Source organism: Streptomyces sp. NPDC007907 (assembly GCF_042959365.1).
In the GTDB taxonomy this organism is placed as follows: Bacteria; Actinomycetota; Actinomycetes; order Streptomycetales; family Streptomycetaceae; genus Streptomyces; species Streptomyces indiaensis.
In genome coordinates, this window is sequence record NZ_JBIBKR010000005.1 from 733,334 (window position 1) to 790,776 (window position 57,443).

Sequence of the window (57,443 nt, forward strand, 5' to 3'; positions counted from 1 at the left end):
CTCACGCCGGGCCCGCCCAGCCGTCCCCGGCCCAGGCCGCCCCGCCCGCCCCCGGCGCCTGGCCCACCGCCGCCTCCGCAGGAAGCGGCGCCCGCCGCCCCGGCGGCTGGCCCACGGCTGCCTCGGGCACCCCCGCCCCGAGCACCCCCCCGGCGCACGCCCCCGGGCCCGCCAACCCGTCGGCGTCTCCGCCCCCCGCTCCGGCCCAGACCACCCCGGCCCCGGCGCCGGCACCCGCTCCCGCGGGTGGTGGCGGTCTCGACCCCCGCATGCTCTGGCCGAACATCCTGGACGCGGTCAAGAACCGCCGACGCTTCACCTGGATCCTGCTCAGCCAGAACGCCCAGGTGGCAGGCTTCGACGGCACGACCCTGCAGCTCGGCTTCGTCAACGCGGGCGCGCGGGACAACTTCCTGAGCAGCGGCAGCGAGGACGTGCTGCGGCAGGCGCTGGGCGAGCAGTTCAACGTCCAGTGGAAGATCGAGGCGATCGTCGACCCGTCGGGCGGCTCCGCGCCCCCCGCAGCGGGCGGCCCCTCCGGCTTCGGCGGCGGCGGCGTCCACAGCACCGGCGGCGGCCAGGGCACCGGCGGTGGCTACAACACCGGCGGCCCCAGCGCCGGCGGTGGCTACAACTCCGGCGGCGGCTACAACGCGAGTGGCGGCACGGCGACGGCCCAGCGCCCCGCCCCGTCCGCGTCGGCCTCTCCGGCTCCTCCCGCGCAGCAGTCGAGCAGCTCCGGCTCCGCCGCGACCTCCACCCCGGCTTCCCCGCCGACCGCCGCGTCCGTCCCCCAGCCGTCCGCCCCACCGCGGCGGCACGTCTCCGTCGAGGAGGACATCCCCGAGGACGACGACCCCGACCTCGACGAGTCGGCCCTCTCCGGCCAGGAGCTGATCGTCCGGGAGCTGGGGGCGACGGTGGTGGAGGAGTTCACGAACGAGTAGAGCCGGGAGGCCGGGCCTTCTTGGAGGAACCTCCAGCTCAAGATCCGCCCTCCCTTCGGCAGCCCGCACAAGGAGAACCCGGCGTCTCCCGTTAGGCTGACCCCCGTGAAGGTCCTCGTCATCGGCAGTGGCGCCCGCGAACACGCCCTGTGCCACTCCTTGTCCCACGACCCCGACGTCACGGCGCTGCACTGCGCCCCCGGCAACGCCGGCATCGCCGAGGTCGCCGAGCTGCACCAGGTCGACGCCCTCGACGGCGCCGCCGTCACCGCGCTGGCCACCCGCCTCGGCGCGGAGCTCGTGGTCGTCGGCCCGGAGGCCCCGCTGGTCGCCGGGGTAGCCGACGCCGTGCGCGACGCGGGCATCCCGGTCTTCGGCCCGTCCGGCCGGGCCGCGCAGCTCGAGGGCTCCAAGGCCTTCGCGAAGGACGTCATGGCGGCGGCCGAGGTGCCCACGGCCCGGTCGTACGTCTGCACCACGCCGGAAGAGGTCGACACGGCCCTCGACGCCTTCGGCGCGCCGTACGTCGTGAAGGACGACGGGCTCGCCGCGGGCAAGGGTGTCGTCGTCACCGACGATCTCGAAGCGGCCCGGGCTCATGCGGCGGCCTGCGAGCGCGTGGTCATCGAGGAGTTCCTCGACGGCCCCGAGGTCTCCCTCTTCGCCGTGACGGACGGCGAGACGGTCGTACCGCTCCAGCCCGCCCAGGACTTCAAGCGCGCGCTGGACGGCGACGAGGGCCCCAACACCGGCGGCATGGGCGCGTACTCCCCGCTGCCGTGGGCCGACCCGAAGCTGGTCGACGAGGTGCAGCAGACCGTGCTGCAGCCGACCGTGGACGAGATGCAGCGGCGCGGCACGCCGTTCTCCGGCCTGCTCTACGCCGGTCTCGCGATCACCTCCCGGGGTGTCCGCGTGATCGAGTTCAACGCCCGGTTCGGAGACCCCGAGACGCAGGTCGTCCTGGCCCGGCTGAAGACGCCGCTGGCCGGTGTGCTGATGGCCGCCGCCACCGGCAACCTCGCCCACCTGGAGCCGCTGCGCTGGAGCGAGGACGCGGCCGTGACCGTGGTCGTCGCCTCGCACAACTACCCCGGCACCCCGCGCACCGGCGACCCGATCACCGGTCTGGACGAGGTGGCCGCGCAGGACGCCCCGCACGCGTACGTGCTGCACGCCGGCACCCGCCAGGAGGGGGACGCCGTCGTCAGCGCGGGCGGCCGCGTCCTGTCCGTGACGGCCACCGGCAAGGACCTCACCGAGGCCCGCGACCGCGCCTACACGGCCGTCGGCCGCATCCGTCTCGACGGCTCCCAGCACCGCACGGACATCGCGGCGAAGGCGGCAGGCGCGTAACCGACCCCTAAGCGCCGACGACGCCCACGCACCCGCGGCAGGGAAACCACCCGCGGCAGCCGCAGCAGGGACATCACCCCGCCGCCGATGAACCCCACAGGCCCCGGATCCGTCTCAGGATCCGGGGCCTGACGTGTGCGGGAGGCGGGGACCGATGCCCGCCGACCGTCATCCACCTCTCCCCTGAGCCATTCCATCGAGTGACCGATGCCCTATCCGGCTGACGGGGGGCGGAGCCCCAACTAGGGTGCGGCGCAAGCGTTCCGGCACTTGGCCCACCGGCATTGCGATGTCAGTGACGGGTGCCACAGTGGGGGAGTGAGCAAGGGAAGCGTCGGGTCAACGGGGAGGGGGTGAGGTCGGTCGTGACCGGAACGGGTGTGGAAGCAGGCGCGCAGATCGCGCGGGCGCGAGCACTGGCCGTGCTGCGCATCCGCAGCCGTGCCCTGGCCGTTGCCCTGCTGCCGGCCGCCGTCGCCGTGATCCTGCTCGCCGGCACCGCCGGTGACCGCCTGGAAGGTCCCGGCTGGGACACGGCCCGGGCGGTTCTGACGCCGCTCGCCGCCCTGGTGCTGCTCGCCGCCGCCGGGATCGCCCTGGTCGTCGCCCGGGCCCGGCCCGCGATGAGCCCGACCGTGCCGGTCGCCGAGGAGGCGGCCCCCGACCTGTACCGAATGGTGCGCGACCTGGCCGACCGCCTCGACGTCCCCGCGCCCTCCGCGATAGCGCTCACCCCGGACTGCGACAGCTGGCTGGAGGACCGCACCCACCGGTCCCACGCACCGCCCCCGGCCGAGGAGCACCACGACATAGCGGGGGCGGGCAAGCAGGCACAACGCCGGCAGCCCGTCCCGCCGGTCCTCGTCATCGGCTCCCCGTTCCTGTGGTGGATGCGGGTCGGCGAGCTGCGTGCGGTCCTCGCCCCGGTGATCGCCGGCACGGGACCCTCGGCCCACCCGGACATAGCCGCCGCCCGGCGCTTCGTCCGGGGCTTGGACGCCGCGGTGGCCGTGGCGTCGGCGCCCCGCCGCGACCCGGTGTCGCGGATCGTGCTCGCCGGGGCCGGCCGGGTCGCCCGGCTTCTGCTGCGCAGCTGCCGGATCCACGCCGCCGAGTTGGAGCGGGGCGTGGCGGCCGCCGCCGCGGAGCGTGCACAGGCTGTGGATTACGGACTGCGGATCGTCGCCCAGGAGCAGGTGGGTCTGGCCTACGCGGGCTGGGACCGGCTGCTGACCAGGGTGGCGCTGCCCGCGTGGCGGATGGGCCGCTGGCCGTCCCGGCTGGACGCGGGTGTGGTCGCGGCGCTCACGGAGCTGTCCCGGCGGGACCGCCTGGCCGAGGGCTTCGCGTCCCGGCTGGGCGAGCGGCCGGCCTGCGATCTGCTGGAGGAGCCCGGCGCGGTCGACGAAGCCGCGTCCCTGCTCGCCGCCCGCCTCTTCCACGGCGGCCCCGCCGGACCCGGGCCCGACTGGTCGCCGGTGGACTGGAGCGAGTATCCGGACGAGGTCGTGGACCGCAAGTGGCGCCTGGACGCGGCCCGCCTCCACCGCGTCCTGGACACGATGGGCGTCCGGCCCGCCACTGGCCCCACCACCGCCGCCACCCACGCCCCGACCCTCTCCCGCGTCCTCGACCACCTGACGAACACGCCTCCCTCGGACACCACCGCGCCCACCGGAGCCGACACCCCCTCAGCAGGCCCGACCGCCCCGACCGCGCATCCCACAGCGCACCCGCCCGGCTCCGGAGCGGACACGGATCCCCTCGACGACGAGGACCTCTCCGGTACGACGGCTCCCAGTGCCACGCTCGCGGCCCGGCTCAGCGCCGAACTGGCCCGTGAGGAGGCCGCCCCCACCCCGGCCAACCCCTCACCGGCCGCACAGCCCCCCGCCACCGCTCCGGCCCCCGCACCCGACCCCACGGCCCTGTGGGACGACCGGGCGCTCCCTCTCTTCCCCCTCCAGCCCCCGCGCACCGCCAGGGAGCTGCTCGCGGACCACCTCACCGCGATGGTCTGCTGCGCCGCGATGGACACCGCCGGTGCCACACCCGGCCTGGACTGGCTGGACGGCCCGACCCTCCTCGTCCAAGGCGAGCGCACGGCCGATCTGGCACCCATGGTCCTCACGCTCATCGAGGACGGCGACGCCACGCCTCTGCGCCTCTGGCTGTCCCAGCTCGGCATACGCCCCGAGAAGCCGGTCCGCCTCGGCTGACCCACCGGAGCACCCACTTCCGGTTCTGGCCAATTCAAAACGAACAGTGACGAAGTGCGCGCGTTATGTGATGTGCTTGGACCGTTCGCGTGCATGGCAAGCGCGTGCGACATACGACAAACACATACGCGTGACCGCGTCGCACGCACCACACCGGCAGGCACCACCACGGGGGCGAAGGGGAGGGGAGACGACCATGGGTTCGGAGCAGATCCGCCGCTGGGAGTCGGGGGCGCTGGCGCACGCCGTGACGGACCCCTTCGGCCAGGGCCCCGTTCCGTGGCTGCGCGGCACCGTGACGTACTTCGACGACTCGGGCCAGGTGGTCCCCTGGTACGTGGACCAGGACCAGCCCCAAGCGTCGAGGAAGGGCAGCCGCTCGGGCGGCCCCCGCGCGGCCGACGACGTGCACCGCCAGATCAAGGGCTTCACCTCCACCGGCGCGGTGGCGCCCGGCGAGGCCATCGACTTCCACATCACGGTCGACCCGCCGCAGCAGTTCGCCGTCGACATCTACCGCATCGGCCACTACGGCGGTGACGGCGCCGCGAAGATCACCACCAGCCCGCGGCTGTCCGGCATCGTCCAGTCCCCGCCGCTCACCGCGGACCGTACGGTCTCATGCCACCACTGGTGGCTGTCCTGGCGGCTGCAGGTCCCCTCGTACTGGAACATCGGCGCGTACGTCGCCGTCCTCACCACCGCCGACGGCTACCGCTCCCACGTCCCGTTCACGGTCCGCCACGACCAGCCCGCCGACCTGCTGCTCGTGCTGCCCGACGTCACCTGGCAGGCGTACAACCTCTACCCGGAGGACGGCCGCACCGGCGCGAGCCTCTACCACGCGTGGGACGAGGAGGGCCGGCTGCTGGGCGAGTCCGAGGCGGCCACGACGGTGTCGTTCGACCGCCCCTACGCGGGCGCGGGCCTCCCGCTCCACGTCGGTCACGCCTACGACTTCATCCGCTGGGCCGAGCGCTACGGCTACGACGTCGCCTACGCCACCGCCAGTGATCTGCACGCGGGCCGGGTCGACCCCACCCGCTACCGCGGCCTGGTCTTCCCGGGCCACGACGAGTACTGGTCGGCCGCCATGCGCACCACCGTGGAGGTCGCCCGCGACGCCGGCACCTCACTGGTCTTCCTCTCCGCCAACTCCCTGTACTGGCGGGTGGAGCTCGGCCCTTCCCCTTCCGGCGTCCCCGACCGGCTGCTGACCTGCCGCAAGCGCAGGGGCCCGGGCAAGCCGGTGCTGTGGCGGGAGATCGACCGGGCGGAACAGCAGCTCCTGGGCATCCAGTACGCCGGGCCCGTCCCCGTGCCGCACCCGCTGATCGTGCGCAACGCCGGGCACTGGATGTGGGAGGCCACCGGGGCGCACGAGGGCGACGCGATCGAGGACCTGGTGGCGGGCGAGGCCGACCGCTACTTCCCGCGCACCTCGCTGCCCGAGCACGAGGAGCGGATCCTGCTCGCCCACTCCCCGTACACCGACAAGGAGGGCACGCTCCGCCACCAGGAGACGTCCCTGTACCGCGCGCCCTCCGGTGCCTGGGTCTTCGCAGCAGGAACGTTCGCCTGGTCCCCGGCCCTGGACCGCCCCGGCCACGTCGACCCGCGCATCCAGCGCGCCACCGCGAATCTGCTGGACCGCATCTGCAAACGCGACTGACCCCCTGTCCGGGATCCGGCTCGGATACGGGAGAATCGAGCCACTTGGACAGAACCACGGGGAGGAACCGTGTCCGGATTCGTCGAAAAGCCCGAACCGATTCAGGTTCCGGGCCTGGTGCATCTGCACACCGGCAAGGTGCGCGAGCTGTACCGGAACGAGGCGGGCGACCTCGTGATGGTCGCCAGCGACCGCATCTCCGCCTACGACTGGGTGCTGCCGACCGAGATCCCCGACAAGGGCCGGATCCTCACGCAGCTCTCCCTGTGGTGGTTCGAGCGGCTCGCCGACCTCGCCCCGAACCACGTCCTGAGCACGGATCTGCCCGAGGGCGCCCCCGCCGACTGGGCGGGCCGCACGCTGATCTGCAAGTCGCTGCAGATGGTCCCCGTGGAGTGCGTGGCTCGCGGCTACCTCACCGGCTCGGGTCTCGCCGAGTACAACGAGACGCGCACGGTCTGCGGCCTCGCCCTGCCGGAGGGCCTGACCGACGGCAGTGAACTGCCCGCCCCGATCTTCACCCCGGCCACCAAGGCCGCTGTCGGCGAGCACGACGAGAACGTCTCCTACGAGGAGGTCGCCCGCCAGGTCGGCGCGGACACCGCGGCCCGGCTGCGCCAGGCGACCCTCGCGGTCTACTCCCGGGGCCGGGGCATCGCCCGGGAGCGGGGCATCATCCTCGCGGACACGAAGTTCGAGTTCGGCTTCGACGGTGACGACCTGGTCCTCGCGGACGAGGTCCTCACCGCGGACTCCTCCCGTTTCTGGCCGGCCGACCAGTGGCAGCCGGGCCGGGCACAGCCGTCGTACGACAAGCAGTTCGTCCGGGACTGGCTGACCTCGCCGGAGTCCGGCTGGGACCGCAAGAGCGAGCAGCCCCCGCCCGCCCTGCCGCAGCAGGTCGTCGACGCCACCCGCGCCAAGTACGTCGAGGCGTACGAGCGCCTGACCGGCACGAGCTGGTCGTAGGGCACGAAGAAGCCCCCCGGCGGAACCGGGGGGCTTCTCGATGGAGCGAACGACGAGGTTCGAACTCGCGACCTCAACCTTGGCAAGGTTGCGCTCTACCAACTGAGCTACGTTCGCATGCGCCGTGGCGCGAGAACCACTATACCCAACCTCGCTCCCGCGCGAGCCGCACCGCCGCATGCCGGTTCTCCGCACCGAGTTTCGACACGGCCGACGACAGATAGTTCCGCACGGTGCCCTGCGACAGCGCGGCCCGCTCGGCGATCTCCGCGACGGGTGCCCCGTCGGCGGCGAGTTCCAGCACCTCGGCCTCCCGCGCGGTCAGCGGCGAGTCTCCGGCGGCGATCGCGTCGGCGGCCAACTCCGGGTCGACGTAGCGGTTCCCGGCGTGCACGGTCCGGATGAGCTCAGCGAGCCGCTGCGCGCTCACGGTCTTCGGCACGAACCCCCGCACTCCGGCCGCCAGCGCCCGCTTCAGATGGCCGGGCCGCCCGTGACTGGTGACGATGAGCACCTTGCAGCCGGGCAGTTCGGTCCGCAGGGATGTGGCGACCTTCACACCGTCGGCCCCGGGCATCTGGAGATCCAGCACGGCGACGTGCGGCTTGTGGGCCCGGGCCATGGCCAGCGCCTCGGGGCCGGTGGCGGCCTCGGCGACGACGAGGAGGTCGTCCTCCAGCGACAGCAGGGCGGCGAGCGCCCCCCGGATGAGGTGTTCGTCGTCGGCGAGGAGCAGCCGGACGGGCTCCATGGCCGTCATGAGGTGACCTCGCTCACAGGCCGCTGGGGGGCAGCGGCCGGCACGGCGCCGTACGGGGTGGACTGCGACGGCAGCGGAATCTCCGCCGTCAACCGGAACAGCCCCCGCCCCACGGGCCCGGCCTCCAGCGTCCCGTCGATCACCGACAGCCGCTCCCGCAGCCCTGCGAGCCCCGAGCCGGCCGGTCCGGACCCGGACTCCTCCGCCGCCTCTCTCACCCCGTCGTTCTCCACGGACAACACCACCAGCCCCTCCAGCACGCGTAGTCGCACGGTGCACCGCCGCGCGTCCCCGTGCCGCAGCACGTTGGTCGCGGCCTCCCGCACCACCCACCCCAGCGCGGACTGCACCGCGGGCGGCAGGCCGGCGGCCGGCGACCCGCCGATCGTGCACGCGATGCCGGCGGCCTCCAGCACCCCTTGCGCACCGGCGAGTTCCGCGCCCAGGTCGGCCTTCCGATAGCCGCGCACGACCTCCCGCACCTCCCGCTGCGACTCCTGCGCGAGCCGCTGCACCTCGACCATCTGCGACACGGCCTCGGGGCGTCCCCGCTGCGCCAGCTGCACGGCCAGCTCGCTCTTCAGGGCGATCACGGCGAGGTTGCGCCCCATGACGTCGTGCAGATCCCGCCCGAACCGCAGCCGCTCCTCGGCGACGGCGAGCCTGGTCCGGGTCTCGCGGGCTTCGTCGAGTTCGTAGACGGAGTTCAGCAGCCACACCGAGAAGACCGCCGTGAACGCGATGAACACGCCGCCGATCAGCACGATCAGCGCCGTGAACAGCGCCGTGAGGGCGGGGGCGCCGAGCGCCAGGGCCACCACCAGGGTGCCCGCCGCGAATCCGCCCGAGATGCCGAACGCGCGCCGGCGTGAGCGGACGCCGAGCGCGATGATGCCGGGACCGAAGATCAGGATCACTCCGAAGACGCCACCAGCGGCGGTGTCGACCTCCTCGCGGTGGGGCCCGTGCTCGGCGAGGACGAGCGCGGCGGCGGCGATCGCGGCGGTGGCGGCGCCCAGTGTCCACAGCAGTGCGGTGGGCTGGGGCCTGCGCCCGCGCGTCCAGTCGACCGACCGTGACACGGTGACGAAGCACAGGGCGGCGTGCACGGCGACCACCAGCATGACGGCACCGCCCAGCCGCGCCCCGAGCGGCGCCACGGACGTGAGCCCGACGGAGAAGAACTCCATCACCGCGAAGAAGTGGAACGACCACCGCGTGTACGTCTCGACCTTCTCCGGCGTGCTCTTGTGCCGCCACCACCTGCCCGGCATGCGCATCGGCCCGTCACTCCCCCTCGGTCAGCGGCGCGGTTCCCAGCGGAACCACCGCCGTACAGCAAACACCGCGAGGAGGATCCAGGCCACGGCGGTCGCGAGAGCGCCCAGTGCCTCGTACGCGGAAAGGTCTCCGGTCCAGCCGCCGCGCACCAGTGTGACGACCGGCGTCAGGGGCAGCAGCTCGCAGACGGAGGCCACGCGGTCCGGCATGAGCTCCAGCGGCAGGAACATGCCGGAGCCGATCATCGAGATCAGCAGCAGCGGCATGGGCGTGGCCTGGGCGCTCTCGCCGGTCCGGGTGAAGCTCGCGGTGGCCGCGGCGAGGGCGGCACACATCACGAGACCCAACAGAAGGCCGAGCACGACCAGATGGGGTGCCGACGGCACGGACAGGTCCAGCAGGGCGGCGCAGCCCGCCGTCAGCAACAGGCACTGCGCCAACCCGGTGAGGGCGGCCGGCAGCGAGGCACCGGCCAGGATCTCGACGTCCCGCAGCTCGCCGGTGCGCAGCCGCTTGAGGACGAGCTCCTCACGCCGGACGACGAACACGCCGACGAGCACCGGGTACACGGCGAACAGCAGGGAGAAGCCGACCGCGGCGGGCAGCACCAGCGTGCCGGTGCTCAGCCCCGCCCCGGCGAGGTCCATCTCCTCCGCCGCCGAGCGCACGCTGACCGGCATCACCAGCGGCACGAACAGCGCGGCGACGAGCGCGCCGCTGGTCCGCCCGAGCAGGGTCAGTTCGGCGCGGGCGAGCGCGGTCATCCGGCTCAGCGGGGTCGTCGCCGCCGCTGCCGGGCGGGGCGTGGTGCGGTTGGCGCTCATGCCGCGTACTCCTTCGTCGTCATGCCGCCGGCCTGCTCGGCGGAGACGTTCTTGGCGATGTTGAGGAACGCCTCCTCCAGGGAGGCCGAGCGCACGTCCAGGCGGTGGAGCTCGACCCGGGCCCGCTCGGCCCACACCAGCAGCGCGGTGGCCGTGCGCTGCAGTTCGCGGGTGCGCAGCCGGACGGTCCGGCCGTCGGTCTCGTGGCCGGTCACGCCCAGGTCGCCGAGCGGGGGCAGATCGCCGACGAAGTAGCCGTCGGGCAGTTCGAAGGAGATCCGCGACGGCTCGGTGGCGGTCACCTCGGCCGGAGTCCCGGTGGTGGCGATCCGGCCCTCGTGCATGATCGCGAGCCGGTCGGCGAGGTTCTCGGCCTCCTCCAGATAGTGCGTGGTCAGCAGCACCGTCGTCCCGCCGTCGCGCAGCGCGCTCACCAACTCCCAGGTGGCCCGGCGGCCTTCGGCGTCCAGGCCGGTGGAGGGCTCGTCGAGGAAGAGCACCTCGGGGTCGCCGAGCAGGGCGAGCGCCAGGTCGAGGCGGCGCCGCTGGCCGCCGGACAGCTGCTTGACCCGGGTGCCGGCCTTGGATTCCAGGCCGACCAGCGCCAGGACCTCCGCCGGTGGCCGGGCGCCGCTCACGCATCCCGCCCACATCCGGGCGGTCTCGGCGACGGTGAGCTCGGAGGGGAAGCCGCCTTCCTGGAGCATCACGCCGGTGCGGGGCCGTACCGCGGCCCGGTCGGTGTACGGATCGTGTCCGAGGACGCGCACCCGCCCGCCGGCCGGCTGCGCGAGCCCTTCCAGGAGTTCGACGGTGGACGTCTTGCCCGCGCCGTTGGTGCCGAGCAGCGCGAAGATCTCTCCCGGTCGGACGGAAAAGCTGATGCCGCGTACCGCCTCGAACCCGCCCCCGTACACACGCCGCAGGTCAGTGACCTCAATCACGTGTTCGTGTCCGCTGGTTTCCATGCGTCCAGCGTCCCGGCCGGGCGGGGCCGGAGGCAGTGCGCGCTGTCATCACTCGGCATGACAAATGTCAGAAGCGGGAGCAGCACACGAAGAAGCCCCGGTCCTGAAGGACCGGGGCTTCTTTCCCGAGCGGACGACGAGGTTCGAACTCGCGACCTCAACCTTGGCAAGGTTGCGCTCTACCAACTGAGCTACGTCCGCATATGCTCCCGATCGGCTCTCACCGACCGGTGCGGCACCAGCCTACCTGATCCTCCCCCAAGCTCTCGACAAGCTCGAGCAGGGGGTACCCCCATCAGAGACCGGTACGGCGATGCAGAGCGGGTGACAGGAATCGCACACTGCGCCTTCCCCCTGGAAGGGGGATGTTCTACTACTGAACTACACCCGCATGTTTCCGTGAGCTGGGCCTTTCGGCCTCGCCCCTCGGCGTGCTCCAGACTCTAGCTGATCAGCGGGGGTGCTGCGCAAGTCGGCTGCCGCGAGGGGCGGGTGACCGGGCATCGGTGGGCCACGACGGGCCGTCACTGCGCTGCGGTGAACGCCTCGTAGACCTTCTTGGGGATGCGCCCGCGCGCGGGGACCTCCATCTTGTTGGCCTGCGCCCAGGCGCGCACGGCCGAGGGGTCGGGGGCGACCTCCGTCTGCCGGTACGCCTTGCCGGAGCGGGACCGCTTGCGGCCGGCCTCCACGTAGGGCGCGAGTGCCTTCCGCAGTTCTCCGGCGTTGCCTTCGCTCAGGTCGATCTCGTACGACTTGCCGTCCAGTCCGAAGGCGATCGTTTCCGCCGCTTCCGAGCCGTCGATGTCGTCAAAGAGAGTGACCACGACCTTCTGCGCCACGAATATCGGTCCCTTCATGCGGCACTTTGCCAATTCATTTGTACAGTGCCTGGCATTGCATTGTGAAGCCCGACTAAATCCTTCCGCGTGTCAGAAGGCAATAGGTGCCGGGTGTCGATCCGGAATCTTTCCCGAAAATTTCGTGTGTGGGTCCGACGATGCCGGATCGTGATGACGGTCACGTAGTTTCCTACAAGTCAACGCGCGTAGAAATTTTGTGCGGGTAGTCTGAAGGAACCTGCTCAGCACCACACACCGGGAGTGCCAGTGGCACGCGTCGTAGTCGACGTCATGCTCAAGCCGGAGATCCTCGACCCCCAGGGCCAGGCGGTGCAGCGCGCACTGCCGCGGCTGGGTTTCGACGGGATCTCGGACGTCCGCCAGGGAAAGCGTTTCGAACTGGAAGTTGACGGGCCGGTCGACGAGGCCGCCCTCGCCCGCATTCATGATCTTGCGGAGTCCTTCCTCGCGAACACCGTGATCGAGGACTTCACGATCCGGGTCGAGGAAGTCGCGGAGGCCGCGAAGTGACCGCTCGTATTGGCGTCGTCACTTTTCCCGGCAGCCTGGACGACCGTGACACCCAGCGCGCGATCCGCGTCGCGGGCGCCGAACCCGTCGCCCTGTGGCACAAGGACAAGGACCTCAAGCAGGTCGACGCCGTGGTGCTGTGCGGTGGTTTCTCCTACGGCGACTATCTGCGCGCCGGGGCCATCGCCCGTTTCTCGCCGGTGATGGAGCCCCTGCTGGAGCAGGCGAAGGCCGGTCTGCCGGTGCTCGGCATCTGCAACGGCTTCCAGATCCTCACCGAGGCCCACCTGCTGCCGGGCACGATGCTGCGCAACGACCACCTGCACTTCATCTGCCGTGACCAGAAGCTGCGGGTGGAGAACGCCGAGACCGCCTGGACCACCGACTACTCGGCCGGCCAGGAGATCCACATCCCGCTGAAGAACAACGACGGGCAGTATGTCGCCGACGCGTACACGCTGGACAAGCTGGAGGCCGAGGGCCGCGTCGCCTTCCGCTACCTGGACTTCAACCCCAACGGCTCGCAGCGCGACATCGCCGGCGTCACCAACGAGGCCGGGAACGTGGTCGGTCTCATGCCGCACCCCGAGCACGCCGTCGAGCCGCTGATCGGCACCGGCCGCACCGACGGCCTCCCGTTCTTCACCTCGATCCTCAAGAAGCTGGTCAACGCATGAGCCGGACGCCTCTGGACACGGTCGAGCACGCGGCCGCGACCCCCGACGTCGAGCTGCCCTGGGCCGAACTGGGCCTGAAGAAGGACGAGTACGAGCGCGTGGTCGAGATCCTCGGCCGTCGGCCCACCGGCGCCGAGCTCGCCATGTACTCGGTGATGTGGTCGGAGCACTGCTCGTACAAGAGCAGCAAGGTCCACCTGCGCCAGTTCGGCGAGAAGGCCCCCGAGTCCGACGCGATGCTCGTCGGCATCGGCGAGAACGCCGGTGTCGTCGACGTCGGCCAGGGCTACGCGGTCACCTTCAAGGTCGAGTCGCACAACCACCCGTCGTACGTCGAGCCCTACCAGGGCGCGGCCACCGGTGTCGGCGGCATCGTGCGCGACATCATCGCCATGGGCGCCCGCCCGGTCGCGGTCGTCGACCCGCTGCGCTTCGGCGCGGCCGACCACCCCGACACCAAGCGCGTGCTGCCGGGTGTCGTCGCGGGCATCGGCGGCTACGGCAACTGCCTGGGCCTGCCCAACATCGGCGGCGAGGTCGTCTTCGACGCCTGCTACCAGGGCAACCCGCTGGTCAACGCCGGTGCCATCGGCGTCATGCGGCACGAGGACATCCACCTCGCGAAGGCGTCCGGCGCGGGCAACAAGGTCATCCTGTACGGGGCCCGGACCGGCGGCGACGGCATCGGCGGCGCCTCGATCCTGGCCTCCGAGACCTTCGACGACGCCAAGCCCTCGAAGCGCCCGGCCGTGCAGGTGGGCGACCCCTTCCAGGAGAAGCTCCTCATCGAGTGCACCCTGGAGGCCTTCGCCGAGAAGCTCGTCGTCGGCATCCAGGACCTCGGCGCGGCCGGACTGTCCTGCGCCACCTCCGAGCTCGCCTCGAACGGCTCCGGCGGCATGCGCGTCACCCTGGACGACGTTCCGCTGCGCGACTCCACGCTCTCGCCCGAGGAGATCCTCATGAGCGAGTCGCAGGAGCGCATGTGCGCGGTCGTCGAGCCGGAGAAGGTCGACCGCTTCCTGGAGATCTGCGAGAAGTGGGACGTCATCGCCACCGTCATCGGTGAGGTGACCGACGGCGACCGCCTGGAGATCTACTGGCACGGCGGCAAGATCGTCGACGTCGACCCGCGCACGGTCGCGCACGAGGGCCCGGTCTACGAGCGCCCGTACGCCCGTCCCGACTGGCAGGACACCCTCCAGGCGGACGACGCGAACAAGCTGCCCCGCCCGGAGACCTCCGAGGAGCTGAAGGACCAGGTCCTGAAGCTGGTCGCCTCCCCGAACCAGGCCTCCAAGTCCTGGATCACCAGCCAGTACGACCACTTCGTGCAGGGCAACACCGTCCTCGCCCAGCCCGAGGACTCCGGCATGATCCGGATCGACGAGGAGACCGGGCTCGGCGTGGCCATCGCCACGGACGGCAACGGCCGGTACGCCAAGCTCGACCCGTACCACGGTGCCCAGCTGGCCCTGGCGGAGGCGTACCGCAACGTCGCCACCACCGGCGCCAAGCCGCTGGCCGTCTCCGACTGCCTGAACTTCGGCTCGCCCGAGGACCCGGCGGTGATGTGGCAGTTCGCGGAGGCCGTGCGCGGTCTGGCGGACGCCTGCCAGCAGCTCGGCACCCCGGTCACCGGCGGCAACGTCTCGCTCTACAACCAGACGGGTGAGGCCGCCATCCACCCGACCCCGGTGGTCGCGGTCCTCGGCGTCATCGACGACGTGGCCCGCCGCACGCCGGTCGCCTTCCAGGAGGAGGGCCAGCTGCTGTACCTCCTCGGCGACACGCGTGAGGAGTTCGGCGGCTCGGCCTGGTCGCAGGTCGTGCACGACCACCTCGGTGGTCTGCCGCCCAGGGTCGACCTGGAGCGTGAGCGCCTGCTCGCCGAGATCCTGATCTCCGCCTCCCGCGACGGCATGATCGACTCCGCGCACGACCTGTCCGACGGCGGTCTGATCCAGGCGGTCGTCGAGTCGGCGCTGCTCGGGGGGAAGGGCGCCCGCCTGATCGTCCCGGACGGTCTGGACGCCTTCACCTTCCTCTTCTCCGAGTCGGCGGGCCGCGCTGTCGTGGCCGTGCCGCGCTCCGAGGAGGTCCGCTTCAACGACATGTGCGGTGCCCGCGGCCTGCCGGTCACCCGCATCGGCGTCGTCGACGGCGACACCGTGGACGTCCAGGGCGAGTTCGCCCTGCCCCTGTCCGAGCTGCGCGAGGCGCACGAGGGCACGATCCCGGCGCTGCTGAAGTAGGCACACACCGAAGCCCCCGCCCGGTCCGCCGGGCGGGGGCTTCGGTGTGCCCGGACGGAAATGAGGGTCCCGATGCTTGCGCGAGATTACGTAGTTACGTAATCTCAGATAAATGGACCTGGAGCAACGCGTCGCAGAACTCGAACGCCGTCTGGCGGCCCTGGAAGGCACCCGGAGCACCGGCCCCCGCGTCGTCGGGGGCGACTTCTGGGCGCTGAACGGGCTGCAGGAGCAGCTGTCCGGGGCGGAGGCGGCCGACGGCGGTGTCCTCTACACGGGCTCCGTCGGCCTGCCATCGGGCGAGGAGTACTCCTGGCAGATGACCGTCCTCACGGAGGACCTGCTGGAGGGCGACTGGACGACGGCCGCCGAGTCGTTCGCGGCCCTCGGCCACCCGGTCCGTCTCCGGCTGCTGCGCGAGATCCTCGGCGGCCGTCGCACCGCCGCCGAACTCGCCGAGATGGACGACGTCGGCACGACCGGCCAGATCTACCACCACCTGCGCCAGCTGACCGCCACGGGCTGGCTGCACACGACCGGCCGCGGCCGCCACGAGGTGCCACCGGCCCGGGTCGTACCGCTGCTGGTGGCCCTGGCGACGACCCGCCCGTAGCGGCGACGCAACCAGACGGAACTAGGGGGGACGGACATGTCCGCACGCAAGCTCGGCACGACAGCCTTCCGAGGGCTCCACCTGGCCTTCGTCGGCATGGTGACCGTCCATGTCCTGACCGGCTGGGACTACCCGGTGTGGTGGGACTTCCTGCCTCTGGTCCTGGCGTACGCCGTGGTCGCCGTCACCGACCGCCGGGGCGGCACACCGGACGGCCAGGGCGTCGCCCGCGAGCCCGTCGAGGTCGCCGTGCCCGTCACCGGGCGCTGGTCCGCGCTGAACAGCCCGGCAGACCGCACACCGAGCCACGGGGTGCACGCCCACGGGCAGACGTACGCCATCGACGTCCTCGCCGAACCCGAACCGGGCGCCCGCCCCGCTTTCGCCCGGTTCCGGCCGCTCGCCCGACGGCCCCGGGACTTCCCGGCGTTCGATGCCCCCGTCCTCGCGGTGGCCGACGCCACGGTCGTACGGGCCGTCGACGGGCAGCGCGACCACCTCAGCCGCACCTCCCTGCCCGGACTGCTGTACCTGACGCTCGTCGAGGGCCCGATACGCGAGATGTCGGGCGTCCACCGCCTCCTCGGCAACCACGTCGTCCTCGACCTCGGCGACGGCACCTACGCCGCCTACGCCCACCTCCGGCACGGTTCCCTCACCGTCCGGGAGGGCGACCGAGTGCGGGCCGGGCAGCCGATCGCCCGCTGCGGCAACTCCGGCAACTCCTCCGAACCGCACCTGCACTTCCAGCTGATGGACGCCCCGGACCCGGACGCCGCTCGAGGCGTCCCCTTCACCTGGCGGGGCATCGGGGTGCCCCGGAACGGGGAGACCTTCGAGGCGGCTCCCCCTGTCACCGCCCGCACCTAGGCTGGCCCCCATGCCACCGGCCAGGAAACGCACCCGCAGCTACGACCCCGCCAGGATCCGCGCGGCGGTGCTCGCACAGTTCGGGCACGTACGGGACGCCGTCGCCGGTCTCACCCCCGAGCAGTTCGCCCTGCCCACCCGGCTGGGCGACTGGACCGTACGGGACCTGACGGCGCACGTCGGGATGAGCCTCGGGGCGGTCTCCCGGCTGACCGGACTGCCGGAACCGGCCAAGCAGGACGGCACACTCCTCGACTGGCCCGCCGCGATCGCGGCCGACGCGCCGGACATCGCCGCCCACGCCCGCGAGCTCGCCGAGACCCACCCGGATCCCGTCGCCCACCTCGCGGCCGTCGAGGAGCGCTACACCGCCGACCTCGCCGCCCACCCCGGCACCCGGCTCCTCGCCACCAGCGCCGGAGCACTGCCCCTGGCCGACTACCTCGTCACCCGCACCGTCGAACTCGTCGTCCACACCGACGACCTCAACGCCGCAGTCCCCGGCCTGGACATCCCCTACGACCGCCAGGCCCTGGCCGCCTGCACCCGGCTCCTGGCCGACGCGCTCGCCGCGAAGGCGCCCGGCGGATCGACGGAGGTGCGGGTGCCGCCGTACGCGGTGGTGCAGTGCCTGGAGGGACCGCGGCACACCCGGGGCACCCCGCCCAACGTCGTCGAGACGGACCCGCTGACCTGGATCCGGCTCGCGACCGGACGCGTCTCCTGGGCGGCGGCGCTCCAGGACGCCAAGGTCAGCGCCAGCGGGGAGCGGGCGGACCTGTCGGCCTGCCTGCCCCTGCTGCGCTAAGGGGAACCGATCCCCCCGGGTCCCCCGTCGAAGCGGCATGGACAGGCAGAAGCAGCGCATGACCCTGACGGCCGCCGCCATGCTCGTCCCGCTCATGGCGGCCTGTGGCAGTGAGCAGGCGGACGGCGGCAGCGGCTCGGCCGGTGCCGGCAAGCCGGTCACCGGGGTGCGGTGGAGTGTGGACAGCGTCACCGCGGACGGCAGGACGCAGAAGGCCCCGGCCGGCGCCCACGTGACCTTCGACCGGGGCCGGGCCGAAGGCAGCCTCGGCTGCAACAACTTCAGCGCCGAGGCCACCGTCGACGGCGACCGCGTCCGGCTCGGCAAGACCAGGGCCACCGAGATGGCCTGCGAGAACAAGCCGATGGAGTTCGAGACGACCCTCGCGCGCGCCCTCTCCGACCGGGAGCTGAAGGCGACGGTGGACGACGGCCGTCTCACCCTCACCAGCCCCCGGGGCGACACCGTCCGTCTGAGCGAGGCGAAGGACGCCCCGCTGGCCGGCACCAAGTGGACCGTCACGACCCCCGACACGGACGGCCGGGCCCACCTCACCTTCGACGAGAAGAAGGGCACCGTCTCCGGCAGCCTCGGCTGCAACAAGGTGCAGGCCGAGGCCACGGTCCGCGACGGCCATATCACCCTCGGCCCTCCCGCCACGACCCGAATGATGTGCGAAGACTCACTCATGGCCGACGAGAAGACGCTCCTGCGACTTTTCGACGGAAAGCCGAGGTACCGAGTCGATCACCAAACCCTCACGCTGACCAGCGAAAACGGTACGAGCGTGCGAGCGGTCGCGGAGCGGTGATCCACCGGAAAGTCCGGTATCCCCAATTCGGACCAGTGGTCGACCTCGCCTACACTCGGTGGCGTGCCACGTGGTGACGGACGACTCAACCACGACCTGCTCCCCGGTGAGAAGGGCCCCCAGGACGCTTGTGGCGTCTTCGGTGTCTGGGCTCCGGGCGAAGAGGTCGCCAAGCTCACGTACTTCGGGCTCTACGCCCTCCAGCATCGAGGCCAGGAATCCGCGGGAATCGCGGTCAGCAACGGCTCACAGATCCTCGTCTTCAAGGACATGGGCCTGGTTTCCCAGGTCTTCGACGAAACCTCCCTCGGTTCGCTCCAGGGTCACATCGCGGTCGGACACGCCCGCTACTCGACCACCGGTGCCTCCGTCTGGGAGAACGCCCAGCCGACCTTCCGCGCGACCGGACACGGATCCATCGCGCTCGGCCACAACGGCAATCTCGTCAACACCGCCCAGCTCGCCGAGATGGTCGCCGACCTGCCCAAGCAGGACGGCGGACGCACCCCGCGCGTCGCGGCGACCAACGACACCGACCTGCTCACCGCGCTCCTCGCGGCCCAGGTCGACGAGGACGGCAAACCGCTGACCATCGAGGAGGCCGCCCACACGGTCCTCCCACAGGTCAGAGGCGCCTTCTCGCTCGTCTTCATGGACGAGCACACCCTGTACGCGGCCCGCGACCCGCAGGGCATCCGCCCGCTGGTCCTCGGCCGGCTGGAGCGCGGCTGGGTCGTCGCCTCCGAGTCCGCCGCCCTCGACATCTGCGGCGCCAGCTACGTCCGCGAGATCGAGCCGGGCGAGTTCGTCGCCATCGACGAGAACGGCCTCAGGACCTCCCGATTCGCGGACGCGAAGCCCAAGGGCTGTGTCTTCGAGTACGTGTACCTGGCCCGCCCCGACACCGACATCGCCGGCCGGAACGTGTACCTCTCCCGCGTGGAGATGGGCCGCAAGCTGGCGAAGGAAGCCCCGGTCGAGGCCGACCTGGTCATAGCGACGCCGGAGTCCGGCACCCCCGCCGCCATCGGCTACGCGGAGGCCTCCGGCATCCCCTTCGGCAACGGCCTGGTGAAGAACGCCTACGTCGGGCGCACCTTCATCCAGCCCTCGCAGACCATCCGCCAGCTGGGCATCCGTCTGAAGCTGAACCCGCTGAAGGAAGTCATCAAGGGCAAGCGCCTGGTCGTCGTCGACGACTCGATCGTGCGCGGCAACACCCAGCGGGCCCTGGTCCGCATGCTGCGCGAGGCGGGCGCCGCCGAGGTCCACATCCGGATCTCCTCGCCGCCCGTGAAGTGGCCCTGCTTCTTCGGCATCGACTTCGCGACCCGCGCCGAGCTCATCGCCAACGGCATGACGATCGACGAGATCGGCACGTCCCTGGGCGCCGACTCCCTGGCCTACATCTCCATCGACGGCATGATCGAGGCGACCACCATCGCCAAGCCGAACCTGTGCCGCGCCTGCTTCGACGGCGAGTACCCGATGGAGCTCCCGGACCCCGAGCTGCTCGGCAAGCAGCTGCTGGAAACGGAGCTGGCCGCCGGCCCGGCCGCCACGGCCGCCGCCGACGCGATCCGCCGCCCGTAGACGGCCCGTAACACCTGCCGTACGACACGAAGGTTCTCATCGTCATGCCTGACACAACTGGTGCCAGCTACGCAGCCGCGGGCGTCGACATCGAAGCGGGCGACCGCGCCGTCGAACTGATGAAGGAGTGGGTGAAGAAGGCCCAGCGCCCCGAGGTCCTCGGCGGCCTCGGCGGCTTCGCCGGCCTCTTCGACGCCTCCGCCCTGAAGAACTACGAGCGGCCCCTGCTCGCCTCCGCCACGGACGGCGTCGGCACCAAGGTCGACATCGCCCGGCAGCTGGGCGTCTACGACTCCATCGGCCACGACCTGGTCGCCATGGTCATGGACGACATCGTGGTCTGCGGCGCAGAGCCGCTGTTCATGACCGACTACATCTGCGTGGGCAAGGTCCACCCCGAGCGGGTCGCCGCCATCGTCAAGGGCATCGCCGAGGGCTGTGTGCTGGCCGGCTGCGCCCTGGTCGGCGGCGAGACGGCCGAGCACCCGGGCCTGCTGGGCGAGGACGACTTCGACGTCGCCGGCGCCGGTACGGGCGTCGTGGAGGCCGACCGGCTGCTCGGCGCCGATCGCATCCGGACGGGTGACGCGGTGATCGCCATGGCGTCCTCCGGGCTTCACTCGAACGGGTACTCCCTCGTTCGCCACGTCCTGCTCAACCAGGCCGGTCTGGCCCTGGACGCGCACGTCGAGGAGCTCGGCCGCACCCTCGGCGAGGAGCTGCTGGAGCCGACGAAGATCTACTCGCTGGACTGCCTGGCCCTGATGCGCACCACCGAGGTGCACGCCTTCAGCCACATCACCGGCGGCGGGCTCGCGGCCAACCTCGCCCGGGTCATCCCGGACGAGCTGCACGCGATCGTGGACCGCTCCACCTGGACCCCGGCCCCGATCTTCGACCTCGTCGGCCGTACGGGCAGCGTCGAACGCCTGGAGCTCGAGAAGACCCTGAACATGGGCGTCGGCATGATCGCGATCGTGCCCCAGGAGTCCGTGGACGTGGCCCTGGCGACCCTCGCCGACCGCGGCGTGGACGCCTGGGTGGCCGGAGAGATCACGGACCGGGGCGAGCACACCACCGGTGCCGCCCTGATCGGTGACTACGCGAGCTGAGTCACGGGGTCATGACCGTGCAGGCAGCACAGAACCCGGTCGGTGACCGTCGGTCACCGACCGGGTGAGTGCGTCAGTGCAGGGTCAAGCGCCGCGACGATGCTGCGAGGACTGGCCGTCCTCGTCGTCGTCGTCCTCGTAGAGGTCGGCGTACCGTGCGTACAGGTCGTCGTCCTCATCGTCTTCGAACGGCTCGCCGTTAGGCGGCTGCGGATTCGAAGGCGATGCACCCAGCTCCTCGGCCAGGCGTGAGAGGTCAGTCCCACCGCTGTTGTACTTCAGCTGGCGGGCGACCTTCGTCTGCTTGGCCTTGGCCCGGCCGCGCCCCATGGCTCGACCCCCTCAACGACGGGGCTCGACGGCCCCAGAGTCTTGACACGCGTTCATGGTCCGGCACGGACTCTCCGCGGAGAGACCGGTCCGTAGGGCTTCCACGGTACCTGAGCCCGCGCCCATACGGTACGTCGCCCGCATGACGTGCCCGCGCCCAGGACCTTCGAGGCGCCCCGTCCTCGCTGGTCAACCGCGATTTTAACCACTTATCGACGGTCGACCCGCCGGTAGAAGTGAGAGTTCTCTCTAACTGCCCACCGACGGGTACCGGCCAAACGTACGAGACGCCGCCGATCGGGCCCGCGGCGCCCCGGGGTCAGTGCGCCCGGCGGGCCAGGGCCGCGTCGTGCATCCGCTGCTCGGCGATCCGGTCGGCCGCCGCGGCCGGCGGAATGCCGTCCTCCTTCGCACGCGCGAATATGGCCAGCGTGGTGTCGAAGATCTTCGACGCCTTCGCCTTGCACCGGTCGAAGTCGAATCCGTGCAGCTCGTCGGCGACCTGGATGACCCCGCCCGCGTTCACCACGTAGTCCGGCGCGTAGAGGATCCCGCGGTCGGCGAGGTCCTTCTCCACGCCCGGGTGGGCGAGCTGGTTGTTGGCGGCGCCGCAGACCACCTTGGCGGTGAGCGCCGGCACGGTGTCGTCGTTCAGGGCCCCGCCGAGCGCGCAGGGGGCGTAGATGTCGAGGCCCTCGGCGCGGATCAGGGTGGCGGTGTCGGCGACGGCCGTCACACCCGTCGGGTGCGCCGCGAGGATCCGGCCCACGGCCTCCTCGCGCACGTCGGTGATGACGACCTCGGCGCCCTCCGCGCGCAGGTGCTCGACCAGGTGGTGGCCGACCTTGCCGACACCGGCGATGCCGACCCGCTTGCCCCGCAGCGAGGGGTCGCCCCACAGGTGCTGAGCGGAGGCGCGCATGCCCTGGTAGACGCCGTAGGCGGTGAGGACGGAGGAGTCGCCGGCGCCGCCGTTCTCGGGGGAGCGGCCGGTCGTCCAGCGGCACTCGCGGGCCACGACGTCCATGTCGGCGACATACGTGCCGACGTCGCAGGCGGTGACGTAGCGGCCGCCGAGCGAGGCGACGAACCGGCCGTAGGCGAGGAGCAGCTCCTCGCTCTTGATCGTGTCCGGGTCGCCGATGATCACGGCCTTGCCGCCGCCGTGGTCCAGACCGGCCATGGCGTTCTTGTACGACATCCCGCGGGCGAGGTTCAGCGCGTCGGCGACGGCCTCGGCCTCGGTCGCGTACGGGTAGAAGCGCGTACCGCCGAGCGCCGGGCCGAGAGCGGTGGAGTGGAGGGCGATGACGGCCTTGAGGCCGCTCGCGCGGTCCTGGCAGAGCACGACTTGCTCATGTCCGCCCTGGTCCGAGTGGAACAGGGTGTGCAGTACATCAGCAGGTGCGCCGGTTACGTCGGTCACTGTGGTGACTCCTGAGTAAATTGCGGCGGGTGGAGAGCAGGCCCCGTGCGGGTGGCGGGGACTGTTGAGCATGAGATTAGAGCCTGGCGGCCCCGCCGACCGCACCGTGCACAGGATCCCCTCCGACCGGAGTACACCGTGCGACGATTTGCATAGATTTCCCGTGCCATCGTGAGCGGGTCCGGCAGGTTTTCGCGGCGGAGCGCGGGGGAGGGAGCAGGCGTGCCCAAGGTGACCTCGGTGATCGTCCCCTACGCGACCTACCTGCGCGTGTACGAACCGCTGGCCGCCTTCCCCGAGCCGGAGCGCAGCCAGTGGGCCCGCTACGCCCGTCGCACGGACCGTCCCTCGTACCAGGACGAACTCCGCCGCGCTCTGACCGACTTGGCGCCCACCCCGCCGATCCCGGTGCCGGTGCACGAGAGCGAGGACGCCTTCGTGCTGGAGGTCGACGGCGTCGTCTGCGTCTGCCCCTGGCGCACCCGGCTGCGCGGCTGGCTGGCCCTGGACGAGCTGTCCGAGGAGCTGCCCCCGCCGGTCCTGGACGCGGTCCTGCCGCCCGTCCTGCGGCGGCAGGCGGCCCAGGACTACGAGCGCTGGCTGGCGATCAACCCGGACGCCCGGCCGTGGATCCGTACGGCCACCTGGCAGGTGCCGATCAACTGGTTCGTGCTGGTCTCCGACGAGGAGCGCGAGTACGCCAAGGGCGCGTCGGCCGACAGCCCGCCCGTGCTGCGTTACCGCACCCCCATGGTCCAGGCCCGGCGGCGGGTGGCTCGGGGCCTGCGTGCCCTGAGGGAGGCCATGGACGAAGGGCCGCTGATCGACGGTCTGACGGACGTCGGTCGCTGGCTGGAGGAGTTCCACCCGCGTTCGCTCGTGGAACTGGACTACGGCGGCCTGGTGCACGCGGTGCCGCCCGGGGCGCTGGAGGACGACCATTCGGCCGCGGACGTGGCCGAGGGAATCGCCGCGCTGCGCAGGGGCGACGGGGAGGCCGCGGGGAAGGCGTACGCCCGGCTCGTGGAGCGCTGGCGTTCCGTACGGGATCTGCGGTCGGCCAACTGACCCCTGACCTTGATGTCCGTACACACCGCTCGCATTCGGTCACGAACTGACGTTTGACGAACCGCCCGATTTGGGGTTTCGTCCTCGCACCGAGTTCCTGAAGCGGGCCGTGTTCTTCCTGAGGCTGCGTCAACAAGGGACGTAGGACCCGATCCGGGCAGACCTCTCAAGTAGGCCAAGCGTGACGGAGTACACGTACGAGGCTCTTGCGTCCCTTGCCCCTCCTCATGCCAAAATAGGACAAGGAGTCCGGGGAGGGCTCCTTCCGTCCCATGGTGCTGCACTATGGGCGGAATCTCAGCATTGCACGCTTTGGGGGGCCTGGTGACTTCCTGATCACCCTGTGACTGATCGTCACAGCGGTGTGACTGTCCGCTATGGCATGGTCCATCGGCTTCCGTCGCTGATGGACACCTGGAGGGGCAATTCCATCGGTTTGGCCGACGCGGCTGGACAGATGGTGTAGTTGTAGTGCCGAGGACAAGCCGTTCGTCCTATAACCGACTCGACTCGCGTCCGCCATTTCGGGCAACGCGGGTCAAGGTGCAGAATTTAGAGGAAAGAACCGAGAAGGTTCGGTTCTCCCGAGGAGGCCGCTCATGACCGCTCGCACCCCTGATGCCGAGCCGCTGCTGACCCCGGCTGAGGTCGCCACCATGTTCCGTGTGGACCCGAAGACGGTCACGCGGTGGGCGAAGGCCGGCAAGCTCACGTCGATCCGCACGCTCGGCGGGCATCGGCGCTACCGCGAGGCTGAGGTCCGCGCTCTGCTCGCGGGCATCCCGCAGCAGCGCAGCGAGGCCTGAACAACTGAATAACCGGGCAAAACCGGCTGGTCCCCCACTGGCCGCGGCGCCCGGAACCGCAGCTCCAAGCGACGCGGGTCCTGCCCCAACAGGCCCCCCGCCCAAGCCACTCAGAGCTCTCCAGGCATACAACAGGGTGCGTCGTCGATCGCGCTGGACTCCGCCGGGTCCAGCGCGATCTTTTTTGTGCGGCCTCGGTGGTCTGCCGAGCCTGCCGTGCGCGGGCTTGTAGGAGCCTGGGGAGGGGTGTCGGATCCTCTGTGCGAGACACCCCGGGCAGGGTGCAATTGCACATATTAAATTGACCGTTTGTAGGTGGGGCGTAAGTACCGCACTTTCCAAAACTCATGCGGTGACACCCGTCACATACCAGGCGGCTTGTTGGCTCCGACCGGGGTGCGGTAAAGAAGCCGCCCCTGTCAGCAGCCCCCGTTCGCACGGGTGTTGGGGCCGCTCGGGGGTCATGCCGGCGTCGGGCTCTCGTCCTCCTGGGGCGGGGCCGCGGTCCGGGCGGTACGCGGTGCGGACTCCATCGCCAGCCGCAGCAGGCGGTGGCATATCGGGCAGTGCCGTGTGAGGTGCCGGTACGAGGACGCGGCCGACAGGTGCGCGCGGAGCAGAGCCCGCGTCTCGTGCCTGGCCACTGCCGCCATACGCCACCTCCAGAGGCCGTACGGAGAACGGCCCTGGTTCTGGGGTACCGAGGGAATGAAAGACCGTCAAGACGGCGTGTACGGCCCCGGAGAGGGGCGCGGAGGCCAGGACACCTGAAAGAGCCGTGAGGGAGATCGGCGTTGAAGCTCCGGGAACAACGCGAAGAAGCCCGGATCCGAAGGTCCGGGCTCCTTGGCTGCGGTCCTGACGGGATGTGCTGCGTCTGATTGCGGCTGCGCCGCGGGCGCGGCCTCCACCTGGCCAGGGCGCACAGGGACGACAAAGAGCCCGGATCCGAAGATCCGGGCTCGTTCGCTGCGGTCCTGACGGGATTTGAACCCGCGGCCTCCACCTTGACAGGGTGGCGAGCACTCCAAACTGCTCCACAGGACCAGGTTTCGCGGCGCCATTCGTGCGTTGCGCTGCGAGAAGAGACTGTACAGGAGGGTGAGCCCCTGGTCGAACTCACCCTGCGTGCTGTTCCGGTTACGGCACCGCCGCGTCGATCGCCTTCACGATCCGCTTGTCGGAGACGGGGTACGCCGTGCCCAGCGCGTGGGCGAAATAGCTGACCCGGAGTTCCTCGATCATCCAGCGGATGTCCAGCACCGACGACGGAACGGGCCGGCCCTGCGGCAGCTGCTCCAGCAGCCAGGCGTACTCGTCCTGCATCTCGTGGACCTTCTGCATCCGCGTGGTGTCCCGCTGGACGTTCGTCGGCATCTGCTGCAGACGCCGGTCCGCGGCCACCAGATAGCGCATCAGGTCCGGCATCCGGCGCAGGCCCGCCTCCGTCACGAAGCCCGGCTTCACCAGGGCGTCCAGCTGCCTGCGCACGTCCTGCAGATTCGGCAGCAGCGCGGGGCTGTGCACGGCCTTCAGGCGGCGCTCACAGGCCTGCCAGCCGGCCAGGACCTGCTGCACCTGCCCCACCGTACGGACGGTGGTGTCGACGATCTCGGCACGCACCTTGTCGTACAGCTTCCGGTACGACTCCTCGTCCCACGCCGGCCCGCCGAAGTCCCCGATCAGCTTGTCGGCGGCGGCCATCGCGCAGTCGTCGAACAGGCCCTGGATCGAGCCGTGCGGATTGGCGGACAGCGCCAGCTTCTGCGCGTTCGTCAGCTTCTCGGACGCGAACTTCGCCGGGTTGACCGGGATGTTGCGCAGGATCAGCCGCCGCGTGCCCTTCCACATGGCCTGCGCCTGCTCCGCCTCCGTGTCGAAGAGGCGTACGGAGACCGTGTCGCCGTCGTCGACCAGCGCCGGGTACGCCTTCACCGGCTGACCGGCCCGGCGGGTCTCGAAGACGCGGGTGAGCGTGCCGATCGTCCAGTCGGTCAGGCCCGAGCGTTCCAGGGACTCACCGCCGGAGCGCTCCGCGGTCGCCGCAGCGGCCTGGGAGAGGGCCTTGCGGGCCTTCGGGCGCAGCTTGAGCTTCAGCGCCTCCAGGTCCTTGTCCTCGGCCAGTTTGCGGCGCCGCTCGTCAACGATCCGGAACGTGATCTTGAGGTGGTCGGGGACCTTGGACAGGTCGAAGTCGTCCGCCTCGAAGGGCACGCCGACCATGAGCCGCAGCTCGCGGGTCATGGTCGCGGTGAGGGGCTCCTGGAGGGGGACGGCCCGGTCCAGGAACGCCTTGGCGAAGTTGGGCGCGGGGACGTAGTTCCGGCGGATCGGCTTGGGCAGGGACCGGATCAGCTCCGTCACCAGTTCCTCGCGCAGGCCCGGGATCTGCCAGTCGAAGCCCTCGTCCGTGACCTGGTTGAGCACCTGGAGGGGGATGTGCACGGTCACGCCGTCGGCGTCCGCCCCCGGCTCGAACTGGTACGTCACCCGGAACTTCAGGTTCCGCTGGCGCCACGTGTCGGGGTAGTCGGCCTTGGTGACCTCGCCCGCCTTCTCGTTGATGAGCATCTCGCGCTCGAAGTCGAGGAAGTCGGGCTGCTCGTGCCGCTTGTGCTTCCACCAGGAGTCGAAGTGGGCTCCGGAGACGACGTGTTCGGGGATCCGCTGGTCGTAGAAGTCGTACAGCGTCTCGTCGTCGACCAGGATGTCCCGGCGCCGGGCGCGGTGCTCCAGCTCCTCGACCTCGGTGAGCAGGCGGCGGTTGTCCGAGAAGAACTTGTGGTGCGTGCGCCAATCGCCCTCGACCAGCGCGTTCCGGATGAACAGCTCACGGCTGATCTCGGGGTCGATCCGCCCGTAGTTGACCTTCCGCTGGGCGACGATCGGCACGCCGTAGAGCGTGACCTTCTCGTACGCCATCACCGCGGCCTGGTCCTTCTCCCAGTGCGGTTCGCTGTAGGTGCGCTTGACGAGGTGTGCGGCGAGGGGCTCGACCCACTCGGGTTCGATCTTCGCGTTGACGCGGGCCCAGAGGCGGGACGTCTCGACGAGCTCGGCGGACATCACGAAACGCGGCGGCTTCTTGAAGAGGGCCGACCCCGGGAAGACCGCGAACTTGGCGTTGCGCGCGCCCAGATACTCGTTCTTCGCGCCCTCCTTCACGTCCTTCATGCCGATGTGCGACAGAAGGCCGGCCAGGAGGGAGAGGTGGATGCGGTCGGCCGGGGCGTCGTCCTCGTTGAGGTGGATGCCCATCTGCTTCGCGACCGTGCGCAACTGCGAGTAGATGTCCTGCCATTCACGAATGCGAAGGAAGTTGAGGTACTCCTGCTTGCACATCCGGCGGAAGGAGGACGACCCGCGCTCCTTCTGCTGCTCGCGGAGATAGCGCCAGAGGTTGAGATAGGCGAGGAAGTCGCTGGTCTCGTCCTTGAAGCGGGCGTGCTGCTGATCGGCCTGGGTCTGCTTGTCGGCCGGGCGCTCACGCGGGTCCTGGATGGACAGCGCGGCGGCTATGACCATGACCTCGCGCACGCAGCCGTTCCTGTCGGCCTCCAGGACCATGCGGGCCAGCCGGGGGTCGACGGGCAGCTGGGCCAGTTTGCGGCCGGTGTCCGTCAGCCTCTTGCGGGGGTCCTTCTGCGCCGGGTCGAGGGCGTTCAGCTCTTGGAGCAGCTGGACGCCGTCGCGGATGTTGCGGTGGTCCGGCGGGTCGATGAAGGGGAACTTCTCGATGTCGCCGAGGCCGGCCGCGGTCATCTGCAGGATGACGGAGGCCAGGTTGGTGCGGAGGATCTCCGCGTCCGTGAACTCCGGCCGGGCGTTGAAGTCGTCCTCGCTGTACAGCCGGATGCAGATGCCGTCGGACGTACGGCCGCAGCGGCCCTTGCGCTGGTTGGCGCTGGCCTGCGAGACCGGCTCGATGGGCAGCCGCTGGACCTTGGTGCGATGGCTGTATCGGGAGATCCGCGCGAAGCCGGGGTCGATGACGTACTTGATGCCCGGGACGGTCAGCGAGGTCTCGGCGACGTTCGTGGCCAGAACGATCCTGCGACCGGTGTGCGGCTGGAAGACGCGGTGCTGCTCGGCGTGGGAGAGCCGGGCGTAGAGGGGCAGGATCTCGGTGAATCTGTACTGCTTCTTCGTGAGGGCGTCGGCCGTGTCCCGGATCTCCCGCTCGCCGGAGAGGAAGACGAGGATGTCGCCCTTGCCCTCCTTCTGGAGCTCCTCCACGGCATCGGTGATCGCCGTGATCTGATCGCGGTCGGCGTCCTCGCCGTCCTCCTCCAGCAGCGGCCGGTAGCGGACCTCCACCGGGTACGTACGGCCGCTGACCTCGATGATCGGGGCGTCGCCGAAGTGCCGTGAGAAGCGCTCGGGGTCGATCGTGGCCGAGGTGATGACGACCTTGAGGTCGGGGCGCTTGGGCAGCAGCTGGGCGAGGTAGCCCAGCAGGAAGTCGATGTTGAGGGACCGCTCGTGGGCCTCGTCGATGATGATGGTGTCGTAGGCGCGCAGCTCGCGGTCGGTCTGGATCTCGGCGAGCAGGATGCCGTCGGTCATGAGCTTGACGAACGTGGCGTCCGGGTCAACCTGATCGGTGAAGCGGACCTTCCAGCCGACGGCTTCGCCCAGCGGGGTGTCCAGCTCCTCGGCGACGCGCTCGGCGACGGTGCGGGCCGCGATCCGGCGCGGCTGCGTGTGCCCGATCATGCCGCGCACGCCGCGCCCCAGCTCGAGACAGATCTTCGGGATCTGCGTCGTCTTGCCGGAGCCGGTCTCACCCGCCACGATCACGATCTGGTGGTCGCGGATGGCCTCGGCGATCGCGTCCTTCTTCTGGCTGACCGGCAGCTGCTCGGGGTACGTGACCTCGGGCACGAGGGCGCGCCGGCCGGCCATCCGTTCCTCGGCCTTGGCGACCTCCGCCTCGATCTCGGCGAGCACGGCAGCCCGCGCCTCCGGCTTGCGGATCTTGCGCGCGCCTTCGAGCCTGCGCCCGAGCCGGTGCGCGTCGCGCAGGGAGAGCTCGGTCAGGCGGGGGGCGAGGGCGCCGAGGGCGGGGGCGGGGTGCGTAGACATACGCGATCCAGGATCTCATCCCGGCGAATTTCATGGCTAACGCTTTTGCCGCCGGCCGTGGGAGAGGGCCTGTCGGTGCGGGCGGCCGACCGTTCGAGATCATCGGAACCGGTCGGCGGGGTGCATGCATGAAGCACGAAAGAGCCCCTCTCCGGAATCCCGGAGAGGGGCTCAGGCCCTGGTGAGGGCGGTTGTGGCTGGGGCCGGGGTCGAACCGGCGACCTTCCGCTTTTCAGGCGGACGCTCGTACCAACTGAGCTACCCAGCCACGAGGTTTCACGTGAAACCTCAGCGGTCCTGACGGGATTTGAACCCGCGGCCTCCACCTTGACAGGGTGGCGAGCACTCCAAACTGCTCCACAGGACCAAGCTTCGTACGACAGTGTCGCACAGGGTGGTGCGTGCCCCCAACGGGATTCGAACCCGTGCTACCGCCTTGAAAGGGCGGCGTCCTAGGCCGCTAGACGATGAGGGCTATCGGCCCGCCTGCGCGCTTCTCAGCGCGTCGGGGACGTGAGAAGCATATGGGATGGCGGTAGCTATCGCCAAAACGGTTCAGGGCGAGGTCGGCGGGGTGCCCTCCGTGGGGGTGCCGGGCGAGGGGGTCGCGCCGGGCTGGTTCTCCTCCGGGAGGTGGCGGCTGACCTCCGCCGTCGTGAGGCCGAGGCCGCCCAGTTCGATCTCGTCCCAGGCCTGGAGGCGGCGGGTGTCCCGGTCGAAGTACAGGATCGACGCCTCGATGGGATCGGGATGCCTGCCCTCGATGGCGCGCAGTCCGCTGCCGCCCGTGGAGCCCTCGATGCGCAGCCGGGTGCCGTACGGCAGCATCTCCATCTCGTCGTGGTGCAGGTGGCCCGACAGGGCCAGGGGCACCTCGCCGTCGACCTCGCGGGCGGCGGAGGGCTCGTGGACGACGGCGACGTCCACCGGAGTGCCGGCCGTGCTCTGGTCGCGCAGGGCCGTGGCCAGCCGGGCACCGGCCAGTTCCTGGGACTGCCGGGCGCCGGTCTGCTGCGAGCGGTCGGGGGTGAACTGCGGATCGCCGATGCCCGCGAAGCGCAGGCCCTTGATCGTCTGTGCCGTGCCGTCGTCCAGGACGTGGACGTTCTTCAGGTCCTGCATATAGCGCTGGGTGATCATCGAGTCGTGGTTGCCGCGGACCCAGACGTAGGGGGCCCCGAGGTCCTCGATGGGGTCAAGGAAGCCGTTCTCGGCCGCGGTGCCGTGGTCCATCGTGTCGCCCGAGTCGACGATCACGTCGACCTCGTACTGCTCCACGAGCGAGGCGATGATCTTCCAGCTCGCCGGGTTCAGATGGATGTCGGAGACGTGCAGGACCCGGATCGTGGAGGGGTCGGGCGCGTAGGCGGGGAGCGTCGAGGTGGCGTCGTAGAGCTTGGTCACGTTGGTGACCAGGCGGGCCAACTCCTTCTGGTAGACGTCGAATTCCGTGACGATGCTGCGCGCGTTGCCGACCAGGGAGGGGGCCGAGGTGAGCAGGCCGGAGAACTTGGGCTCCAGAACGGAGTCGGGGCGCCAGGTGGCGTACGCCGTGCCGCCCGAGGCGGCGAGGAGAGTGAGGGCCAGGCCGCCGGCGGCCAGGGCGCGGCGCGGGCGGCGGTAGACGGCCAGACCGAGGGCGGTGGCCCCGGCGACGACGGCGACACCGGAGCGCACGGCCAGGTCGAGGGTGCCGCGGCCGACGTCCTGGGTGACCTCGTCCTGGAGGCCGGAGAGGCGTTCGGGGTGGTCCACGAGGGCCTGGGAGCGGTCGGGATCGAGCTGGTCGACGTTCACGTCCAGACGGACGGGCGCGATGTGGCTGTCCAGTTGCAGGGCACCGAGGGGCGAGATGTTGATCCGGGTGCCGCCGGTGAACGACGGGCGCAGCGTCATCGTGGTGTCCATGGGGCCGACCGGGACCCGGACGTTGCCCACGACCAGCAGTCCCAGCCACGCGCCGCACAGCACGACGGCCACGAGTCCCACGGCACGCGTCCACGGGTGCGGCTGCGCCACGAGTTCGATCGTGGTGGGCGCCTGGCGGGAGCGATAGCGGCGGGCGAGGCTGTGGGGGGCCTTGCGGATCGGGTTCAGGACACTCAGGACTGCGGCGGGGACGCGGGCCATTGGTCCCGTATGCCCAAGTCGGCGGCGGGATATGCGGCGCCGGGAGGCTCTCGTCCGGCGGGGTCGTGGCCGACAATGGGCCTGTGCTGGAGATGACGCGCGAGGAGTTCGAGGAGCTGGTCGCCGAGGCGCTCGACCGGATCCCGCCGGAGTTGACGCGACTGATGGACAACGTCGCGGTGTTCGTCGAGGACGAACCGCCCGCGGACGATCCCGAGCTGCTCGGGCTGTACGAGGGGACTCCGCTGACCGATCGGGGCGAGTGGTACGCGGGTGTGCTGCCGGACCGCATCACCGTGTACCGGAACCCGACGCTGCGGATGTGCGAGTCGCGGGAGGACGTGGTCGCGGAGACGGAGATCACCGTGGTGCATGAGATCGCGCACCACTTCGGCATCGACGACGAGCGCCTTCACGCCCTGGGCTACGGCTGACCGGGTTGTGAATACGGGGCGCGTGTCCTCTTGTGGGCGGCGGGAGTTGGACATGTTGACTCCCTCACCCCTTCCGGAGGTGGCACCGTGCGCCCCTTGTACGTACCCGTCCGACTGGCCGCCACGGTCGTGGCGGTCGCCGCTGCCGCCGGCTGCATGAGTGTCGGCGACGACGACGCGGGCGGGAGCGTCAAGCCGTCGCACTCCGCCGGGCAGCGGGCCGGCGACGCGCCCGACGGCGGGCCGGGGGTGTCCGGGGGCGGCGCCGGGCCGGGCGCGGCCGGGCCCGACGGCGAGCGGGGGCACGGCAAGGGCAGGAAAGGCAAGAAGGGCGGCAAGGGCAAGGGCGGTGGCGGGGAGTCGGCGGCTCCCGAGACGTCGCCGAGCGCCGAGGCGAGCCCGGCCGCGCCGGGGCGTGACACGCCGGGGAACACGGCCCGGCCGACGCCGAAGCCGCCGGCGCAGTCGACGCCCACCCGGACCGCCGACCCCGAGCCCACTCCCACTCCGCAGCAGCCGACGTCGTCTCCCGAGCCGACGCCGGAGCCGTCGTCGTCGGCCCACGAGCCGCCGGGACCGCAGCTCGCGCAGCGGGAACCGGCACCGGAGGCGGGGGCACCGGCCTAGGCCCGTCATCCGGAGCGGATAGCGGGCGCGAGGTGCCGGTGCTTCCCCACGACCGACGCGAACGACCGGCCAGAGGCCCAGGGGGTGCGCGGGTGGCGCGGGACACATTTCTTCCGGGGTGGGAACATCCCTCGCCGGAAGGCGGTTGCACCGTGACGGAAGCCGCCCGGCCGTCGGGCGGTGGCCCGCTGTCGCCTGCACAGTCCGGTTTGCCTTACGGGGCCCGGAGTGCGTATGGTGGCAGATCGTTTGATCCCATCTTGCCCGGCGCCACAGCAGAGCGCGCCGTGTGGCGCGTACTCTCCCTTGCCGTGGTGGACCGCATTGAGGCGGTCGTATTGCGAATCGCGAATCACGGAGTTGACGGGCGCGTGCCGACTGAGACTCCGGAAGGTTTCGCATTCGCATGTCCATTACCAGTACTGATCACGTCGTCGTGCCCGAGAACGAGGCGGCCGAGGACGCTCCCGAGGTCACCTTCGCGGACCTCGGTCTGCCCGAGGGCGTCGTGCGCAAGCTCGCCCAGAACGGCGTGACCACCCCCTTCCCGATCCAGGCCGCGACCATCCCGGACGCCCTGGCCGGCAAGGACATCCTCGGCCGTGGCCGCACCGGCTCCGGCAAGACCCTGTCGTTCGGTCTGCCCACCCTGGCCACGCTGGCCGGCGGCCGGACCGAGAAGCACAAGCCGCGCGCCGTCATCCTGACCCCCACGCGTGAGCTCGCCATGCAGGTCGCCGACGCGCTCCAGCCCTACGGCGACGTCCTCGGCCTGAAGATGAAGGTCGTCTGCGGCGGTACGTCCATGGGCAACCAGATCTACGCCCTGGAGAAGGGCGTCGACATCCTGGTCGCCACCCCGGGCCGCCTGCGCGACATCATCAACCGCGGCGCCTGCTCGCTGGAGAACGTGCAGATCGCCGTGCTCGACGAGGCCGACCAGATGTCCGACCTGGGCTTCATGCCCGAGGTGACGGAGCTGCTCGACCAGATCCCCGCGGGCGGTCAGCGGATGCTCTTCTCCGCGACCATGGAGAACGAGATCAAGACTCTCGTCGACCGGTACCTGAACGAGCCGGTCAGCCACCAGGTCGACGCCGCCCAGGGTGCCGTGACGACCATGTCGCACCACATCCTCATCGTGAAGCCCAAGGACAAGGCGCCGGTCACCGCCGCGATCGCCTCCCGCAAGGGCCGCACGATCATCTTCGTCCGCACCCAGCTGGGCGCCGACCGCGTCGCCGAGCAGCTGCGCGACGCCGGGGTGAAGGCCGACGCGCTGCACGGCGGCATGACCCAGGGCGCGCGGACGCGGACCCTGGCCGACTTCAAGGACGGGTACGTCAACGTGCTCGTCGCCACCGACGTCGCCGCGCGCGGCATCCACGTCGACGGCATCGACCTGGTGCTGAACGTCGACCCGGCCGGCGACCACAAGGACTACCTGCACCGCTCCGGCCGTACCGCTCGCGCGGGCCGCTCCGGCACGGTCGTGTCCCTGTCGCTGCCGCACCAGCGGCGTCAGATCTTCCGGCTGATGGAGGACGCGGGCGTCGACGCCTCGCGCCACATCATCCAGGGCGCCGGCGCCTTCGACCCGGAGGTCGCCGAGATCACCGGTGCCCGGTCGATGACCGAGGTGCAGGCCGAGTCCGTGGGCAACGCCGCGCAGCAGGCCGAGCGCGAGGTCGCCCAGCTCACCAAGGAGCTGGAGCGGGCGCAGCGGCGTGCGAACGAGCTGCGCGAGGAGTCCGACCGGCTGCTGGCGCGGGTGGCGCGCGAGCGGGGCGAGGAGCCCGCGGCCGTGGCGGCCGGGGAGAGCGGCGAGGCCGTGGCCGCCGTCGAGGTGTCGGTGCCCGAGCAGCCGACCGCGAAGGACGTGGAGCGCGAGGAGCGCCCCGAGTCCTCCGCCCCGTACGAGCGCCGGGAGCGGCGCGACGAGCGCGGTGGCTTCCGCCGCGACGACCGAGGCGACCGTGGTGACCGGGGTGGCCGTTCGTTCGAGCGTCGTGACGACCGTGGCGGCCGTTCCTTCGAGCGTCGTGACGACCGGGGCGGCTTCAACCGCGACCGTGACCGCGACCGCGGTGGCCGTTCCTTCGACCGCGACCGCGACCGTGACCGCGGTGGCTTCCGCCGGGACGACCGGGCCGACCGTGGCGACCGGGGCGATCGCGGTGGCTTCCGCCGCGACGACCGGGGTGACCGGGGTGGCCGTTCGTTCGAGCGTCGTGACGACCGTGGCGGCCGTTCGTTCGAGCGCCGTGACGACCGGGGCGGCTTCAACCGCGACCGTGACCGCGGCGGCTTCCGCCGGGACGAGCGCGGTGGGCACCGGGGCAGCGACCGCCCCTTCAACCGTGACCGCCGTGACGACCGTCCGGGCTTCCGCTCCGGCGGACACGACCGCCCGGGCCACGACCGCCCGGGCCACGACCGCCCCTACGGCCGTCGTGACGACCACCGCGGCGGCGGCTCGTTCCAGCGCCGCGAGGACAAGCCGCGCTGGAAGCGCAACGGCTGACATCAGCGCATGAGGAGCGCCGTGGCCCCCTCCCAACGGGCGGGCCACGGCGCTCTGTCGTAGGGGCACGGACTCCGCCGGGGCGGCGCGGACCCACCCGAACCGGTCGTTCCACGGCCCTGATCGGCCCTGTTCGTCACTTCGCCACGGCCGGGAGGGATACCCGATCGGGAACGCGGCGTCGTCCGGCTATGCTCGTGGGGGCAACATCGCCTGGGCCCTTAGCTCAATTGGCAGAGCAGTGGACTTTTAATCCATTGGTTGTGGGTTCGAGTCCCACAGGGCCTACGGGAAAGCCCCGGTCCGGAGATCATCCGGACCGGGGCTCTTGTCGTTGTGGGGGCCGGGTCAGCCGGTGGTGAGCATCCCCGAGCGCAGCCGAGCCACCGTGCGCGAGATCAGCCGGGAGACGTGCATCTGCGAGATGCCGAGTCGGGCGCCGATCTCCGCCTGGGTCAGCTCCTCCACGAAGCGCAGGTGGAGGATGAGGCGCTGGCGCTCGTCGAGTTCGGCGACCAGGGGGGCCAGGGCGTGGAAGTCCTCGACGAGTTCGAGGGCGGGGTCCTCCTCGCCGATGAACTCCGACAGGGTCGTCTCGCTCTCGTCCGGGTCGCCGGTGACCGTAGCGTCGAGCGAGGAGGACACGTAGCCGTTGGCGGCGATCTGAGCCTCGACGACCTGCTCCTCGGACAGGTTCATCAGGGCGGCCAGTTCGGAGACTCTCGGCGCGCGGCCGAGGCGGGAGGCCAGTTCCTCGGTGGCCTTGGCGAGTTCCGTGCGGGCCTCCTGCAGCCGGCGCGGCACGTGCACGGCCCAGGACGTGTCCCGGAAGAACCGCTTGATCTCGCCGATGATGTACGGCACCGCGAAACTGGTGAACTGCACCTCGCGGGAGACCTCGAAGCGGTCGATGGCCTTGATCAGCCCGATGACGCCCACCTGGACGACGTCTTCCATCGACTGGCCACTGCTGCGGAACCGGCGGGCCGCGAAACGCACCAGCGACATGTTCATCTCGATGAGCGTGTTGCGGGTGTACTGGTATTCGGGCGTGCCTTCCTCGAGCACGGCGAGCCGGTCGAGGAACTGCCCGGTCAGCTCGCGCGCGTCCTGCGGGGCCAGCTTCTGAGGCTCGGCGATCTGCGGCAGCTCCTCACCGGTGTAGGTGGCGGAATCCGTCGTCGTGTCGATGCGCATGGTCGCCGTCACGGGCCCTCCCTGTCAGTCCGGCCCGCTCCGATCCCCCGACAGGCCACCTCAAGCGCCGTTACCCGCCCTCGCCGCGGTCATGCCCTGCATATGCCCCGGCGAGACGTTGACCACAGTCGGCGCAGGTCGAGGCGGTGGCGGGGTACCCGGACCGGTACTGCAAAGGTACGGGCAGGGAGGGTGGGCGGTGGAGTGCGCGAGAGAGGACCGGGAAGCGCGCGGAGCGGACAGTTGTCGTTTGACAACTATAGGTGGAGGGCAACAGCCTAGGCGTGCCGAGCGCGCGCAGGGAAGAGGCCGGAAGGTCCGATTCCGTGCGGCGGCGGCACGTAGGTCAGGCAGTCCGGGTGCCGGACGATCGGGAGTCTTCGGAGTCGTCGTGTATCTGGGCCGCCGCCGCGTCGCAGAACGCCTCCAGCCCCTGCAGCAGCGCCGCCCGCTTCGCCGCGGGCATCTGGTCGAGCACCGCGCGCAGCGCCTGCTCCCGGCGCAGGCGCAGGTCGTCCAGGAAGGCGCGGCCCCGGCCGCTGAGGTGCAGGCGCACCTCGCGCCGGTCGGCCGGACTGACCTCGCGCTCGACGAACCCGGCCGCCTGCAGCCGGTCGCACAGCCGGCTGGTCGAGGGCGGTGTGGAGGCGAGGGAGTCGGCGAGCGTACGCAGATTGATGCCCTCGTGGTGCTCGAGGATGAGCAGCAGCCGCAGCTGGGACGCGGAGGCGGGCGCGGTCGAGGCCCGGCCCCACAGGACTTCCAGCAACTCCGCCGCCGTGGAGGTCACACGGGCGACCTCGGTCGGCTCAGGGCGGGGTCGGAGGGAAGTCACAGTCACACTCTCGCAGGCACCGGGATGGCCGTCAGCGTACTAGGCGCGGAGTGAACCGCCCGGGACCAGACCCGCTTCCCGGCCCCTCCCGGCCCCTCCCGGCCCCCATGGACAAGAACCCGTTTCCACGGACGCGTCGGCGTCCTGTCGAGGATGGTGAAGGACCACCGTGAGCACGATCACGAGCAGATTCGTGGCCGCTGAGCGCGCCCTGCGCACGGCGGCGCCCCATCGACTGCTGGACGCGGTCCGTCGTGTACTGACCGATCAGTACGCGGCGGACTCCGTCGAGCTTTTCCTGGCCGACTACGGACTGACGGTGCTTCAGCCGGTCTCCGAGCTCCCGCACACACTGCAGCCGGTGTCCGTGCACAACAGCCCGGCGGGCCGGGCCTTCGGCGCGCAGCAGCCGTACCTGGAGATCCCGTCGGGTGATCTCGTACGGGCGCACCTGCCCGTCACCGTGCGCGGCGACCGCCTAGGCGTGCTGACGGTGACCCTGCCGGGCGCGGAGCATGCCGAGAACTGTCTGGACGAGCTGGCCGAGATCGCCGAAGTGCTCGGGCACGAGGTCGTCGTGGCCGAGCGGGACACCGACCTGTACCTCCAGGCGCGCCGCCGGGACCGGCTCACGCTGGCCGCCGAGATGCAGTGGCAGCTGCTGCCCGGTCGCTCCTGCGCCCGCCCGGAGTACGAGCTGGGCGCACAACTGGAGCCGGCGTACGCGATCTTCGGTGACAACTTCGACTGGTCCGCCTCCGCCGACCGGCTCAGCCTCTACGTCACCAACGGCATGGGTGAGGGCATAGAGGCCTCCCTCTTGACGAACCTGGCGATCAACGCGCTGCGCAACGCCCGCCGGGCCGGGCTGTCCATCGACGACCAGGCGGCCCTGGCCGACCAGGCGGTGTACGCCCACTACCGGGGCCGCTGCTACCTGTCCGTGCTGATGCTCGACTTCGACCTGGCCACCGGGCGGGTGCGCGCGGTGGACGCCGGGTCGCCGCAGATGCTGCGGCTGCGCCGGGGCACGGTGGAGCGGGTGCCGTTCGACGCCCAGCTGCCGCTCGGCATGTTCGAGGAGACCGACTACGTGATCCAGGAGTTCCGGGTCGAGCCGGGCGACCGGCTGGTCTTCGTCAGCGACGGGGTCTACGGCGTGGCCTCCCCGGGCGGCGAGGCCTACGGGGACGCCGCCCTGGCCCGGGCGATCCAGTCGACCCGGCTGCTGCCGGCGGCCGAGGTGCCCCGGGCCGTCCTGCGCGAACTGACGGGCCACCGCGGCCGGTCCACCCCGGACGACGACGCCCTCGTGGTGTGTCTGGACTGGCGTGGGCGGTAAGGGATGGGGCAGGCGCAGGTCAGGGGCAGCGGAGAGCGGTTGTTTGATGGTGCCGTCGGTCGGCACTAATGTTTGTCATACGGCAAGTAACGGCTGAGGCGCCTCGCGTGACCTCGGTCCGGCCCGTGCAAGGGAGCGATACAAGTGTCGGTGTCGGAAGAGAACGCGGAACGGGAGCCGGTCGCGTACCAGGTGAGCGCCTTCCTGGAACGGCGCCGGGAGCAGATCGCCCAACGGTGGGCGGACGCCGCGCTGTTCCGCACGGTCTTCACCGTGTCCCGGGACGAGGCGGTGGAGGCGGGCCGGGCCGTGGCCGCGGCGCTGGCGGCCGTGGCGGCGTCCGGGCGGCTGGACGACATCCGCGCGTCCGGATTCGAGGCCGTGCGCGACCAGTTGGGGCGCATGGCCGCGTCCCGTGCCCGCACGGGCACCGACCCGGACGGGGTCGCCAACGAGGTCGCCGCGCTGCGCGAGCCGGCGACCGAGCTGCTGCGCGCCGAGTTCGCGGAACCGGACGCCCCCGAGGCGCACGAGGCGGTGCTGGCGCTGACCGTGCTCATGGGCACCCTGCGCCTGGTCGTGATGGAGACCACGGTCAGCGCGGGCGAGGAGCTGATCGCCCGGCAGCGCGAGCAGCTGCACGAGGTGGCCACCCCGGTGATCAAGCTCTGGGAGAGCACCGTCGCCGTACCGCTGATCGGCACCCTGGACAGCGCGCGCAGCCAGGTCGTCATGGAGAGCCTGCTGGACGCGATCGTCGCCGAGCGCGCCCGGTACGCCATCCTCGACATCACCGGCGTGCCCACGGTCGACTCGCTGGTCGCCCAGCACCTGATGAAGACCGTCGCGGCGGCGCGACTGATGGGCGCCGAGTGCATCGTCTCCGGCATCCGGCCTGCGATCGCGCAGACCATCGTCCACCTGGGCATCGATCTCGGCACGGTGCTCACCCGCTCCAGCCTGGCCGACGCGCTCGCCTACGCGCTCAGCCAGCAGGGGGTCGAGATCGCACCACTGAGGGCGGTCGGCGCGGCGGCGGACGCGGGCACGCGGTGACCGGGATCGCGGGCCACGGGCCCGTGGGCGGACACGGCTTCACCGTGCCGGTCCTCCAGCTGGGCGACGTCCTGCTGGTCACCCTCCAGGGGGAGCTGCACGACGGGATGGCCGAGCAGCTCCAGCAGGACATCACGGCCCGGATCTCGCACAGCCGGGTGACCGGCGTGGTGATCGACATCTCCGGTGTGGAGATCGTCGACTCGTTCCTGGGCCGGGTCCTGGCCGAGATCGCCGCCGGAGCCAAGCTGCTGGCGGCCCGTACGGTACTGGCCGGGATGCGCCCGGCCGTGGCCATCACCCTGGTCGAGCTGGGGCTCACCCTGCCCGGTCTGTGGACGGCCCTGGACGTCGAACGTGCGATGGAGCTCCTCGGCGTCACCACGCGCCGGGGTGAGGGGAGTCCATGATGCAGGCTTCCCGCCATGCCGGTCCGGCCAGCCTGCCGATCGGCTCGGACGCCGATCTGGCGTGGGTACGGCAGCAGGTCCGGCAGGCCGCAGCCGAGCTCGGCTTCGGGCTCGTGCAGCAGACGAAGCTCGTCACGGCGGCGAGCGAACTGGCCCGCAACACCCTCGTCCACGGCGGGGGCGGCCATGTGCAGATCACCCCGCTGGACGCCGGGTCGTCGCGCGGACTGCGGCTGGCCTTCGTCGACACCGGGCCCGGCATCCGCGACCTGGACCAGGCGCTCACCGACGGCTACACCAGCGGCGGCGGCCTCGGGCTCGGCCTGAGCGGCGCCAAGCGGCTGGTGCAGGAGTTCGAGGTGGACAGCCGGCCCGGTGAGGGGACCACCGTCACCGTCACCGCCTGGGCCACCGTCGTGCCGCCCTCCCGGACGGTGCCGTGATGAGCAGGGTCTGGGACGTGCCGGTGGAGGACGACTCGACGCGGGTGCGGGACGTGCGGGTGGCGGCCGAGGAGGCCAGCGCCTGCGCCGGCCTGCCCGCAAGCCGGACCGCGACCGCCGCGCTCGTGGCGACGGAACTGGCGACCAACCTGCTGCGGCACGCCGAGGGCGGGCGGGTGCTGATCAACCTCGTCGAGCGCGCGCACGACGGTGACCGCCGGCCGGTCGTGCAGCTCGTCTCGCTCGACCACGGACCCGGCATCCCGGACGTCGCGGCGGCGATGCGCGACGGCTACACCACGACCGTCGCCGCCTCGCTGGGCGCCGGGCTCGGGACGTGCCGGCGCATAGCGAACGACTTCGACCTGCACAGCGCGCCGGGCCGGGGCACCGTCGTGATGGCCCGGATCGGGCACGAGCCGGCCGTCCGCAACCAGGGGCCGCCCCCGCCGGGGCCGCGTGCCGGGGGCGTCAACGTCCCCCTGGGCAGGGCCGAGCACTCCGGGGACGCCTGGGGCCGGGTGCGCCGCGGCGATCGTCTGACCCTGCTGCTCGCCGACGGGCTCGGCCACGGGGTGAAGGCCGCCGAGGCCTCCACCGCGGCAGTGCGGGAGCTGCGCGACCTGGCCGAGTTGCCGCCGGTGGAGATCCTTCGGAGTCTGGGCCGGGCCCTGCGCCCGACCCGGGGCGCGGCCGTCGCCGTGGCCCAACTGGAGCTGCGGGAAGAGCGGTTGAGCTTCGCCGGGATCGGCAACATCGGTGCCCGGCTGCGGACCGACGGCGCGTGGAAGCCGCTGCTGTCCCACCCCGGCATCGTGGGCGCGCAGACGCCGGCGTCCGTGCCCGTGCAGCGCGTGCCGTGGCACCCGGGCAGTCTGCTGGTGCTGCACAGCGATGGCCTGCCCAGCCGCTGGACGCCGCCCGACGACGGGGTCCTGCCCGGCTGCGACCCGGCGGTGGCGGCCGCGGTGGTACTCCGTGACGCGGGCAGCGCGGCCCGCCCGGTCCGGGACGACACCTGCGTGGCGGTCCTCACCGCAGGAGGAGAAAGCCGCCACGGCTCAGGCACGTGACGCCTGTCCGGGACGGGAGTGACGAGGGGCCCCACTCCCACGGGCACCCCACCGGCGCCGACTCGGGGCATGACCGCCCCTAACCGGCAGGTTTCTTCAGCTGTCCTCGGGGCTTCCGGTCTCGGGCGGCAACGTGGCCCGGGCCGACAGGAAGCCCCGCAACCCCCTGCTCAGCGCCGCCCGTTCGGCAGGCTTCATGGCCGCCAGTGCCGCGGTCAGGGCCTGGGCGCGGCGGACGGCGACGTCGTCCAGGACCCGCTGTCCGTGTGTCGTGAGCCACAGTTGCACTTCGCGGCGGGTGACGGGATGCGGGACCCGTTCCAGCAGACCGGCCGCGGCCAGACGGTCGCAGAGGCGGCTGGCCGTGGGGAGGCCGATGTCCAGGCCGTCCGCCAGGGCCGTCAGGTTCAGCCCGGGCGCCGCCTGCACGGTGCGCAGCGCCCGCAACTGGTGCGGTGACAGCCGCAGGGACGCCTCCTGGGCGGCGACCGACCACAGCGCCACCAGGCTCTCCACAGCGTCGGTGATCTGCGCTGCGACGGCCTCCGGGCCCTCGCCCGGTCCCTTCGCCCGGTGGTGGCCGGGGCCGTCGAGATCGGTCACGAAACGGTCACTTCCATAAAAGCGCGGGTACTGATGAGGTCGCCCTCTTGCAAAGGCTGTACCCGATGAACCGAAGGGCAAGCAGCCCGGTTCAGCACCCGTCCGGACCGGCGTCCGGTCAGCCCGCGTTGAGCTCCGCCAGCGCCGCGAGCGGCAGCGTGTGCTGGGTCTGGAGGACTTTCGCGCGCAGGTAGCGGACGTTGTGGGCGGTGGTGAAGACGCCGGTGGGGACCCGGTCGCGGACGTCGATGCCCAGAGACCGCAACTGGTCGGCTTTGTCGGGGTTGTTGGAGAGCAGCTCCAGTTCACCGATGCCCAGGGCCCGGAGCATCTGGGACGCTGCCGTGTAGTCGCGGGCGTCCTCCGGCAGCCCCAGCGCCGCGTTCGCCTCGTACGTGTCGAGCCCCTCGTCCTGGAGGGCGTACGCGTCGAGCTTGTTGTAGAGGCCGATGCCGCGGCCCTCCTGGCGCAGGTAGAGCAGGACACCGCCGCGCTCGGCGATGCGCTCGACCGCCTCGCGCAGCTGCGGGCCGCAGTCGCAGCGGGCGCTGCCGAACACGTCCCCGGTCAGGCACTCGGAGTGCAGCCGCACCAGCGGGACCGGGCCGGGCTCTCCGAGGATCACGGCCACGTGCTCCTGGCCGTCGGCCAGCCCGTGGAAGGTGACGACCTCGGCGTCCGCCTCGTAGCCGTCGTGGAAGCGCAGCGGGACCCGGACGCGTGAGCGCGGGGTGGCGACGACGGCGGGGGTGTCGGGCATGCGGGGCCTCCGGGGTCCGTTTCCTGTTCGGCTGCACAGCCGTACTGCTTCAGATTTGAAGCAGATCCACGGTCGGAACCCTACTCGTGCTTTAAATTTGAAGCAATGACGAAGCCGGACGCTGTGACGCGGGTCACGAACAGGTGGGTGAGGACCTCCGCCGCCACGGCACGTCGTCCGCCGCCGCCCGCGGCCCGTCCTCCTCCTGGAGCCCCCGCGCGATCGCCGCGGAGATCTCCTCCAGCTGGCCCACCTGCTCCTCGCTGAGCCGGTCGAACAGGGAGCTGCGCACGGTCTCGACATGCCCGGGCGCCGCGCGCTCCAGCACGGCGAACCCCTCGTCGGTCAGCACCGCGATGCTGCCGCGCTTGTCGTACCGGCAGGCCTCGCGCCGCAGCATGCCGTCCTTCTCCAGCCGCGTGACCGCGTACGTCAGCCGGCTGCGGGTGATCTTCAGCCGCTCGGCGAGATCGGTCATGCGCAGCCGCCGTTCCGGGGACTCCGACAGGACGGACAGGATGGAGTAGTACAGGTGCGGCATGCCGGCGTCCTGCTGGAGCTGCCGGTCGATCGCGTCCTCCAGGAGCAGCGAGGCTGCCATGTAGGCGCGCCAGGCGCGCTGCTCCTCGGGGGTGAGCCAGCGAGTCGTCATGCCGCCAGTGTAGGTTTGTTTCAAACTTGAACCAAGCCCTGTCCGTCCCGCCGTCCCGACCAGCCGCGGAGCACCGATGCCTCACCCGTACGTCCTGCTGTCCGCCGCCGTCTCCCTCGACGGCTACCTGGACGACACCGGGCCCGACCGCCTGCTGCTGTCCAGCCCGGCCGACTTCGACCGGGTCGACGAGGTCCGGGCCGGCGTCGACGCGATCCTGATCGGCGCCGGCACCATCCGCGCCGACAACCCCCGCCTGCTGGTGAACTCGGAGCGGCGCCGGGCCGCCCGCACGGCCGCGGGCAAGCCCGAGTACCCCCTCAAGGTCACGGTCAGCGGCTCGGGTGACCTCGACCCGGACGCCCGCTTCTGGCACACCGGCGGCGAGAAGCTCCTCTACACGACCGACCAGGGCGCCGAACGCGCCCGTGCGCTCGGCCTCGCCGCCGACGTCGTCCCGCTCGGCACCGAACTGGACTGGCGGCGGCTGCTCACGCACCTGCACGACGTGCGGGGCGTGGGACGGCTCATGGTCGAGGGTGGCGGCCTGATCCACACCCAGCTCCTCACCCAGGGCCTGGCCGACGAGCTCCAGCTGGTCCTCGCCCCGCTCTTCGTGGGCGACCCCCGGGCGCCCCGGCTCTTCGGCCCGGGCGGCTACCAGGGCGGCCGGCTCCGGCTGCTGGAGTCGCGGCGGATCGAGGACGTCGTCCTGATGCGCTACGAGCCGACCGCCCCGGGAACCGGCCCCCTGCCCGCCGCCGCCGACCACCATTGGCTGGCCCTCGCCTGTGAACTGGCCGAGCGCTGCCCCCCGTCGGACACGGCGTTCAGCGTGGGTGCGGTCGTGGTCGCCGCCGACGGCACGGAACTGGCCCGCGGCCACTCCCGTGAGGGCGGCGACGCGGTGGTGCACGCCGAGGAGGCGGCCCTCGCGAAGCTCGACCCGGCCGACCCGCGCCTGCCCGGCGCGACGGTGTACAGCAGCCTGGAGCCGTGCGCCCGCCGCGCCTCCCGGCCCGCGCCCTGCGCCCGGCTGATCCTCGACGCGGGCGTACGGCGGGTCGTCACGGCCTGGCGCGAGCCGGACACCTTCGTGACGGACGCCGACGGCAGCGGCCTGCTGGCGGCCCGGGGGGTGGAGGTCCTCGTCCTGCCGGAACACGAGGAGCGGGCCAAGGCCCCGAACCGCCACCTGACGCGCTGAGCACGGGCCGGACGGAGGGTGTGCGCGAGCGGTCCCGCGGATGGCGTACACTGGTGAACACAACGACGCGGGGTGGAGCAGCTCGGTAGCTCGCTGGGCTCATAACCCAGAGGTCGCAGGTTCAAATCCTGTCCCCGCTACTGAAGGCCGAGGGCCGGAATCCGAAAGGGTTCCGGCCCTCGGTGCTTTCCCGGTGTCCACCCCGTGGCTCGCTACGGTCGGTGAGCGAACCGTCCCGTTCCGCATAACATCTGACACACCGTCAAAAACGTTCAGTCACCTGCATGATGGTCAACTCGCCCGATTTGAACCGGTCATGGCAGGTAAGTCCGCGCGAAAAAGGCTAATGATCAAGCGGAACCGCTGGAATACCCCCCGCGCCTCCATTAACGTTCGATAACGCAGCGCGGTCGTCCCAGCCGTCACAGAAGGCGGCTCCGTGCGCACGCGCCGAATCCCGCAAGGGAACCGGGGAACCACCACTTGGGGTGAATCGGGCGGATACCACCGTGGAAGCACGGCAGGTATACGCGCGTAGGAGACCTTCCTGCTCCGAACCCGTCAGCTAACCCGGTAGGCGAGAAGGAAGGAAAGGAGTACGCCCACGTGGCGTCCAACCGGCCTGCCCCCACGGCCCCGTACGCGCCGAAGCGCGACACCGACACCTTCGGCTACGGCGGTCAGCGCACCGACGAGGGCCCGTTCCAGGAGTGGAACCCCACCGAGGAGTCCATCCGTCCCGTCCGCGGCCGGCATCGCGTCACCAAGCAGCGCGGCGGAGGTCTCGCCCGCAGCTCCACCGTCCTGGGCGTCGGCGTCATAGCTGCCGTGGGTGCCGGCGGCATCGCCAGTGCCCAGACCGGCAAGCCCCCGGTGTCCATCTCCGTTCCGGACCTGCCCTCGGTGGGTTCCCTCATTTCGGACGACGACACCCCCGAAGGTTCCGCCACCCCGCTCAGCAGCCTCGGCACCGCCACGGCGGACACCGCGCAGGACACGTCCGGCGCCCGTGCCGGGGCCGGTGACGCGCTGCGCGCTCGGATCATGGCGCAGGTCGAGCACCAGCAGGAGCAGATCGAGACCAAGGCCGCCGAGGACGCCGCGGCCGCCGCCGAGAAGGCGGCCAAGGAGGCGGTCGCCAAGGCGGAGCAGGAAGCCAAGGCCAAGGCCGCCGAGGCGAAGAGGAAGGCGGAGGAGGAGGCCAGGAAGAAGGCCGAGGCCGAGCGGCTCGCCGCCCTCGCCAAGCAGTTCACGCTGCCGATCTCCTCGTACACCCTCACCTCGACGTTCGGCCAGGCCGGCGCCTACTGGTCCTCCGGCTACCACACCGGCCTCGACTTCGCCGCCCCCACGGGCACGCCGATCAAGGCCGTGCACAGCGGCACGATCACCGAGGCGGGCTGGAACGGCTCGTACGGCTACAAGACCGTCCTCACCCTCGATGACGGCACCGAGATCTGGTACGCGCACCAGTCCTCCATCGGCGTCAGCGTCGGCCAGAAGGTCAGCACCGGCGACGTGATCGGCCGCGTGGGCGCCACCGGCAACGTCACCGGCGCGCACCTGCACCTCGAAGTCCACTCCGGCGGATCCGCGAGCGGCATCGACCCGATGGCGTGGCTGCGCGGCAAGGGACTGAACCCGTAAGCGGTACGCCCCCTTTGCAGCACCCCGACCGAAAACCGGCGGCCCTGACGACGACCCCCCGACGTCAGGGCCGCCGGTCTTCGGTCGCGGTGTTCACGGGAGTTCTGCGTCCGTAGCGGCTACGGCGTCAGCTGCCAGGCCGTGGTCAGGGCAGGCCCTGGAACCGGTAGGGGCTGTACGCGGGCTACGGCGTCGACCGCCGGGCCTCCCTCCGGGGTTGCCCTAGGAGCGGTACGGGTTGTACGCCGGGTACGGCGTCGGTCGGGTCGGCTGGTGGGCGTAGCCGTAGCCGTAGCCGTGTCCGTACACGCCGTGGACCGGCCAGGGCGGGGCCACCACCGGGACCGGAGGGGCGGTGATCCGCGCCGCGTGGTCCAGCGCGGGGCGGGACACCTCCCGGCGCCGCCACAGTTCGCCGAGCAGCTCCCCCTCCCGTACGGCGAAGTCCGGCCGGACGCCGCCCCGCCGGGCCCGGTGCCGCAGGAACGCCAGGGACGTCGCGTACGCCTCGTAGCGGGCCACCTCCCGGGCCGCCGCCCTGCCGAGGTGGCGGCGGGCGTACTGGCGGGCGATCCGCCGGGCCCGCATGGAGCCGAGCGCGTACGGCTCGGCCGGGGTCAGCCAGCCGGCCACGGCGTAGGCGGGCAGTTCCGCCCGGACGGTCTTCAGCTCCCGCTGCCGCGTCCAGATCACCAGCCACGTCAGCAGCCCGAAGATGGGCACCATGAACGCCGCGTACACGGCGAAGAAGCCGTACTCGCCGAACGCCGACGAGCCGTTCCACATCGCGTGCATGCCCATTGCGAGCAGCAACCCGGACAGCGGGAAGACGATCCGGCGCACGGGCCGGCGGGCCGTCGAGAGCGCGGAGATGCCGAAGCCGATGCCGGTGAGGACCGTGAACAGCGGATGCGCGAACGGCGACATGATGATGCGCACGAAGAAGGTCGCCGCCGTGACGGAGGCGATGCCGCTGTGGCCGGTCAGCTGGTCGGTGCCGAAGGCGGTGCCCAGATAGAGGATGTTCTCGGTGAAGGCGAAGCCGGTGGCGGTCACGCCGGCTACGACGACGCCGTCGACGATGCCGGTGAAGTCGCGACGCCGGAAGAGGAAGACCAGGAGCACGGCCGCCGCCTTGGCCGACTCCTCGACCACCGGCGCTATCACCGTCGCGCCGAGGGTGTCCGCGCTGGACGGGTCCGCCGTCGCCGTCGCTATCCATCTCGTCGCGAAGCTGTTGGCGACGATCGCTATCAGCGCCGCCGCGCAGGCGCCCCAGGCGAAGCAGAACACCAGGTTCCGCCAGGGGCCGGGTTCGACCCTGTCCAGCCAGCGGAACGCGGCTATCAGCAGGGGCACCGGCAGGACGGCCAGCCCCAGCCCGACCAGGAACCCCTCCGTGCCGGTCTCCTCACGGACCAGGGCGAGGATGACCAGGCCGGACATCGCGAGGAGCGTGCTCAGCGCGCCGTAGCGCACCCACGTGCGCTGCCACCAGTGGGCGTGTCGCAGGGAGCCGGGTGTGCCCGGGCCGGCGAAGGGGACGCCGTCGGCGGGACCGCTCGGGTACGACGGGTGCGGGAGGCTGGTGGCCACGGGATTGACCCTAACGACGGATGGGCGCTGTCCGCAGGCGGGAGAGGTGCCAGGGGTGGTCAGGCGCCGGAGGGGGGCTGGTCCACGTGCTGTACGCGGCGGAAGAGGAGGTCGTTCACGACATGTCCCTTGTCCAGTCCCTGGCCCTCGAAACGGGTCAGCGGACGGAAGTCGGGACGCGGCGCGAAACCACCGTCCGCCTGTGTGTTCTCGAAGTCGGGGTGGGCGGTGAGGACCTCGAGCATCTGCTCCGCGTACGGCTCCCAGTCGGTGGCGCAGTGGAGGAGCGCGCCGGGCCGGAGGCGGGGGGCGGCCAGGGTGAGGAAGTCCGGCTGGATGATCCGGCGCTTGTGGTGCCGCTTCTTGGGCCAGGGGTCGGGGAAGTAGACGCGCAGGCCGTCGAGGGCGTCCGGGGCGAGCATCTCGCGCAGCAGGATGATCGCGTCGCCGTTGCCGACGCGGATGTTGGACAGGCCGTTGCGGTCGGCGAGATTGAGCAGGTTGCCCTGGCCGGGGGTGTGGACGTCGACGGCGAGGATGTTCGTGGCGGGGTCGGCGGCGGCCATCTGGGCGGTGGCCTCGCCCATGCCGAAGCCGATCTCCAGGACGACGGGGTTGTCGTTGCCGAACAGCTCGTGCAGGTCGAGGATCCGGCCGCCGTCGATGTCGAGGCCCCACTTGGGCCACAGGCGCTGCAGCGCGTCCGCCTGACCGGCGGTGACACGGCTGCGCCGCGGCTGGAAACTCCGGATCCGCCGCTCGAAGTGCGAACCGGCGGGGTCGGCCTTCGGACCGTCGGGGAAGCGCGGCTCTCCCTTGGCCCGGGTACCGCGGACGGAGGCACCGGGGGCGTGCGGGTGCGGGCTCTGGACGTCGGGGGTGTTGGCGGACTCAGACACAGTGCCTCTGATTTTACGGCTGAGGTGTGACACGGACGCGGCGGTGGTGGGTCGCGGGTGCGATCCACCTCGAGCGAAGCCGAGAGCTCGGGGGAGGGTGGGCGCAGCGGCACCCCGCTCCGCCGGGTTGCTGACCCACCCGGCATCGGCACCGCCGCCGGTTCCGACGGCTCACAGCGCGCTCAACGCCCTCCGTGCCACCTCCCGCCCGATCGGCAGAGAAGCCGTGGCCGCGGGCGACGGCGCATTGAGGACATGGACGGTCCTGGCGCCCTCGCGGATCAGGAAGTCGTCGACCAGGGTTCCGTCCCGCAGAACCGCCTGTGCGCGCACCCCCGCCGCCGTCGGCACCAGATCGTCCTCGGACACCCCGGGCAGCAGCCTGCCCACCGCCTGGGTGAACGCCCTCTTGGAGAGGGATCGCCGCAGCTCACCCGCCCCGTACCGCCAGTGCCTGCGGGCTATCCGCCAGGAGCCGGGCCAGGTCAGGGTCGAGCCCAGCTCGCGCGGTCTCACCGTGCTCCACCGGTATCCCTCGCGGGCCAGGGCCGGCACCGCGTTGGGCCCGACGTGGACACCCCCGTCGATGCCCCGCGTGAGATGCACGCCGAGGAACGGGAACGCCGGGTCGGGCACGGGGTAGACCAGGCCGCGCACCAGCTCCGGCCGGGCCAGTTCGTAGTACTCGCCCCGGAACGGCACGATCCGGACGTCGGGGTCGTCCCCGGTGAGCCGGGCGATCTCGTCGCACTGCAGCCCCGCGCAGTTCACCAGGACCCGCCCGCGTACGACGTCCCCCGCGGCCGTGAGCACGGCGACCCCGCGCTCGGGGCGCCGGTCGACCCGCACCACCCGGGTGCCGTAGCGGATCTCCGCGCCCGAGCCGTGGGCCAGCCGGCGGGCGACCGCGACGAAGTCGCAGATGCCGGTCGTGCCGACGTGGATCGCGGCCAGGCCGCGGACCTCCGGCTCGTACTCGGCGATCTGGGACGCGCCCAGTTCTCGGACGGGGATGCCGTTCTCCCGGCCGCGCTGCACGAGCGCGTGCAGGCGGGGCAGCTCCGCGCGGTCGGTGGCGACGATCAGCTTGCCGGTGACCGCGTGCGGGATGCCGTACTCGGCGCAGAACTTGACCATCTCCGCCGCGCCCCGGACCGCGTAGCGCGCCTTGAGGGAGCCGGGGCGGTAGTAGATGCCGCTGTGGATGACGCCGCTGTTGCGGCCGGTCTGGTGGCGGGCCGGGCCCGGTTCCTTCTCCAGGACGGTGACACGTGTGCCCGGGGCGGCGCGGGTGATCGCGTAGGCCGTCGACAGACCGACGATGCCGCCGCCGATCACCAGCACGTCGCAGTCGTACGCCGTCCGCACCTGCACCACCTCCCGCTACCGATAGTGCACTGCGCCACTGACAGCACCCTCAAACGCCGGGAGCACCATCGTCTCCGGGGGCGCGGGGAACCGCGCGATCAGCCACGACCGGCCCGCGGGCACGGGATCCCGGCGACCCGGCACCCGCTCAGGCCGGAGCCATCAGCAGCGGTCGCGCACGCTCACGGAGCTCGACCACCCGTGGCTCGTCGCCGTACGGCTCCAGCCGGTGCAGGAGATCCTTCACGTACTCGGTGGTGCGGGCCGAGGAGATCCGCCCGGCGACCTCCACCGCCCGCACCCCCTGCTCGCACGCCGCGTCGAGGTTTCCCGACTCCAGTTCGGCGACCGCGGAGACGACCAGGCGCAGGCCGTGCGAGCGGACGAACTCCTCGGTCGGCTTCGACAGGGCCTGTTCGGTGAAGCGGCGCACCTGGCGGGGTGCCTTGAGGTCGCGGTAGCACTCGGCCGCGTCGGCGGCGAACCGGTCGTAGGAGTAGAAGCCGAGCCAGCTCGGGTCGTTGTCACCGGGCCGGGCCCGCTCCAGCCAGCTCTCGGCCGCCTTCAGGGCGCCGCCGGCCGCCTGGGCGTCGTTCGCGCGGGCGTGCGCGCGTGCCTCGACGAGGCGGAAGAAGCTCATGGTGCGGGCCGTCGCCAGTCCGCGGTTGCGTTCCAGGGCGGCCTGCGCGAGGTCCACGCCCTCGTCGCCGAAGCCGCGGTAGGTGGCCTGGAGGGACATGGTGGCCAGAACGTAGCCCCCGAGGGGGACGTCCGCCGCCGCCCGGGCCAGTCGCAGGGCCTGGATGTAGTAGCGCTGGGCCGCTTCCTGCTGGCCCGTGTCGAAGGCCATCCAGCCGGCGAGGCGGGTGAGTTCCGCGGAGGCGCCGAAGAGGGCCCGGCCTACCTCGTCGGAGTAGGAGCCGAGCAGCAGGGGGGCCGCCTCCACCCTTAAGCACTCGGGGACCATGGACGAACGCCAGTCCCCGCCGCCGTACTTGGAGTCCCAGCGCCGCGCGTCCTCGGCGGCCTCGCGCAGCTTCTGCACGTCGCTGTGGCCGACTTTGAGCGGTGCGCCGGAGCCCTCGCCGGGGCCCACGTCACGCGCGACCGAACTGTCGGCCGGGGTTATCAGCCACCGTGAGGCGGGCGTTGCGTATGCGCTCACTGCGAACGATCCGGCGAGCGACTGCCAGATGCCGCCGGAGCCGGCCCGGCGGCCTGCGAGGTCGAGGCGGTACAGGTCGGTCGCGGAGCGCACCGCCTGGCCCACGTCCCGGGGGAAGGCGAGGCCGACCTCGGGTGCGGGGTCCGCGTCCGCGAGGCCGATCTCGTGCAGCGGCACCGGGCGGCCGAGCTTCTGGCCGATGGCGGCGGCGATGAGGTGCGGGGCGGCGCCCTGCGGCACCATGCCCTTCGACACCCAGCGCGCCACCGACGTCTTGTCGTAGCGAAGCGTCAGGCCGCGCTGGGCGCCAAGGTCGTTGACGCGCCGGGCGAGGCCCGCGTTGGAAATTCCCGCGAGGGCGAGAACGGCGCCGAGTTTTTCGTTCGGCCCGCGTTGCTCCCTGGACATGCGCCACCCCTCGACACAGACGGCTGCCGCACTGGCATAACCACGCGGCATTCGTAAACCCAGCGTAGTTCGCCGCATCCCAAGCGTTAAGGGGCATTGTTCCGGTTGGCGGGATTGTGGTCCGTACTGAAGTGCGGTTCAGATACGGGCTGTTGCGACGTGCTCCCGGTGTGTGGCCGTGCGCCTGCCCGTGCGCTCTTCTCCGGCCATCGCGGGAGCGGTTCCATGGTCGTTGCGTGGGTCGGCCCGCTGTACTGGATCCAGTGGGCTGGGGGACACCGCCGCCTACATCCCCGCGGGCGGCGGAACGGTCCGGGAGGCGTGCTCCGTCTCCCGGACTGCGCGACCGGGTGACAAGGTGCCGATCCTGTACGGAGCGTGTTCGAAGCTGCGTGCGTGACAGCGATTTGACTGAAAACCGACCCTGCCGGTCGCCGGGTATCAGCACTCCGACCACGGCAGTTGAGGGCGCTCAGGGCGCGATCGGGGCGCGTTGCGGGGGCGCATTCGTGTCGCAGTCGTACTGCAGACATGTCGCTGGCGTGCCTTGATTCTTCGCCGCTTCTCGGTTTTCCCGCGACTCGCCTTTCGTGCGGGTGGTTCGGTGGCTTCGCCGGCCGGTCGTGCGTGCGGTCGCCCGTGCGGTCCCCTTCGGCCCCCTTCGGTCCTCCGTGTGCGGTCTTCCGTGCGGTCTTTCGTCCGGTCTTCCGGTGTGCGTCGTGGATTCGTACGGCTTTCCGCCCGGATCTTCTTGTGGCAAGCGGGTGTTCGGGGTGTTCGCGGCGGTGCGGACGGCTCCGCCGGGGCGCATTCAGCGGAGCGCAAGCGGCGTCGGCAGCCTCTGGAACGCTTCCTTCATGGCAGCATGGTGAACCGGTTCGTGCGGTGCACTGGTTGTCCACAGCCTGTGGAGGCGGCGATGCGGTGGTTGGTGGGATGGAGCAGCACCGCCGCGGGAGCCGTCGCTGCCGGTTCGGCGGGGGCCACCGGCAGCGAGGGTGAGACGTTGCACCCGGTGGGGTCCCAACTCCTGTGGGGCGACCCCGATCCCCTGTGGGCGGTCGGCGACTGGCGCCCCGATGAGGTGCGCGTCGTGAAGGCCGACGACCGGACCAGGATCGCCGTCCTCGGCATCTGCGGCGCCACCGACGAGCAGTTGCGCGTCGCGCTGTTCGCCGCGCGCGGCGGCGCGCTTCGGCATCTGACCGCCTGGCCGGGCAGCTACACCGCGATCGTCCAGGTCGGCAGGCGGATCACCGTCTGCGGTGATCTCGCGGGCGCGCGGCCGGTGTTCCACACGCCCTGGGCGGGCGGCACGGCGTACGCGACCGCCGCGCTGCCGCTGGCCGACCTCATCGAGGCCAACCTCGACTTCGGGCACCTGGCCGCGCTGCTGGCGGCGCCCGATGTGCCTGCCGCGCTGCACGACTCCACCCCGTACGACGGCGTGAAGCGCATTCCGCCCGGGCATGCCCTCATCCTGCGCGCCGGGGCGCGCGAGATCGCCGGGTACGAGCCGGTCGCCTCGCTGGCCGTGGCGGCGCCCCCGGCCGATCCCGACAGCGCTGTCGACGCGGTGCGCGACGCGCTCGTGGAAGCCGTGCGGACGCGGCTGTCCGCGCCGCGGCACGTCCCCGGTGCTGACATAGACCCCGGGCCCGTCCCCGGGATGGGACCCGCCGAGCGGCGTGCCGCGCGCGGGATGCCGGTGCCGGGGATCGGCGCGGACCTGTCCGGCGGGCCCGCCTCCGGGGCGCTGGCGCTGCTGGCCGCGGGCCTGCCCGGGATGCCCGGCACCGTGCTGGGGCACGGCACGGGCGCGGGGGAGCGGCTGCTGGCCGTCACGTTCAACGACCTCGCCGTCCCGGGCCGCGAGGCCGAACTGGAGCGGGCGGGCGCCCTGGCCGCGAACCCGCGGCTGCACCACGTCGTCGTGGCGGGCGACGAGGGGACCCTGCCGTACGCCGACCTGGACGGACCCCTGACGGACGAACCCGGGCCGTGCCTGGTGTCCGCGGCGCGCCATCGGGCCCGGCTGGCGGCGGGCAGTGCCGACCATTTCACGGGTTACGGCGCGCGCCAGGTCCTGGACGCCCATCCCGCACGCCTGGCCGACCTTCTGATGGACCGCCGGCGGCGGCATCTCGTGCGGCCGGTCGCGGCGCTGGCCAAGGCCGACGGGTCGGTGCTGGTGCCCGCGCGCGTGTACGCGGCGGCGCGGCGGTTGTCCCGCATGCCGTACCGGTCGGGCCTGGAGACCCTCGCCGAGCGTCTGCTCGACCCCCGCAACGACGACGGGCTCGACGCGCCCGGGGGTGCGCTGGACGCCTCGCTCGCCGCGCTGACCTGGGGAAGACCCGGGCCGGCGGCGCGCTGGCTGACCGGTGAGGCACTGGCTGAAGTATCGGTTCGTCTTCAGGCGTCGACCCACCGGTCGGAGCTGGTCGGGCCGGGACAGCGGCCGGGAGACTTCCGCGCGCGTGCGTCGCTGGCGCGGCACGCAGCGGACCTGCGGGTGCTGGAACAGGCGGCGGAGGTCCGTTTCCAGCGGCTGCACGCGCCGTTCCTCGACAACCAGGTCGTCCGCGCGGCCCGCGCCCTGCCCGAGGCGCTGCGCGTGCGGCCCGGGGCGCGGGCGGCGATCCTGCGCACGGTGCTGGAAGGGGCCGGGGTCCGGGAACTGCCGCCCGGCTGGGGCGCCCCGACCCAGGCGACGGCGGCGGCCGCGGAGCGTACGGGGCTGCGCGTGGCGGCGGACTCCCTGGTCGCCCTGTTCGACACCCCGCTGCTGGCGGAGGCGGGGCTGGTCGAGGCCCGCGTGGTCCGCAAGGCGCTGCGCGGCGCGGCGGCGGGCGAACCCCTCCCCCTGGACGGCCTCGCGGACCTGGTCTCCCTGGAACTGTGGCTGCGCCGCCTTCTCGCCCGCCGCGGCACCTGCTGGACCGGCACACCGGCCCGCCAACGCGCCGTCCCGTCGGGCATCGCCCCACAGCGCGGCGCGTTGGGGGCGGGGGCCGGTGGGGGGCGTCGCGTGTAGCGGTTGTGGGTTGTGCGGGTGCCTGCGCTTGACGCCGGGGGTGGGTCGCGGTCGCGTCGCGTGTAGCGGTTGTGGGTTGTCCGGGTGCCTGCGCTTGACACCGGGGGTGGGTCGCGGTCGCGTCGCGTGTAGCGGTTATGGGTTGTGCGGGTGCCTGCGCCTGACACCGGGTGGTGGGTCCCTGCCGCGCCGTACGTCTGCGCCTGACGCCGGGTGCGGGTCGGGGCCGCGTCGGGGGGTGTCCGTCCTCGGAACGGCGCGATGGGCTTGCACACCGACTGACTGTTCGTTGACGCGCCAACCGCTGCGGGCGGACACCCCCCGACACGTCCCCTTGCGTACGACGGCGGCTGCGGGTGCGTCGTGGCTCGCCCTGGCTGCGGGCATGTGTGCCGCTGGGGGAGCGGACCCACCCGGCCCCAGCAATACCGCCGAGAACCTGCCCACAAGGCCCCGGGCAGCCCCCGCACCGAAAACCCTCCGACCCTCGACCCCACCCCGGCGACAATGACCCGGTGCGGTACAGAATTCTGGGCGTCACCACGGCAGAGGACGAGCACGGCACGGTCGTACCCGTCGGCGGCCCCCGGCTCCGCGCGCTGCTCACCGCCCTCGCCCTGCGCCCCTCCCGGATCGTCACCCCCAGGACGCTGATCGACGAGGTCTGGGCGGAGGACCCGCCCCAGGACGCCCTGGCCGCGCTCCAGGCCCTCGTCGGCCGGCTCCGCAGGGCCCTCGGCAAGGACGCCGTCACCTCCGAGACCGGCGGCTACCGACTCGCCGCCACCGGGGACGACATCGACCTCCACGTCTTCGAACGGCTGGTCCGGCAGGGCACCGACGCCCTCGCCGGCGACGACCCCGCGCGAGCGGAACGGCACCTCGATGCCGCCCTCGCCCTCTGGCACGGCCCCGCCCTCGCCGATCTCCCCGACCGCTCCGCCGCCGCCCGCCCGGAGGCCAGGCGTCTGGAGGCGAGCCGGGCCAGGGCGGAGGCCCGGCTACGGCTCGGCCGCGCCCCGGACGTCGTACCGGAACTGCGGGAACTGACCGCCGTACATCCCTACGACGAGCCGCTGCACGCCCTCCTCATCCGCGCCCTGCGCGACAGCGGGCGGGACGCCGACGCGCTCGCCGCGTACGAGAGCGTGCGCCGGGCCCTGGCCGAAGGCCTCGGGACCGACCCCGGGCCAGACCTGCGCGCCCTGCACGCCGACCTGCTCGACTCCGCCCCGAGGCAGGAGAAACCGCCGCCCGCTCGGCCGCAGCGCGAGCGCACCCGCCCCGGGACCATCCGCCCCCGGCTGACCTCCTTCGTCGGCCGGGAACCCGAGATCGACGCCATCCGTTCCGACCTGCACAGGGCCCGCCTCGTCACCCTCACCGGACCGGGCGGCTCCGGAAAGACCCGCCTCGCCGAGGAAGCCGCCGCCGGGCTCCCGCAGGCACGGCTGGCCGAGCTCGCCCCGCTCGACCGGCCGGAGGCGGTGCCGGGAGCGGTGGTCAGTGCGCTCGGTCTGCGCGAGACCGTGCTGATGACCAGCGAGCTCACCGCCGTGCAGGACGACCCCGTCGGGCTGCTCGTCGAGTTCTGTGCGTCGCGCGACCTCCTGCTGATCCTTGACAACTGCGAACACGTCATCGGTGCCGCCGCCCACCTGGCGGAGACCCTGCTGACCCGCTGCCCGGCGCTGACGATCCTGGCCACCAGCCGTGAACCCCTGGCTGTGCCGGGCGAGGTGGTCCGTCCGGTCGAGCCCCTGCGCCCCGACCACGCCCGCCGGCTGTTCGCAGAGCGCGCCGCCGCCGTCCGTCCCGACGCGCAGGCCGTGCTCCGCGACGAGCAGGCGGTGGCGGAGATCTGCCGACGGCTGGACGGGCTGCCGCTCGCCATCGAGCTGGCGGCGGCCAGGCTGCGGCTGCTCACCCCCCGGCAGATCGCCGACCGCCTCGACGACCGCTTCCGCCTCCTCACCTCCGGCAGCCGTACGGTCCTCCCCCGCCAGCAGACCCTGCGTGCCGTCGTCGACTGGTCGTGGGACCTGCTCGACGACGCCGAGCGGACGATGCTGCGCGAGGTGTCCGTGTTCGCGGGCGGCTGGGACCTCGGGGCGGCCGAGGCCGTGTGCTCCGGGCCCGCCGCCGAGCTGATCGGGGCCCTCGTCGACAAGTCCCTCGTCGTGGCGACGCCCGGCGCGGACGACGAC

Annotated in this window: 47 protein-coding genes, 9 tRNA genes and 1 riboswitch (2 of these 57 running past the window's edge); of the genes, 30 read left to right on the forward strand and 26 right to left on the reverse strand. The window is 71.7% G+C overall.

Features of this window, described 5'->3' with window-relative positions; translation table 11 throughout:
- The 5 genes from ACFZDI_RS24175 to ACFZDI_RS24195 form a co-directional block, all read left to right on the forward strand.
- Positions 1–947: the end of a DNA polymerase III subunit gamma and tau gene (locus ACFZDI_RS24175; RefSeq protein WP_391253153.1), read on the forward strand. 1,639 nt of this gene lie to the left of the window's left edge; 947 of the gene's 2,586 nt are visible here — the last part of the coding sequence; its start codon lies beyond the left edge, outside the window; its stop codon occupies positions 945–947.
- A gap of 105 nt (positions 948–1,052) precedes the next feature.
- Positions 1,053–2,303, forward strand: a complete 1,251-nt coding sequence (purD, locus tag ACFZDI_RS24180) for a phosphoribosylamine--glycine ligase (protein ID WP_391253155.1) — start codon at positions 1,053–1,055, stop codon at positions 2,301–2,303.
- 365 nt (positions 2,304–2,668) lie between these two features.
- Positions 2,669–4,522 (forward strand): hypothetical protein, encoded by a 1,854-nt coding sequence (locus ACFZDI_RS24185; protein WP_391253157.1) that lies wholly within the window; start codon positions 2,669–2,671, stop codon positions 4,520–4,522.
- A 196-nt stretch (positions 4,523–4,718) separates the two neighbouring features.
- Complete coding sequence (locus ACFZDI_RS24190; RefSeq protein WP_391253159.1) at positions 4,719–6,194, forward strand: N,N-dimethylformamidase beta subunit family domain-containing protein; 1,476 nt, start codon at positions 4,719–4,721, stop codon at positions 6,192–6,194.
- Positions 6,195–6,263: 69 nt separating this feature from the next.
- Entirely contained in the window at positions 6,264–7,163 is a 900-nt protein-coding gene (locus tag ACFZDI_RS24195; protein ID WP_391253161.1) for a phosphoribosylaminoimidazolesuccinocarboxamide synthase, read from the forward strand.
- Between the two features lie 41 nt (positions 7,164–7,204).
- Here the strand turns inward: ACFZDI_RS24195 and ACFZDI_RS24200 are convergent.
- The 8 genes from ACFZDI_RS24200 to ACFZDI_RS24235 form a co-directional block, all read right to left on the reverse strand.
- Positions 7,205–7,280: transfer RNA gene (locus ACFZDI_RS24200), tRNA-Gly, on the reverse strand.
- Between the two features lie 22 nt (positions 7,281–7,302).
- A complete protein-coding gene (locus ACFZDI_RS24205; RefSeq protein WP_391253163.1) occupies positions 7,303–7,923 on the reverse strand; it encodes a response regulator in 621 nt (206 codons plus the stop codon).
- Complete coding sequence (locus tag ACFZDI_RS24210) at positions 7,920–9,203, reverse strand: histidine kinase (protein ID WP_391253165.1); 1,284 nt, start codon at positions 9,201–9,203, stop codon at positions 7,920–7,922. Before ACFZDI_RS24210 ends, ACFZDI_RS24205 begins: the two co-directional genes overlap by 4 nt.
- Before the next feature lie 21 nt (positions 9,204–9,224).
- Complete coding sequence (locus tag ACFZDI_RS24215; protein WP_391253167.1) at positions 9,225–10,028, reverse strand: ABC transporter permease; 804 nt, start codon at positions 10,026–10,028, stop codon at positions 9,225–9,227.
- A complete protein-coding gene (locus ACFZDI_RS24220) occupies positions 10,025–10,996 on the reverse strand; it encodes an ATP-binding cassette domain-containing protein (protein WP_391253169.1) in 972 nt (323 codons plus the stop codon). Before ACFZDI_RS24220 ends, ACFZDI_RS24215 begins: the two co-directional genes overlap by 4 nt.
- A gap of 128 nt (positions 10,997–11,124) precedes the next feature.
- A tRNA-Gly gene (locus ACFZDI_RS24225) sits at positions 11,125–11,197 on the reverse strand.
- A 118-nt stretch (positions 11,198–11,315) separates the two neighbouring features.
- A tRNA-Gly gene (locus tag ACFZDI_RS24230) sits at positions 11,316–11,387 on the reverse strand.
- Between the two features lie 133 nt (positions 11,388–11,520).
- The gene (locus tag ACFZDI_RS24235) at positions 11,521–11,838 is read right to left on the reverse strand and encodes an Lsr2 family protein (RefSeq protein WP_234849502.1); all 318 of its coding nucleotides are present in this window, start codon (positions 11,836–11,838) and stop codon (positions 11,521–11,523) included.
- A 267-nt stretch (positions 11,839–12,105) separates the two neighbouring features.
- Between ACFZDI_RS24235 and purS the strand changes: the two genes are divergently transcribed.
- The 9 genes from purS (at position 12,106) to purM (ending at position 21,108) form a co-directional block, all read left to right on the forward strand.
- On the forward strand, positions 12,106–12,369 hold the full coding sequence (gene purS, locus ACFZDI_RS24240) for a phosphoribosylformylglycinamidine synthase subunit PurS (RefSeq protein WP_031137820.1): 264 nt from the start codon (positions 12,106–12,108) through the stop codon (positions 12,367–12,369).
- Complete coding sequence (gene purQ, locus ACFZDI_RS24245) at positions 12,366–13,046, forward strand: phosphoribosylformylglycinamidine synthase subunit PurQ (protein WP_184567781.1); 681 nt, start codon at positions 12,366–12,368, stop codon at positions 13,044–13,046. The genes purS and purQ overlap by 4 nt, the downstream gene beginning before the upstream one ends.
- Positions 13,043–15,301, forward strand: coding sequence for a phosphoribosylformylglycinamidine synthase subunit PurL (purL, locus tag ACFZDI_RS24250; protein ID WP_234849490.1), 2,259 nt, complete (start codon positions 13,043–13,045; stop codon positions 15,299–15,301). Before purQ ends, purL begins: the two co-directional genes overlap by 4 nt.
- 112 nt (positions 15,302–15,413) lie before the next feature.
- On the forward strand, positions 15,414–15,914 hold the full coding sequence (locus ACFZDI_RS24255; RefSeq protein ID WP_391253171.1) for an ArsR/SmtB family transcription factor: 501 nt from the start codon (positions 15,414–15,416) through the stop codon (positions 15,912–15,914).
- A gap of 36 nt (positions 15,915–15,950) precedes the next feature.
- The gene (locus ACFZDI_RS24260) at positions 15,951–16,784 is read left to right on the forward strand and encodes a peptidoglycan DD-metalloendopeptidase family protein (RefSeq protein ID WP_391253172.1); all 834 of its coding nucleotides are present in this window, start codon (positions 15,951–15,953) and stop codon (positions 16,782–16,784) included.
- A 10-nt stretch (positions 16,785–16,794) separates the two neighbouring features.
- The gene (locus ACFZDI_RS24265) at positions 16,795–17,592 is read left to right on the forward strand and encodes a sterol carrier family protein (protein ID WP_391253174.1); all 798 of its coding nucleotides are present in this window, start codon (positions 16,795–16,797) and stop codon (positions 17,590–17,592) included.
- 37 nt (positions 17,593–17,629) lie between these two features.
- Positions 17,630–18,403: an META domain-containing protein gene (locus tag ACFZDI_RS24270; protein ID WP_391253176.1), complete on the forward strand. Its 774-nt coding sequence runs from the start codon at positions 17,630–17,632 to the stop codon at positions 18,401–18,403.
- A 63-nt stretch (positions 18,404–18,466) separates the two neighbouring features.
- The gene (gene purF / locus ACFZDI_RS24275) at positions 18,467–19,996 is read left to right on the forward strand and encodes an amidophosphoribosyltransferase (RefSeq protein WP_391253177.1); all 1,530 of its coding nucleotides are present in this window, start codon (positions 18,467–18,469) and stop codon (positions 19,994–19,996) included.
- Between the two features lie 44 nt (positions 19,997–20,040).
- Complete coding sequence (gene purM / locus ACFZDI_RS24280) at positions 20,041–21,108, forward strand: phosphoribosylformylglycinamidine cyclo-ligase (RefSeq protein WP_391253179.1); 1,068 nt, start codon at positions 20,041–20,043, stop codon at positions 21,106–21,108.
- Between the two features lie 84 nt (positions 21,109–21,192).
- On the opposite strand, the gene ACFZDI_RS24285 is transcribed toward purM, so the two are convergent.
- Positions 21,193–21,438 carry a DUF3073 domain-containing protein gene (locus tag ACFZDI_RS24285; protein WP_053669978.1) on the reverse strand — a complete coding sequence of 82 codons (246 nt, stop codon included), beginning with the start codon at positions 21,436–21,438 and terminating at the stop codon, positions 21,193–21,195.
- 319 nt (positions 21,439–21,757) lie between these two features.
- Positions 21,758–22,864: a Glu/Leu/Phe/Val dehydrogenase dimerization domain-containing protein gene (locus ACFZDI_RS24290; protein WP_234849498.1), complete on the reverse strand. Its 1,107-nt coding sequence runs from the start codon at positions 22,862–22,864 to the stop codon at positions 21,758–21,760.
- Between the two features lie 222 nt (positions 22,865–23,086).
- Between ACFZDI_RS24290 and ACFZDI_RS24295 the strand changes: the two genes are divergently transcribed.
- The gene (locus ACFZDI_RS24295; protein ID WP_391253182.1) at positions 23,087–23,932 is read left to right on the forward strand and encodes a hypothetical protein; all 846 of its coding nucleotides are present in this window, start codon (positions 23,087–23,089) and stop codon (positions 23,930–23,932) included.
- Positions 23,933–24,531: 599 nt separating this feature from the next.
- The gene (gene bldC / locus ACFZDI_RS24300) at positions 24,532–24,738 is read left to right on the forward strand and encodes a developmental transcriptional regulator BldC (protein ID WP_003949541.1); all 207 of its coding nucleotides are present in this window, start codon (positions 24,532–24,534) and stop codon (positions 24,736–24,738) included.
- A 461-nt stretch (positions 24,739–25,199) separates the two neighbouring features.
- Here bldC and ACFZDI_RS24305 read toward each other — a convergent pair whose 3' ends face one another.
- From ACFZDI_RS24305 to ACFZDI_RS24335, 7 genes are all read right to left on the reverse strand, one after another.
- Positions 25,200–25,391: a DUF6274 family protein gene (locus ACFZDI_RS24305; protein ID WP_234849500.1), complete on the reverse strand. Its 192-nt coding sequence runs from the start codon at positions 25,389–25,391 to the stop codon at positions 25,200–25,202.
- A 319-nt stretch (positions 25,392–25,710) separates the two neighbouring features.
- Positions 25,711–25,785 (reverse strand) — tRNA-Asp (locus ACFZDI_RS24310).
- A 93-nt stretch (positions 25,786–25,878) separates the two neighbouring features.
- Positions 25,879–29,823, reverse strand: coding sequence for an ATP-dependent RNA helicase HrpA (gene hrpA, locus ACFZDI_RS24315; RefSeq protein WP_391253185.1), 3,945 nt, complete (start codon positions 29,821–29,823; stop codon positions 25,879–25,881).
- Positions 29,824–30,017: 194 nt separating this feature from the next.
- Positions 30,018–30,091, reverse strand: a tRNA-Phe gene (locus ACFZDI_RS24320).
- A gap of 24 nt (positions 30,092–30,115) precedes the next feature.
- Positions 30,116–30,190, reverse strand: a tRNA-Asp gene (locus ACFZDI_RS24325).
- A gap of 35 nt (positions 30,191–30,225) precedes the next feature.
- Positions 30,226–30,298, reverse strand: a tRNA-Glu gene (locus ACFZDI_RS24330).
- An 80-nt stretch (positions 30,299–30,378) separates the two neighbouring features.
- Entirely contained in the window at positions 30,379–31,953 is a 1,575-nt protein-coding gene (locus ACFZDI_RS24335) for a metallophosphoesterase (RefSeq protein ID WP_234849435.1), read from the reverse strand.
- 83 nt (positions 31,954–32,036) lie between these two features.
- Between ACFZDI_RS24335 and ACFZDI_RS24340 the strand changes: the two genes are divergently transcribed.
- The 4 genes from ACFZDI_RS24340 (at position 32,037) to ACFZDI_RS24355 (ending at position 35,826) form a co-directional block, all read left to right on the forward strand.
- Complete coding sequence (locus ACFZDI_RS24340; RefSeq protein WP_031137833.1) at positions 32,037–32,387, forward strand: metallopeptidase family protein; 351 nt, start codon at positions 32,037–32,039, stop codon at positions 32,385–32,387.
- An 87-nt stretch (positions 32,388–32,474) separates the two neighbouring features.
- A complete protein-coding gene (locus ACFZDI_RS24345) occupies positions 32,475–33,014 on the forward strand; it encodes a hypothetical protein (protein WP_234849434.1) in 540 nt (179 codons plus the stop codon).
- A 406-nt stretch (positions 33,015–33,420) separates the two neighbouring features.
- Positions 33,421–35,538 carry a DEAD/DEAH box helicase gene (locus ACFZDI_RS24350; RefSeq protein ID WP_391253187.1) on the forward strand — a complete coding sequence of 706 codons (2,118 nt, stop codon included), beginning with the start codon at positions 33,421–33,423 and terminating at the stop codon, positions 35,536–35,538.
- Between the two features lie 215 nt (positions 35,539–35,753).
- A tRNA-Lys gene (locus ACFZDI_RS24355) sits at positions 35,754–35,826 on the forward strand.
- A gap of 60 nt (positions 35,827–35,886) precedes the next feature.
- Here the strand turns inward: ACFZDI_RS24355 and ACFZDI_RS24360 are convergent.
- Together ACFZDI_RS24360 and ACFZDI_RS24365 are read right to left on the reverse strand one after the other, a co-directional pair.
- Entirely contained in the window at positions 35,887–36,735 is an 849-nt protein-coding gene (locus tag ACFZDI_RS24360; RefSeq protein WP_391253242.1) for a SigB/SigF/SigG family RNA polymerase sigma factor, read from the reverse strand.
- Positions 36,736–37,081: 346 nt separating this feature from the next.
- Entirely contained in the window at positions 37,082–37,576 is a 495-nt protein-coding gene (locus ACFZDI_RS24365) for a MarR family transcriptional regulator (RefSeq protein ID WP_234849431.1), read from the reverse strand.
- Positions 37,577–37,739: 163 nt separating this feature from the next.
- On the opposite strand from ACFZDI_RS24365, the gene ACFZDI_RS24370 reads away from it, so the two are divergent.
- The 5 genes from ACFZDI_RS24370 to ACFZDI_RS24390 all read left to right on the forward strand — a co-directional run bounded on the left by ACFZDI_RS24370 (position 37,740) and on the right by ACFZDI_RS24390 (position 41,894).
- Entirely contained in the window at positions 37,740–38,912 is a 1,173-nt protein-coding gene (locus tag ACFZDI_RS24370; protein WP_234849430.1) for a PP2C family protein-serine/threonine phosphatase, read from the forward strand.
- A gap of 144 nt (positions 38,913–39,056) precedes the next feature.
- Positions 39,057–39,968 carry an STAS domain-containing protein gene (locus ACFZDI_RS24375; protein ID WP_234849429.1) on the forward strand — a complete coding sequence of 304 codons (912 nt, stop codon included), beginning with the start codon at positions 39,057–39,059 and terminating at the stop codon, positions 39,966–39,968.
- Complete coding sequence (locus ACFZDI_RS24380; RefSeq protein WP_234849428.1) at positions 39,965–40,378, forward strand: STAS domain-containing protein; 414 nt, start codon at positions 39,965–39,967, stop codon at positions 40,376–40,378. Before ACFZDI_RS24375 ends, ACFZDI_RS24380 begins: the two co-directional genes overlap by 4 nt.
- On the forward strand, positions 40,378–40,821 hold the full coding sequence (locus tag ACFZDI_RS24385; protein WP_234849436.1) for an anti-sigma regulatory factor: 444 nt from the start codon (positions 40,378–40,380) through the stop codon (positions 40,819–40,821). Before ACFZDI_RS24380 ends, ACFZDI_RS24385 begins: the two co-directional genes overlap by 1 nt.
- The gene (locus ACFZDI_RS24390) at positions 40,821–41,894 is read left to right on the forward strand and encodes an ATP-binding SpoIIE family protein phosphatase (protein ID WP_234849427.1); all 1,074 of its coding nucleotides are present in this window, start codon (positions 40,821–40,823) and stop codon (positions 41,892–41,894) included. The genes ACFZDI_RS24385 and ACFZDI_RS24390 overlap by 1 nt, the downstream gene beginning before the upstream one ends.
- Positions 41,895–41,990: 96 nt before the next feature.
- On the opposite strand, the gene ACFZDI_RS24395 is transcribed toward ACFZDI_RS24390, so the two are convergent.
- From ACFZDI_RS24395 to ACFZDI_RS24405, 3 genes are all read right to left on the reverse strand, one after another.
- Positions 41,991–42,497, reverse strand: coding sequence for a MarR family transcriptional regulator (locus tag ACFZDI_RS24395; RefSeq protein ID WP_391253190.1), 507 nt, complete (start codon positions 42,495–42,497; stop codon positions 41,991–41,993).
- 118 nt (positions 42,498–42,615) lie between these two features.
- Complete coding sequence (gene ribA / locus ACFZDI_RS24400) at positions 42,616–43,257, reverse strand: GTP cyclohydrolase II RibA (protein ID WP_391253192.1); 642 nt, start codon at positions 43,255–43,257, stop codon at positions 42,616–42,618.
- A 133-nt stretch (positions 43,258–43,390) separates the two neighbouring features.
- Entirely contained in the window at positions 43,391–43,909 is a 519-nt protein-coding gene (locus tag ACFZDI_RS24405; RefSeq protein WP_234849424.1) for a MarR family winged helix-turn-helix transcriptional regulator, read from the reverse strand.
- A 76-nt stretch (positions 43,910–43,985) separates the two neighbouring features.
- Between ACFZDI_RS24405 and ACFZDI_RS24410 the strand changes: the two genes are divergently transcribed.
- The 3 genes from ACFZDI_RS24410 to ACFZDI_RS24420 all read left to right on the forward strand — a co-directional run bounded on the left by ACFZDI_RS24410 (position 43,986) and on the right by ACFZDI_RS24420 (position 46,763).
- Positions 43,986–45,116 carry a dihydrofolate reductase family protein gene (locus tag ACFZDI_RS24410; RefSeq protein WP_391253194.1) on the forward strand — a complete coding sequence of 377 codons (1,131 nt, stop codon included), beginning with the start codon at positions 43,986–43,988 and terminating at the stop codon, positions 45,114–45,116.
- A 66-nt stretch (positions 45,117–45,182) separates the two neighbouring features.
- Positions 45,183–45,256: transfer RNA gene (locus tag ACFZDI_RS24415), tRNA-Met, on the forward strand.
- Positions 45,257–45,554: 298 nt separating this feature from the next.
- A riboswitch (cyclic di-AMP (ydaO/yuaA leader) is annotated at positions 45,555–45,711 on the forward strand.
- 11 nt (positions 45,712–45,722) lie between these two features.
- The gene (locus tag ACFZDI_RS24420; protein WP_391253196.1) at positions 45,723–46,763 is read left to right on the forward strand and encodes a peptidoglycan DD-metalloendopeptidase family protein; all 1,041 of its coding nucleotides are present in this window, start codon (positions 45,723–45,725) and stop codon (positions 46,761–46,763) included.
- Between the two features lie 222 nt (positions 46,764–46,985).
- Here ACFZDI_RS24420 and ACFZDI_RS24425 read toward each other — a convergent pair whose 3' ends face one another.
- The 4 genes from ACFZDI_RS24425 to ACFZDI_RS24440 all read right to left on the reverse strand — a co-directional run bounded on the left by ACFZDI_RS24425 (position 46,986) and on the right by ACFZDI_RS24440 (position 52,199).
- Positions 46,986–48,359 carry a PrsW family glutamic-type intramembrane protease gene (locus ACFZDI_RS24425; RefSeq protein ID WP_391253198.1) on the reverse strand — a complete coding sequence of 458 codons (1,374 nt, stop codon included), beginning with the start codon at positions 48,357–48,359 and terminating at the stop codon, positions 46,986–46,988.
- Positions 48,360–48,418: 59 nt separating this feature from the next.
- A complete protein-coding gene (trmB, locus tag ACFZDI_RS24430) occupies positions 48,419–49,258 on the reverse strand; it encodes a tRNA (guanosine(46)-N7)-methyltransferase TrmB (RefSeq protein ID WP_391253199.1) in 840 nt (279 codons plus the stop codon).
- Positions 49,259–49,429: 171 nt separating this feature from the next.
- A complete protein-coding gene (lhgO, locus tag ACFZDI_RS24435) occupies positions 49,430–50,635 on the reverse strand; it encodes an L-2-hydroxyglutarate oxidase (RefSeq protein WP_234849417.1) in 1,206 nt (401 codons plus the stop codon).
- Positions 50,636–50,774: 139 nt separating this feature from the next.
- Positions 50,775–52,199, reverse strand: coding sequence for a hypothetical protein (locus ACFZDI_RS24440; RefSeq protein ID WP_053669959.1), 1,425 nt, complete (start codon positions 52,197–52,199; stop codon positions 50,775–50,777).
- A 919-nt stretch (positions 52,200–53,118) separates the two neighbouring features.
- Here ACFZDI_RS24440 and ACFZDI_RS24445 point away from each other — a divergent pair.
- A complete protein-coding gene (locus tag ACFZDI_RS24445) occupies positions 53,119–55,236 on the forward strand; it encodes an asparagine synthase-related protein (RefSeq protein ID WP_391253200.1) in 2,118 nt (705 codons plus the stop codon).
- A 515-nt stretch (positions 55,237–55,751) separates the two neighbouring features.
- Positions 55,752–57,443: the 5' portion of a BTAD domain-containing putative transcriptional regulator gene (locus ACFZDI_RS24450; protein ID WP_391253201.1), read on the forward strand. The gene runs 1,602 nt beyond the window's last position; the window shows 1,692 of its 3,294 coding nt (coding positions 1–1,692); its start codon is at positions 55,752–55,754; its stop codon lies beyond the right edge, outside the window.

What these genes read in the sequence shown, in the direction of transcription:
- ACFZDI_RS24305 (WP_234849500.1), bottom strand. Translation starts at nt 25,391, where the DNA reads ATGGCGGCAGTGGCCAGGCACGAGACGCGGGCTCTGCTCCGCGCGCAC.
- ACFZDI_RS24385 (WP_234849436.1), top strand. Translation starts at nt 40,378, where the DNA reads ATGCAGGCTTCCCGCCATGCCGGTCCGGCCAGCCTGCCGATCGGCTCG.
- ACFZDI_RS24260 (WP_391253172.1), top strand. Translation starts at nt 15,951, where the DNA reads ATGTCCGCACGCAAGCTCGGCACGACAGCCTTCCGAGGGCTCCACCTG.
- bldC (WP_003949541.1), top strand. Translation starts at nt 24,532, where the DNA reads ATGACCGCTCGCACCCCTGATGCCGAGCCGCTGCTGACCCCGGCTGAG.
- hrpA (WP_391253185.1), bottom strand. Translation starts at nt 29,823, where the DNA reads ATGTCTACGCACCCCGCCCCCGCCCTCGGCGCCCTCGCCCCCCGCCTG.
- ACFZDI_RS24255 (WP_391253171.1), top strand. Translation starts at nt 15,414, where the DNA reads ATGGACCTGGAGCAACGCGTCGCAGAACTCGAACGCCGTCTGGCGGCC.
- ACFZDI_RS24205 (WP_391253163.1), bottom strand. Translation starts at nt 7,923, where the DNA reads ATGACGGCCATGGAGCCCGTCCGGCTGCTCCTCGCCGACGACGAACAC.
- ACFZDI_RS24210 (WP_391253165.1), bottom strand. Translation starts at nt 9,203, where the DNA reads ATGCGCATGCCGGGCAGGTGGTGGCGGCACAAGAGCACGCCGGAGAAG.
- ACFZDI_RS24285 (WP_053669978.1), bottom strand. Translation starts at nt 21,438, where the DNA reads ATGGGGCGCGGCCGGGCCAAGGCCAAGCAGACGAAGGTCGCCCGCCAG.
- ACFZDI_RS24215 (WP_391253167.1), bottom strand. Translation starts at nt 10,028, where the DNA reads ATGAGCGCCAACCGCACCACGCCCCGCCCGGCAGCGGCGGCGACGACC.
- ACFZDI_RS24405 (WP_234849424.1), bottom strand. Translation starts at nt 43,909, where the DNA reads ATGACGACTCGCTGGCTCACCCCCGAGGAGCAGCGCGCCTGGCGCGCC.
- ACFZDI_RS24190 (WP_391253159.1), top strand. Translation starts at nt 4,719, where the DNA reads ATGGGTTCGGAGCAGATCCGCCGCTGGGAGTCGGGGGCGCTGGCGCAC.
- ribA (WP_391253192.1), bottom strand. Translation starts at nt 43,257, where the DNA reads ATGCCCGACACCCCCGCCGTCGTCGCCACCCCGCGCTCACGCGTCCGG.
- ACFZDI_RS24265 (WP_391253174.1), top strand. Translation starts at nt 16,795, where the DNA reads ATGCCACCGGCCAGGAAACGCACCCGCAGCTACGACCCCGCCAGGATC.
- ACFZDI_RS24445 (WP_391253200.1), top strand. Translation starts at nt 53,119, where the DNA reads ATGCGGTGGTTGGTGGGATGGAGCAGCACCGCCGCGGGAGCCGTCGCT.
- ACFZDI_RS24220 (WP_391253169.1), bottom strand. Translation starts at nt 10,996, where the DNA reads ATGGAAACCAGCGGACACGAACACGTGATTGAGGTCACTGACCTGCGG.
- purM (WP_391253179.1), top strand. Translation starts at nt 20,041, where the DNA reads ATGCCTGACACAACTGGTGCCAGCTACGCAGCCGCGGGCGTCGACATC.
- ACFZDI_RS24410 (WP_391253194.1), top strand. Translation starts at nt 43,986, where the DNA reads ATGCCTCACCCGTACGTCCTGCTGTCCGCCGCCGTCTCCCTCGACGGC.
- ACFZDI_RS24440 (WP_053669959.1), bottom strand. Translation starts at nt 52,199, where the DNA reads ATGTCCAGGGAGCAACGCGGGCCGAACGAAAAACTCGGCGCCGTTCTC.
- ACFZDI_RS24360 (WP_391253242.1), bottom strand. Translation starts at nt 36,735, where the DNA reads ATGCGCATCGACACGACGACGGATTCCGCCACCTACACCGGTGAGGAG.
- ACFZDI_RS24270 (WP_391253176.1), top strand. Translation starts at nt 17,630, where the DNA reads ATGGACAGGCAGAAGCAGCGCATGACCCTGACGGCCGCCGCCATGCTC.
- ACFZDI_RS24390 (WP_234849427.1), top strand. Translation starts at nt 40,821, where the DNA reads ATGAGCAGGGTCTGGGACGTGCCGGTGGAGGACGACTCGACGCGGGTG.
- ACFZDI_RS24350 (WP_391253187.1), top strand. Translation starts at nt 33,421, where the DNA reads ATGTCCATTACCAGTACTGATCACGTCGTCGTGCCCGAGAACGAGGCG.
- purL (WP_234849490.1), top strand. Translation starts at nt 13,043, where the DNA reads ATGAGCCGGACGCCTCTGGACACGGTCGAGCACGCGGCCGCGACCCCC.
- ACFZDI_RS24335 (WP_234849435.1), bottom strand. Translation starts at nt 31,953, where the DNA reads ATGGCCCGCGTCCCCGCCGCAGTCCTGAGTGTCCTGAACCCGATCCGC.